This window comes from Sphingobium cupriresistens LL01 (assembly GCF_001046645.1).
GTDB lineage: Bacteria > Pseudomonadota > Alphaproteobacteria > Sphingomonadales > Sphingomonadaceae > Sphingobium > Sphingobium cupriresistens.
The window spans coordinates 544,681-599,721 of sequence record NZ_KQ130435.1 but is presented as its reverse complement, the minus strand read 5'-3'; the positions used below and the strand labels follow the sequence as shown (position 1 = coordinate 599,721).

60 protein-coding genes (1 of these 60 only partly in view) are annotated in these 55,041 nt (G+C 65.1%); 30 read left to right on the top strand and 30 right to left on the bottom strand.

From position 1 onward, the window contains the following. Positions 1-312, top strand: partial view of an ATP-dependent chaperone ClpB gene (gene clpB / locus V473_RS16030; protein WP_066607094.1) — the 3' portion only. The gene continues 2,268 nt to the left of window position 1, outside the view; 312 of the gene's 2,580 nt are visible here — the last part of the coding sequence; its start codon lies off the left edge, out of view; its stop codon occupies positions 310-312. Then, on the top strand, positions 312-1,058 hold the full coding sequence (locus V473_RS23015; RefSeq protein WP_082679158.1) for a 2OG-Fe(II) oxygenase: 747 nt from the start codon (positions 312-314) through the stop codon (positions 1,056-1,058). The genes clpB and V473_RS23015 overlap by 1 nt, the downstream gene beginning before the upstream one ends. Positions 1,059-1,119: 61 nt before the next feature. Here V473_RS23015 and V473_RS16015 read toward each other — a convergent pair whose 3' ends face one another. Continuing rightward, positions 1,120-3,981 carry a TonB-dependent receptor domain-containing protein gene (locus V473_RS16015; protein ID WP_066607083.1) on the bottom strand — a complete coding sequence of 954 codons (2,862 nt, stop codon included), beginning with the start codon at positions 3,979-3,981 and terminating at the stop codon, positions 1,120-1,122. 397 nt (positions 3,982-4,378) lie between these two features. On the opposite strand from V473_RS16015, the gene V473_RS16010 reads away from it, so the two are divergent. Continuing rightward, a complete protein-coding gene (locus V473_RS16010) occupies positions 4,379-4,936 on the top strand; it encodes a hypothetical protein (protein WP_066607550.1) in 558 nt (185 codons plus the stop codon). A gap of 3 nt (positions 4,937-4,939) precedes the next feature. On the opposite strand, the gene V473_RS16005 is transcribed toward V473_RS16010, so the two are convergent. Genes V473_RS16005 through xseA form a run of 3 tightly spaced genes read right to left on the bottom strand, consistent with a single transcriptional unit; the run spans position 4,940 to position 7,517 of the window. Beyond that, entirely contained in the window at positions 4,940-5,791 is an 852-nt protein-coding gene (locus V473_RS16005; RefSeq protein ID WP_082679157.1) for a M23 family metallopeptidase, read from the bottom strand. Continuing rightward, the gene (locus tag V473_RS16000; RefSeq protein WP_066607081.1) at positions 5,788-6,000 is read right to left on the bottom strand and encodes a DUF2093 domain-containing protein; all 213 of its coding nucleotides are present in this window, start codon (positions 5,998-6,000) and stop codon (positions 5,788-5,790) included. The genes V473_RS16005 and V473_RS16000 overlap by 4 nt, the downstream gene beginning before the upstream one ends. A gap of 23 nt (positions 6,001-6,023) precedes the next feature. Then, positions 6,024-7,517, bottom strand: a complete 1,494-nt coding sequence (gene xseA / locus V473_RS15995; RefSeq protein ID WP_066607075.1) for an exodeoxyribonuclease VII large subunit — start codon at positions 7,515-7,517, stop codon at positions 6,024-6,026. Positions 7,518-7,524: 7 nt separating this feature from the next. Here xseA and purD point away from each other — a divergent pair, with 7 nt between their 5' ends. Both purD and V473_RS15985 read left to right on the top strand, forming a co-directional pair. Further along, the gene (gene purD, locus V473_RS15990; RefSeq protein ID WP_066607545.1) at positions 7,525-8,802 is read left to right on the top strand and encodes a phosphoribosylamine--glycine ligase; all 1,278 of its coding nucleotides are present in this window, start codon (positions 7,525-7,527) and stop codon (positions 8,800-8,802) included. 71 nt (positions 8,803-8,873) lie between these two features. Then, positions 8,874-9,440: a hypothetical protein gene (locus tag V473_RS15985; RefSeq protein WP_066607072.1), complete on the top strand. Its 567-nt coding sequence runs from the start codon at positions 8,874-8,876 to the stop codon at positions 9,438-9,440. Positions 9,441-9,475: 35 nt separating this feature from the next. Here V473_RS15985 and V473_RS15980 read toward each other — a convergent pair whose 3' ends face one another. From V473_RS15980 to V473_RS15955, 6 genes are all read right to left on the bottom strand, one after another. Beyond that, entirely contained in the window at positions 9,476-10,441 is a 966-nt protein-coding gene (locus V473_RS15980) for an acyltransferase family protein (RefSeq protein ID WP_066607543.1), read from the bottom strand. A gap of 191 nt (positions 10,442-10,632) precedes the next feature. Next, a complete protein-coding gene (locus tag V473_RS15975) occupies positions 10,633-11,241 on the bottom strand; it encodes a LutC/YkgG family protein (RefSeq protein ID WP_066607062.1) in 609 nt (202 codons plus the stop codon). Further along, on the bottom strand, positions 11,238-12,632 hold the full coding sequence (locus V473_RS15970) for a lactate utilization protein B (protein ID WP_066607060.1): 1,395 nt from the start codon (positions 12,630-12,632) through the stop codon (positions 11,238-11,240). The genes V473_RS15975 and V473_RS15970 overlap by 4 nt, the downstream gene beginning before the upstream one ends. Beyond that, positions 12,629-13,384: a (Fe-S)-binding protein gene (locus V473_RS15965; protein WP_066607058.1), complete on the bottom strand. Its 756-nt coding sequence runs from the start codon at positions 13,382-13,384 to the stop codon at positions 12,629-12,631. Before V473_RS15965 ends, V473_RS15970 begins: the two co-directional genes overlap by 4 nt. After that, entirely contained in the window at positions 13,384-14,148 is a 765-nt protein-coding gene (locus V473_RS15960; protein WP_066607056.1) for an L-rhamnose 1-dehydrogenase Lra1, read from the bottom strand. Before V473_RS15960 ends, V473_RS15965 begins: the two co-directional genes overlap by 1 nt. A 21-nt stretch (positions 14,149-14,169) precedes the next feature. Then, entirely contained in the window at positions 14,170-15,012 is an 843-nt protein-coding gene (locus V473_RS15955) for an IclR family transcriptional regulator (RefSeq protein ID WP_066607054.1), read from the bottom strand. A gap of 191 nt (positions 15,013-15,203) precedes the next feature. On the opposite strand from V473_RS15955, the gene rhmD reads away from it, so the two are divergent. The 5 genes from rhmD to rhaT all read left to right on the top strand — a co-directional run bounded on the left by rhmD (position 15,204) and on the right by rhaT (position 20,105). Then, the gene (gene rhmD, locus V473_RS15950; RefSeq protein WP_148648433.1) at positions 15,204-16,388 is read left to right on the top strand and encodes an L-rhamnonate dehydratase; all 1,185 of its coding nucleotides are present in this window, start codon (positions 15,204-15,206) and stop codon (positions 16,386-16,388) included. A gap of 25 nt (positions 16,389-16,413) precedes the next feature. Then, on the top strand, positions 16,414-17,271 hold the full coding sequence (locus tag V473_RS15945; RefSeq protein WP_066607049.1) for a 2,4-didehydro-3-deoxy-L-rhamnonate hydrolase: 858 nt from the start codon (positions 16,414-16,416) through the stop codon (positions 17,269-17,271). Further along, positions 17,268-18,017, top strand: coding sequence for an SDR family NAD(P)-dependent oxidoreductase (locus V473_RS15940; RefSeq protein ID WP_066607046.1), 750 nt, complete (start codon positions 17,268-17,270; stop codon positions 18,015-18,017). Before V473_RS15945 ends, V473_RS15940 begins: the two co-directional genes overlap by 4 nt. Before the next feature lie 124 nt (positions 18,018-18,141). Then, positions 18,142-19,044, top strand: a complete 903-nt coding sequence (locus V473_RS15935) for an amidohydrolase family protein (protein WP_066607041.1) — start codon at positions 18,142-18,144, stop codon at positions 19,042-19,044. After that, on the top strand, positions 19,041-20,105 hold the full coding sequence (rhaT, locus tag V473_RS15930) for an L-rhamnose/proton symporter RhaT (RefSeq protein ID WP_066607038.1): 1,065 nt from the start codon (positions 19,041-19,043) through the stop codon (positions 20,103-20,105). Before V473_RS15935 ends, rhaT begins: the two co-directional genes overlap by 4 nt. Before the next feature lie 16 nt (positions 20,106-20,121). Here rhaT and V473_RS15925 read toward each other — a convergent pair whose 3' ends face one another. The 7 genes from V473_RS15925 to V473_RS15895 form a co-directional block, all read right to left on the bottom strand. Further along, complete coding sequence (locus tag V473_RS15925) at positions 20,122-21,171, bottom strand: LacI family DNA-binding transcriptional regulator (RefSeq protein ID WP_066607036.1); 1,050 nt, start codon at positions 21,169-21,171, stop codon at positions 20,122-20,124. Between the two features lie 116 nt (positions 21,172-21,287). Continuing rightward, the gene (gene pal, locus V473_RS15920) at positions 21,288-21,803 is read right to left on the bottom strand and encodes a peptidoglycan-associated lipoprotein Pal (protein WP_066607025.1); all 516 of its coding nucleotides are present in this window, start codon (positions 21,801-21,803) and stop codon (positions 21,288-21,290) included. 284 nt (positions 21,804-22,087) lie between these two features. Further along, positions 22,088-23,422 carry a Tol-Pal system beta propeller repeat protein TolB gene (tolB, locus tag V473_RS15915; protein ID WP_066607019.1) on the bottom strand — a complete coding sequence of 445 codons (1,335 nt, stop codon included), beginning with the start codon at positions 23,420-23,422 and terminating at the stop codon, positions 22,088-22,090. Beyond that, positions 23,419-24,447, bottom strand: a complete 1,029-nt coding sequence (locus tag V473_RS15910) for a cell envelope biogenesis protein TolA (RefSeq protein WP_066607017.1) — start codon at positions 24,445-24,447, stop codon at positions 23,419-23,421. Before V473_RS15910 ends, tolB begins: the two co-directional genes overlap by 4 nt. Positions 24,448-24,465: 18 nt before the next feature. Continuing rightward, the gene (locus V473_RS15905; RefSeq protein ID WP_066607014.1) at positions 24,466-24,930 is read right to left on the bottom strand and encodes an ExbD/TolR family protein; all 465 of its coding nucleotides are present in this window, start codon (positions 24,928-24,930) and stop codon (positions 24,466-24,468) included. Beyond that, positions 24,930-25,634 carry a protein TolQ gene (tolQ, locus tag V473_RS15900; protein WP_066607012.1) on the bottom strand — a complete coding sequence of 235 codons (705 nt, stop codon included), beginning with the start codon at positions 25,632-25,634 and terminating at the stop codon, positions 24,930-24,932. Before tolQ ends, V473_RS15905 begins: the two co-directional genes overlap by 1 nt. Continuing rightward, positions 25,631-26,101 (bottom strand): YbgC/FadM family acyl-CoA thioesterase, encoded by a 471-nt coding sequence (locus tag V473_RS15895; RefSeq protein ID WP_066607011.1) that lies wholly within the window; start codon positions 26,099-26,101, stop codon positions 25,631-25,633. Before V473_RS15895 ends, tolQ begins: the two co-directional genes overlap by 4 nt. 178 nt (positions 26,102-26,279) lie before the next feature. On the opposite strand from V473_RS15895, the gene V473_RS15890 reads away from it, so the two are divergent. Further along, positions 26,280-27,158, top strand: coding sequence for a 3-hydroxybutyryl-CoA dehydrogenase (locus V473_RS15890; protein WP_066607010.1), 879 nt, complete (start codon positions 26,280-26,282; stop codon positions 27,156-27,158). A gap of 22 nt (positions 27,159-27,180) precedes the next feature. On the opposite strand, the gene pspF is transcribed toward V473_RS15890, so the two are convergent. After that, entirely contained in the window at positions 27,181-28,203 is a 1,023-nt protein-coding gene (gene pspF / locus V473_RS15885) for a phage shock protein operon transcriptional activator (RefSeq protein WP_066607009.1), read from the bottom strand. 184 nt (positions 28,204-28,387) lie between these two features. On the opposite strand from pspF, the gene V473_RS24165 reads away from it, so the two are divergent. The 8 genes from V473_RS24165 to V473_RS15845 all read left to right on the top strand — a co-directional run bounded on the left by V473_RS24165 (position 28,388) and on the right by V473_RS15845 (position 31,189). Beyond that, positions 28,388-28,561, top strand: coding sequence for a hypothetical protein (locus V473_RS24165; protein WP_169793949.1), 174 nt, complete (start codon positions 28,388-28,390; stop codon positions 28,559-28,561). 85 nt (positions 28,562-28,646) lie between these two features. After that, positions 28,647-29,315 (top strand): phage shock protein PspA, encoded by a 669-nt coding sequence (pspA, locus tag V473_RS15875; RefSeq protein ID WP_066607003.1) that lies wholly within the window; start codon positions 28,647-28,649, stop codon positions 29,313-29,315. A gap of 4 nt (positions 29,316-29,319) precedes the next feature. Further along, positions 29,320-29,586, top strand: a complete 267-nt coding sequence (gene pspB / locus V473_RS15870) for an envelope stress response membrane protein PspB (protein ID WP_066607002.1) — start codon at positions 29,320-29,322, stop codon at positions 29,584-29,586. 1 nt (position 29,587) lies between these two features. Beyond that, entirely contained in the window at positions 29,588-29,968 is a 381-nt protein-coding gene (pspC, locus tag V473_RS15865) for an envelope stress response membrane protein PspC (protein WP_066607000.1), read from the top strand. Between the two features lie 38 nt (positions 29,969-30,006). Next, a complete protein-coding gene (locus tag V473_RS15860; RefSeq protein ID WP_066606998.1) occupies positions 30,007-30,297 on the top strand; it encodes a hypothetical protein in 291 nt (96 codons plus the stop codon). 27 nt (positions 30,298-30,324) lie between these two features. After that, the gene (locus V473_RS15855; RefSeq protein ID WP_066606995.1) at positions 30,325-30,636 is read left to right on the top strand and encodes a hypothetical protein; all 312 of its coding nucleotides are present in this window, start codon (positions 30,325-30,327) and stop codon (positions 30,634-30,636) included. Between the two features lie 37 nt (positions 30,637-30,673). Then, positions 30,674-30,925: a hypothetical protein gene (locus tag V473_RS15850; protein WP_066607527.1), complete on the top strand. Its 252-nt coding sequence runs from the start codon at positions 30,674-30,676 to the stop codon at positions 30,923-30,925. A gap of 30 nt (positions 30,926-30,955) precedes the next feature. After that, positions 30,956-31,189, top strand: a complete 234-nt coding sequence (locus V473_RS15845; protein ID WP_066606992.1) for a hypothetical protein — start codon at positions 30,956-30,958, stop codon at positions 31,187-31,189. 113 nt (positions 31,190-31,302) lie between these two features. On the opposite strand, the gene pheT is transcribed toward V473_RS15845, so the two are convergent. From pheT to rpmI, 5 genes are all read right to left on the bottom strand, one after another. Further along, on the bottom strand, positions 31,303-33,720 hold the full coding sequence (gene pheT, locus V473_RS15840; protein ID WP_066606990.1) for a phenylalanine--tRNA ligase subunit beta: 2,418 nt from the start codon (positions 33,718-33,720) through the stop codon (positions 31,303-31,305). Next, on the bottom strand, positions 33,717-34,823 hold the full coding sequence (gene pheS, locus V473_RS15835; protein WP_066606988.1) for a phenylalanine--tRNA ligase subunit alpha: 1,107 nt from the start codon (positions 34,821-34,823) through the stop codon (positions 33,717-33,719). The genes pheT and pheS overlap by 4 nt, the downstream gene beginning before the upstream one ends. Positions 34,824-34,909: 86 nt before the next feature. Next, positions 34,910-35,527 (bottom strand): LysE family translocator, encoded by a 618-nt coding sequence (locus tag V473_RS15830; RefSeq protein WP_066607525.1) that lies wholly within the window; start codon positions 35,525-35,527, stop codon positions 34,910-34,912. A 184-nt stretch (positions 35,528-35,711) separates the two neighbouring features. Continuing rightward, positions 35,712-36,074 (bottom strand): 50S ribosomal protein L20, encoded by a 363-nt coding sequence (rplT, locus tag V473_RS15825; RefSeq protein ID WP_066606985.1) that lies wholly within the window; start codon positions 36,072-36,074, stop codon positions 35,712-35,714. 13 nt (positions 36,075-36,087) lie between these two features. After that, the gene (rpmI, locus tag V473_RS15820) at positions 36,088-36,291 is read right to left on the bottom strand and encodes a 50S ribosomal protein L35 (RefSeq protein ID WP_056690492.1); all 204 of its coding nucleotides are present in this window, start codon (positions 36,289-36,291) and stop codon (positions 36,088-36,090) included. 174 nt (positions 36,292-36,465) lie between these two features. Here rpmI and V473_RS15815 point away from each other — a divergent pair, with 174 nt between their 5' ends. Further along, the gene (locus V473_RS15815) at positions 36,466-38,628 is read left to right on the top strand and encodes an AsmA family protein (RefSeq protein ID WP_082679156.1); all 2,163 of its coding nucleotides are present in this window, start codon (positions 36,466-36,468) and stop codon (positions 38,626-38,628) included. Positions 38,629-38,683: 55 nt separating this feature from the next. After that, positions 38,684-39,097 (top strand): VOC family protein, encoded by a 414-nt coding sequence (locus tag V473_RS15810; protein ID WP_066606982.1) that lies wholly within the window; start codon positions 38,684-38,686, stop codon positions 39,095-39,097. 199 nt (positions 39,098-39,296) lie between these two features. Here V473_RS15810 and V473_RS15805 read toward each other — a convergent pair whose 3' ends face one another. Beyond that, positions 39,297-40,091: an inositol monophosphatase family protein gene (locus V473_RS15805; protein WP_066606979.1), complete on the bottom strand. Its 795-nt coding sequence runs from the start codon at positions 40,089-40,091 to the stop codon at positions 39,297-39,299. A 65-nt stretch (positions 40,092-40,156) separates the two neighbouring features. Between V473_RS15805 and V473_RS15800 the strand changes: the two genes are divergently transcribed. Both V473_RS15800 and V473_RS15795 read left to right on the top strand, forming a co-directional pair. Beyond that, a complete protein-coding gene (locus V473_RS15800) occupies positions 40,157-40,588 on the top strand; it encodes a VOC family protein (RefSeq protein WP_066606976.1) in 432 nt (143 codons plus the stop codon). Between the two features lie 48 nt (positions 40,589-40,636). Further along, positions 40,637-40,873 (top strand): hypothetical protein, encoded by a 237-nt coding sequence (locus tag V473_RS15795; protein ID WP_066606974.1) that lies wholly within the window; start codon positions 40,637-40,639, stop codon positions 40,871-40,873. A gap of 81 nt (positions 40,874-40,954) precedes the next feature. Here the strand turns inward: V473_RS15795 and V473_RS15790 are convergent, their stop codons facing one another. Continuing rightward, positions 40,955-41,890, bottom strand: coding sequence for a ribose-phosphate pyrophosphokinase (locus tag V473_RS15790; RefSeq protein ID WP_066606973.1), 936 nt, complete (start codon positions 41,888-41,890; stop codon positions 40,955-40,957). Between the two features lie 130 nt (positions 41,891-42,020). Between V473_RS15790 and V473_RS15785 the strand changes: the two genes are divergently transcribed. Further along, entirely contained in the window at positions 42,021-43,682 is a 1,662-nt protein-coding gene (locus V473_RS15785) for an NAD+ synthase (RefSeq protein WP_066606969.1), read from the top strand. 100 nt (positions 43,683-43,782) lie between these two features. Beyond that, a complete protein-coding gene (gene gltX, locus V473_RS15780) occupies positions 43,783-45,111 on the top strand; it encodes a glutamate--tRNA ligase (protein WP_066606967.1) in 1,329 nt (442 codons plus the stop codon). A 412-nt stretch (positions 45,112-45,523) separates the two neighbouring features. Here gltX and V473_RS15775 read toward each other — a convergent pair whose 3' ends face one another. Together V473_RS15775 and V473_RS15770 are read right to left on the bottom strand one after the other, a co-directional pair. Beyond that, a complete protein-coding gene (locus V473_RS15775; protein WP_066606965.1) occupies positions 45,524-45,889 on the bottom strand; it encodes a hypothetical protein in 366 nt (121 codons plus the stop codon). Then, positions 45,886-46,551 (bottom strand): EI24 domain-containing protein, encoded by a 666-nt coding sequence (locus V473_RS15770; RefSeq protein WP_066606962.1) that lies wholly within the window; start codon positions 46,549-46,551, stop codon positions 45,886-45,888. Before V473_RS15770 ends, V473_RS15775 begins: the two co-directional genes overlap by 4 nt. A gap of 150 nt (positions 46,552-46,701) precedes the next feature. On the opposite strand from V473_RS15770, the gene V473_RS15765 reads away from it, so the two are divergent. Continuing rightward, positions 46,702-47,724 (top strand): adenosine kinase, encoded by a 1,023-nt coding sequence (locus V473_RS15765; RefSeq protein ID WP_066606960.1) that lies wholly within the window; start codon positions 46,702-46,704, stop codon positions 47,722-47,724. Between the two features lie 48 nt (positions 47,725-47,772). On the opposite strand, the gene V473_RS15760 is transcribed toward V473_RS15765, so the two are convergent. Genes V473_RS15760 through tsaD form a run of 3 tightly spaced genes read right to left on the bottom strand, consistent with a single transcriptional unit; the run spans position 47,773 to position 51,359 of the window. After that, a complete protein-coding gene (locus V473_RS15760; protein ID WP_242495920.1) occupies positions 47,773-49,311 on the bottom strand; it encodes a lipopolysaccharide biosynthesis protein in 1,539 nt (512 codons plus the stop codon). A gap of 45 nt (positions 49,312-49,356) precedes the next feature. Next, positions 49,357-50,328 (bottom strand): NAD(P)H-dependent glycerol-3-phosphate dehydrogenase, encoded by a 972-nt coding sequence (locus V473_RS15755; protein WP_066606958.1) that lies wholly within the window; start codon positions 50,326-50,328, stop codon positions 49,357-49,359. Continuing rightward, positions 50,325-51,359, bottom strand: a complete 1,035-nt coding sequence (gene tsaD / locus V473_RS15750) for a tRNA (adenosine(37)-N6)-threonylcarbamoyltransferase complex transferase subunit TsaD (protein WP_066607515.1) — start codon at positions 51,357-51,359, stop codon at positions 50,325-50,327. The genes V473_RS15755 and tsaD overlap by 4 nt, the downstream gene beginning before the upstream one ends. 44 nt (positions 51,360-51,403) lie before the next feature. Between tsaD and hemC the strand changes: the two genes are divergently transcribed. From hemC to V473_RS15730, 4 genes are all read left to right on the top strand, one after another. After that, on the top strand, positions 51,404-52,330 hold the full coding sequence (hemC, locus tag V473_RS15745) for a hydroxymethylbilane synthase (protein WP_066606956.1): 927 nt from the start codon (positions 51,404-51,406) through the stop codon (positions 52,328-52,330). Beyond that, the gene (locus tag V473_RS15740; protein WP_066606955.1) at positions 52,327-52,995 is read left to right on the top strand and encodes a uroporphyrinogen-III synthase; all 669 of its coding nucleotides are present in this window, start codon (positions 52,327-52,329) and stop codon (positions 52,993-52,995) included. Before hemC ends, V473_RS15740 begins: the two co-directional genes overlap by 4 nt. Before the next feature lie 8 nt (positions 52,996-53,003). After that, entirely contained in the window at positions 53,004-53,900 is an 897-nt protein-coding gene (locus V473_RS15735) for an MICOS complex subunit MIC60 (protein ID WP_244884445.1), read from the top strand. Positions 53,901-54,010: 110 nt separating this feature from the next. After that, positions 54,011-54,775, top strand: a complete 765-nt coding sequence (locus tag V473_RS15730) for an esterase/lipase family protein (RefSeq protein ID WP_066607510.1) — start codon at positions 54,011-54,013, stop codon at positions 54,773-54,775. Positions 54,776-55,041: the final 266 nt, after the last annotated feature.

The following is a 55,041-nucleotide window of genomic DNA, read 5'->3' as shown; positions in this document are numbered from 1 at the left end:
CGGCTGGACGAAGTAATCCTGTTCCACCGTCTGGGCGCGGCCCATATGGCCCCGATCGTCGATATCCAGGTGGCGCGTATCGGCAAGCTGCTCAAGGATCGCAAGATCGTGCTCGATCTGACTGACGAGGCGCGTGCCTGGCTCGGCCGGGTCGGCTATGATCCGGTCTATGGCGCGCGGCCTTTGAAGCGCGCGGTGCAGCGTTACCTGCAAGACCCGCTGGCCGATCTCATCCTGCGCGGCGAAGCGCCGGACGGATCGACGGTCCGCGTGGAGGATGGCGACGGCGCGCTGAAGCTGACGGTCGCCTGATGATTGGTGCTAATGGAAAACTAGCCTCGCAATCGGGAAATTTCCGACTAGCCGACCTGAATGTTGCCCTTTTGCGCGAGCGGTTCATTCGCGTCGGTCACGTCCGTATATGTCCGTTTATGCCAGATTCTATCGCCGAAAGTCTTGCGAAGGCGGTGGAACAGCGGTCCGATTGGCGGATGATCGTGAACGCCGGGGAAAAGATATTTGAAATCGACGGTGATGCGGCAGAAGCGATGGGTAAGGATCGACTGGCCGCGCTGGACACTGCCGTCCATGAAGCTGCGCGTGCAGGTTTCCAGTTCCGTTACAGCAGCATTCGAGTCCCTGATGATTTTGAGGCCCGACGCCGCTCTCCCGACCGGCTCTGTGCGTTCGCGGATTTTCTTTCAAGTTTGACGGTCATCGAATTGATAAGGTCCATTACCGGAAACAGCGCCATTAGTTTCGCCGATAGCCAAGCGACCCGTTACGGTCCAGGCGACTTCCTCACAGGACATGACGACCATGTGCCGGGGAAACATCGACATGCAGCCTATGTTCTGGGACTCACGCGCAATTGGCGCATCGAATGGGGAGGACTGCTGCTGTTCCACCACGAGGATGGTCGAGTTGAAGGATTCGCCCCGGACTTCAATGCATTGGATATCTTTGCCGTGCCGCAGCGCCATAGTGTGAGCTATGTTACGCCCTTTGCAGGCGGCAAGCGCCATTCCGTAACGGGTTGGTTTCGCTCGAACCAATAAAAAAGGGGGGAGGTGCGGTTGTCCGCACCTCCCCCCTTTTGTTTTTGAGTAATCGCTCAGATCAGAAGCGGAGCTTTCCGCTCAAGAAGAACGACCGGCCGAGGACTTCGTAAAGCGTCGGATAGGTGTTGGTCTGTTCACCATTGCCGCCATTCTGGCCGCTAGCGGACAGCGGAGGGTTCTTGTTGAACATGTTCGATACGCCGGCACCCAACGTGAAATTGTCCGTCACATCGGCGTTGAAGGTCATGTCGAAGTAGCTAAACCCCTTGATCTTCTCCGATCCATAGAGCGTGTCATCATCATCGTCGCGCGATTTACCGATATAACGCCACTGAACCGACATGCTGACCTTTGAAAGTTCAAGGCCAGTACGGAGAGTGTGACGCCATTTCGGAGTGGGAACGCCGCACTGCGTGCCGAATCGACCTTCACAATCGATAACCTTATCCACGCCAATAACCGGCGTGTAGTCCGATTTAAGCAACCGCGAGCCGTTGAAGCTGAACGTCAGCTTTGCATCTTCCGAACCCATGAACTTGCCGAGCGGCAGCCCATAATTGGCGGTGACATCGATACCTGCGGTTTTGAGGCCGCCGGAGTTCAGGTTGAACGCTTCAAAGCTATCGATCTGACCCAGCGAGTTGCGTTTGATGAGCGAGCAATAATCCAGGTTCAGGCTGTCAAAACACAGCGATCCGATGGTGTCGGTCGGCACCGGAGCGATGTAACCATCGATCTTGATGTTATAATAATCGACCGTTGCCGAAAAACCGGGGAGGAAGCTCGGCGAGAAAACTGCGCCGATTGTATAGGTCTTGGCAGATTCTTCACGCAGGTTTGGATTGCCGCCAGTGAAAGTCAGCGGGTTAACAAGGTTCGGATCGCCCAGTGCCGCACGAGCGGCCGGATCATCGAGGACTGCTGCTGGCACGCCTTGGCTAAGGCATAGCTCTCGTAATGCTCCAGCGGCAGCGGCGGCGGCTGTATCGCAGCCTTCGGCATTGCCTTCGAAGCTGACCGTATTGCCCAGGAATAGTTCGCTGACGCTAGGACCACGAATAGCCTTCTGATACTGTGCTCGGAAGGTCAAATCGGGGACCGGCGCCAGTTCCGCGCCAGCAGACCAAGTGAAGACATTGCCAGGTGCGTTGGAATATTTCGACGCACGCGCCGCACCGTTCAGCTCAAGCTTGTGAACGAAGGATTCACGCAGCAGAGGCACGCGAACTTCGCCGAAGAATTCTCGCACGGTATAGCTGCCGGCGGTTGGCGAGCCAGGATTGAAGCCTGCAACATTGCCCGACGACAAATATTCGTCAGGTTCGACCTCACCTGCTTCACGGCGCCATTCGGCCCCGAAAGCGATGCCGACGCCGCCAGCGCCCAGATCAAACAGCTCGCCATTTGTGATGGCGAAGCTTGCGACTTCGGTCGTGTAGGTTTCCAGGTTGGTGGCCCCGATCGACATATAGTCGATGGCTTCCTGGCTCAGATTGTTGAGGCCGAAAATATTCCCCGGCGCGCAGCCAGTTTCACCGCCACGGCAACCAGACACCGACGCAAGGAAGCGGTCAATGGCGACGTTGCCCGACTGCCGCTGCGAATTCTTCGTGCGGGCATAGCTGTAATAACCGTCGTAAGAAAAGCCCGCGCCGATATCGCCCTTCATGCCGGCCACGACCCGGAAAGCATTGCGCTCGTCCGCGTTGCCGCGGGGACCAATCTGTGTGGTACGGAAAGCCCAACTCGGTGCCTGAACATAGCCGTCGCCATCAGTGTCCAATGTCGTCAGCGCGGCCCGGAGGCTTGGAGCGAGGAAAGCGGAGTTGACGGGGATGGTGAGCGCGCCGATCGTGCCTTCACCGAAGGGCGTGCCCTGGCTGATGGGGGTGGCAGCCAGCTCGGCATTGACGCGATTGTTGACGAACTGCGCCTCCATGTAGGGCGTGAAATGTTCGTTGATTTCATATTGCGCCATTGCGGAAATCAGGAAGCGTTCCTGCGGCACTTGCAGATAGTTTACCGGTGCGAAGTTGTACGAATCCGCCACGGAATTATAACAGGTCGAAGAGCCATCAGCCGAGAAATCCTGACTGTCGCAGCCCAGACCGGTAGCAGCGCCCAAGCCCGGAATGATGACCCGTCCCTGGGGAACCGATCCCGAACCACCGCCAATAAACGGTGCGGACCCGTCCTGACGGTCGCTCAAGGCATTTCTGGAAAAGCCGCGAGCGCCAGCATAGGTCGGCTTACGCTTCGTATATTGGCCAAACAGGGTGACGTTACCGCGACCGTCATCGAAGTTGGAACCGATCGTCCCGCTGATATCCCAGATCTGGCCATCGCCCTCTTCTGTGACGTTATAGCTGCTGTTCAGCTCCACGCCTTGGAAGTCGCGCTTCAAAATGAAATTGACGACGCCGCCAATGGCGTCTGACCCGTAAACCGCCGACTGACCGCCGGTTACGACATCGACACGTTCGATCAAGGCGCTGGGGATGGTGTTGAGATCGACCACTTGGCTGACGTCATACGACATGTAGCGACGGCCATCGACCAGTACCAGCGTCCGCTGAGAGCCGAGATTGCGCAGGTTCACTGTCGCAACACCGCCGCCGGGGTTGTTCGACGTCGAAGATTGGGTCGGCGTGATCTGCGGAAAGTCATTCAGAACATTTTCAATGTTCGCAGAATTGGCCTGCAGCTGGATTTCCTGCGAAGTCACGACAGAAACCGGACTTGTGCCGGTTAGATCAGGCCGCGCAATACGCGATCCGGTGACGATGATGGTGTCGCCCGCTTCGGCTTCCGCCGCCTGCGGTGCGTCCTGTGCGAACGCAGCCGTCGCGATCAGCGACGCGCCCAGAATCGCCGGTGCGGCGCTGGCACGCAATAGTGCCCTCTTCGAAAATGTTTTCACGGTTCCAGTCCCTTGCTCTGGAGTTTGGCAGATAGCCTGCCACAGATGTGGCCCGTACAGAGGGATATGGTGCCCGACAGCGATCCCCCCATATGGATGACCCCGAAACTGCGCGGGGTTCAGGGCGCTGTAAAGCGGTGGAAAAGGGCGACGGCCGCTTTTGGATGTGGCTGTATCATAAATGCAACAAGCGGCAACGCCGGCTGTTTTACGCCTGTATTGCAAGATAATTACACGAAGTTACAATAGGATGTAGCAATCATGCATCAGGCTGCGGAGCAACCCACCGAATGTGGCGCTACCATCCGCCTGGATCGGCCGGGGCTGTCATATTGACGTCATCGTTTACGGGTGCATGTTAAAGCGCATCAGGTGGTTCGGCGAAGGAAAAGCGGATATGAACGGCAAGCGCGGCAGGATATTGGCGCTATCTCTATCTCTTTGCCTTGTGGTCGGCATCGGACAGGCGCAGGCCGCGCCCAAGCAACAGCCCCGGCCGGAAATCTTCACAAACCTGCTCCAGTGTCGCACCATAACGGACAATAGCGCGCGCCTCGCCTGTTTCGACCAGCAGGTCGGCGCGATGGACGTCGCCGCCCAGCGCGACGAAGTGGTGGTGCTCGACAAGAGCGAACTCAACAGGACGCGCAAGACGCTGTTCGGCTTTTCCTTCCCCAAACTGCCCTTCCTGAACGGGGGCGACGAGGAAGATGGCGACAAGCCGCAGGCGGAAGGGGTCACCCATATCGACGCCGTGATCGCGTCGGTCCGCAGCCTGGGCTATGGCAAGTGGCAGATCGGTCTGGAGGACGGCGCCCAGTGGATGACGACCGAGGCGATGACCGCGCGCGACCCCAAGCCGGGCCAGAAGATCGAGTTGAAGCGCGCCGCCATGGGCAGCTTCATGGGCAAGGTCGAGGGCGGCCGGGCCGTGCGCATGAAGCGGGTGAGCTGACCCTTACAGGCCGTTCGGCATCGGCCCGGCGACCAGCATTGGGTCGATCCGCGCTTCGCTCCATTTCATCCCCCAATGGAGATGCGGCCCGGTCGCGCGCCCCGTCGCGCCGACTGCGCCGATGCGTTGCCCTTGCGCCACAGACTCGCCGACCTTCACGTCGATCCGCGACAGGTGCAGGAAGGCGCTGTTGAGGCCGTGGCCATGGTCGATCATCAGCAAATGCCCCTCCAGCGAGAAAGGCTTGTCCGCCGCCGCCAGGATCACCACGCCGTCGGCCGGCGCGACCACTGGCGCGCCCGTCGCGCCCGCCACATCGACGCCGCCATGATAGGCGCCGGGCGTCCCCTGATAGACGCGCTGCGATCCGAACAGCCCCGATATCCGCCCGATGCGCGGCCAGATGAAGCGCTGTCGCCACCCTTGCGCGTCCGTCACCGTCTCCCGCGCGGCGGCGATCGCCTCCAGTTCCGGCTTGCGCATCGCCAGAAAGGCCTCGGTGCTCTTGGTCGGCCGCATCGGCGCGTCGATCCGCTCGATCCGCCAGGCGCGGGGGGCAACGGTCAACGCGCGCTCGACCGTTCGTCCGTCAGGCAGCCGGGCGACCAGGCGCGCGGTCGGCGCGGCATCGCGGTCGAACGCGATCAGGAAACGCCCGTCGGCGTCCACCGGCACCAATTGCGCGTCCAGCTTGAGTGCGACCGTCCCGGCCGGCGCGGTGCCGACCAGCAGGCCGCCCTGCGTCGCCGCGCCGGTCAGCTGAAAATCGGTCCGTGTCGCCACGGGACGAGCGCCGGGCTGCGCGACGGCCGCGCCGGCGCACGCCAGCAGCAGCGCCAGGCCGATCCGCCTCATCGCGGCCCGTGCGCCCGCAATTCCGCCTGCACCGACGCATCGGCGCTGGCATAGGGTTCCTGCCGCGCGATGCTCCAATAGCGCAAATCCTCCAGCGCGATTCTTTGCCCGGTCACGGCGCACAGGACATGGTCGCCCGCCTGCAGCACGCGGAAACTATAGGGCATATAATGGAGCCGGGCGATCCGGTCGCGGTTGGACATCAACATGGGTCAGGCCTTTCTTCGCCCCGTCAGGAAAACAGATCCTGCTGCGGCGTTTCGTCCGCCTCGCGCGTCTTGCGCACGGGCCGCGATGAAGGGGATATAGCGACCGTCGGGCGCTTCTCAAGCGGCGGCGCATCGCCAATGGCGGCGTCCACGGTGCCATCCTTGAAATGCAGCGTCACCCGGCCCGCCGCCTGCGCCGCCGCCACCGACTGGACCAGCCGCCCCCGCGCCATCACCCGCGCATAGCCCTTTTGCAGCGGCCGGTCGGGATCGAGCGAGGCGAAATGGCGCGACACCCGGTCGAAGGCGATCGCGCGATCGGACAAAGCGCGTTGCAGATAGTCGGGGCGCAGCTTCAGCCGGTCGAGCCGTTCGCCCGCGCGCTGCACATGCTGGCGCAGCAGGGCCGGTCGCAGCGCGCCGCCCGCTTCATTGAGATGCGCGCGCGCCACCACGAGCCGGTGGCTCAGGCCGCGATTGAGCCGCGCACTGGCGTCATCCAGCCGCTGCCGCTGGGGGCTGAGCAGCATGTCGGGCGTGGGCATCAGCCGCGCCTGCATCTCCAGTCGTTCCCGCGCCTGCGCCGCGCCGCGGCGCACCGCGCGGCTCGCCCGCAGGCCCATCTCGGTCAATCCCGCCAGCAATTCCGCACGCACCGGCACCGCCATTTCGGCGGCGGCCGTGGGCGTAGGCGCGCGCCGGTCGGCGGCATAGTCGCACAGGGTCGTGTCCGTCTCATGACCCACCGCCGATATGATCGGAATCGTGCAATCGGCGACCGCGCGGACGACAATCTCCTCGTTGAAGCTCCACAGATCCTCGATCGACCCGCCGCCGCGCGCCACGATCACCAGGTCCGGGCGGGGTAGGGGGCCGCCGCCGTCCATCGCGCTGAATCCCCGCACCGCCCGCGCCACCTGCTCGGCCGCGCCCTGGCCCTGCACCAGCACTGGCCAGACCAGCACATTGGTCGGGCAACGATCGGCCAGCCGATGCAATATGTCGCGGATCACCGCGCCGGTCGGCGACGTCACGACGCCGATCGTGCGCGGCAGGAAAGGCAGCGCCTTCTTGCGTTCGACCGCGAACAACCCTTCGCCCGCGAGTCTGGCTTTGAGTTTCTCCAGCAACGCCATCAGCGCGCCTTCGCCCGCCAGTTCCATCCGCTCGATCACGATCTGATATTTGGATCGCCCCGGATAGGTGGTCAGCTTGCCGGTCGCGATCACCTCGACCCCGTCCTGCGGCGAAAAGGCCAGCCGCTGCGCCCCCCCCTTCCACATCACGCCGTCCAGCACCGCATTTTCGTCCTTCAGCGCCAGATAGAGATGCCCGGACGCCGCCCGCTTGAAGCCCGAAATCTCGCCGCGCAGCCGCACATGGCCGAACCGGTCCTCGACCGTGCGCTTGAGCAGGCCCGACAATTCGCTGACGCTGAGCGCCGCCGCGTTGTCCCCTGCGCGTTCCTCCGCTAACAGGCGGCCCGAACTGTCATAGACATCAAATTCCGGGGACATGGGCGACATGAACATCCTTTTGCTTGGCGGCGGCGGCCGCGAACATGCGCTGGCGTGGAAGCTGGCGCAATCGCCCCGGCTCGATACGCTCTACGCCGCGCCGGGCAATCCGGGCATAGCCGAGCACGCCACTTTGGTCGACCTCGACGCGACGGATCATCGCGCGACGATGGATTTTTGCATCCGCCATTCGATCGGCCTGGTGGTGATCGGGCCGGAAGCGCCGCTGGTTGATGGCCTCGCCGACAATCTGCGCACCATGGGCGTGCCGGTGTTCGGCCCCAACAAGAAAGCGGCGCAATTGGAAGGATCGAAGGGCTTCACCAAGGATCTGTGCCAGCGCGCCAACATCCCCACCGCCGCCTATGTCCGCGTCTCCAGCAAGGATGGCGCGGTCGCCGCGCTCGACGATTTCACCCTGCCAGTCGTCATCAAGGCCGACGGGCTGGCCGCGGGCAAGGGCGTCATCATCGCGCAAACCCGTGACGAAGCGATCGAAGCGCTCGACACCATGTTCTCAGGCGCATTCGGCGCAGCGGGGGAGGAAGTGGTGCTCGAAGAGTTCATGACCGGAGAGGAAGCCAGCTTCTTCGCGCTGACCGATGGCGTCGCGATCCTGCCCTTCGGATCGGCCCAGGACCATAAGCGCGTCGGCGACGGCGACACCGGCCCCAATACCGGCGGCATGGGCGCCTATAGCCCGGCCCGCGTGCTGACGCCGGAACTGGAGGCCGATGTGATCGACACGATCATCCGGCCGACCGTCGAGACGATGGCGGCGGAAGGGATGCCTTATTCGGGCGTCCTCTATGCCGGCCTGATGCTGACGACGGACGGCCCCAAGCTGATCGAATATAATGCGCGTTTCGGCGACCCTGAATGCCAGGTCTTGATGACCCGCTTTGACGGCGATCTGATCGACCTGCTGCTCGCCGTGGCGCAAGGGACGCTGGCCGATCAGGGGCCGGTCCAGTTGGCGGATCGCACCGCGCTGACCATCGTCATGGCGGCCAACGGCTATCCCGGCACGCCCGACAAGGGCGGCCCGATCGGCGGCATCGACGCGGCGCAGCAGGGCGGGGCGAAGATTTTCCACGCCGGCACCGCGGAAAAAAACGGCGCGCTGGTCGCCAATGGCGGGCGCGTCCTCAACGTCACCGCGACCGCGGATACGGTCGGCGCGGCGCAGGCGGCGGCCTATGCCGCGGTGGACGCGCTCGATTTCCCGACCGGATTCTGCCGCCGTGACATCGGCTGGCGGGAGGTCGCGCGCGAAGCGCAATAGGCCATGCTCTTGCAGCGGGCGGCAAAGCATCCTTAAATAGCGTCAGGATTTGGCAGGGGAGACGGAGCGCGATGCAGGAATTCTTCATGGACTATGGATTGTGGCTGCTGGTCGCATTGCTGGTCGTCATCGCGCTGGTCTTCCTGCTGTCGGGCAAGCGCAAGGCAGAAGAACCGGTCGAACCGTCCGTCCCCGGCGCCGCGTCCCCCCCGGCGCCCACCCCATTTGTCGATCCGATCATTGCCGCGCCGGTCGCTCCCGCGCCGGTCGTGGTGGAGCCTGTCGCGCCTGTGGAGCCGATCGCGCCGGTCGAACCTGTCGCTGAACCGATGCCCGCGCCGGAACCAGTTGCGCCGTCGCCTATTCCCGTCTCGCCCGCCATCGCGGCGGTCGGGGATGAGCATGACGACCTGCTGCGCCTCAAGGGGGTCGGTCCCAAACTCAAGACCTTGCTGATCGAACTGGGCGTCACCCGCTACGCCCAGATCGCCGCATGGGGCGATGCCGACATCGCTGCGATCGACGCGAAGCTCGGCAATTTCAAGGGCCGCCCGGTGCGCGATCAATGGGTCGATCAAGCCAAATATCTCGCCGCTGGCGACATTACCGGCTTCGAAGCCAAATATGGCAAGCTCTGACCTCATTTGAGATGAGCAAAGGCCAGCCTGTTCCGTCAGGCTGGCTGCGGCGCCGCGTCCGGCGCCGGCTGCGCCACGATGACGGCCCGCGACGGCGGTGCGCTGCCGACCAGGCGGCGGATCAGCGCGCTCGGCGCGAGCAGGCGGCTGGCGAACAGCAGGATCAGGATCGACAGCGCCAGCGTCGCCGTCGCGCGCGCGCCGCTTGCCAGCGCCACCCCCATCACCAGCGGGTGCCAGAGATAGAAGAACAGGCTGTCCCGGCCGACGCGATTGAGCGGGGCGAAGGACAGGCGCAGCGCCGACAATCTGGGCAGCAGCGCAATCAGGCCCAGGCACATCATCAGCCGCGCCGGAACATAGGCCAGCCCGTTGCCGCTGCCCTGCTGGCCCGCCCACCAGACCAAGCCCAATGCCATGACCAGCAACGCGACGCCCAGATAGCGGGTCGGCAACCCCCTTTCCGCCATCAACATGCCAAAGAAGAAATAGACCGGAAAGCGCAGGAAACGGCTGTCAGGCGACAGCAGGCTGACCCCGACCGGCCCATGATCCAGGCCGAAGCCATACATGGTCGCCAGGCTGATCGGCGCACCGATCGCCAGCAGCAGCAGCGGCGGCAAGGGAAGGAGGCGCGTCATCAGGATCAGGAAGAAGAGGACCGGCACATACCAGAGGTGGAAGGGCGGACGCAGCAGCAGGTCCAGCGGGGCGGTCCACGACACGGACCCGCCGCTCACCAGCAGATAGATGATCGACGCGACCAGCCAGGGCAGCAACATACGTTCGCCATAGCGGCCCAGCAGAACGCCAGTCTGTTCGGTGCGGGTGCGGGTGACGTTCAGTAGATAGCCCGATATGCCGATCATCAACGGCATCCGGAAACCTGCGCCGATCCACAGCGCCGGATGCTGCTGATGGGCAAGCTCCATGGCATGGCCGGCCATCACCAAAAGGATCAAGACCCCCTTGAGAAGGTCGATCGACGGATTTTTGCCCATGCTGATAAATCCCGGCCCCTCCCTATTCTGCATCCGCCGTTCTTGCAGACGCCTTAAAAAAAATGGTGAACGGATGATGTGCGGAACGGCTGTCGATGCCTTTTGGTTTTGCGTCGCTCCAGGCAGAATCGGTTCCCACTTTTTGTACGATGCTCTCCTCCCTGAATGTGGAATGAAGGTCCGATTTGCGGTCAATTCCGCAGGAGGATGACATGCAGAAAGCGCGGGCCGTGCGCGCCGCGGACATAGGCGCCTTCGATATCAGTGGTGCCAGATACGCCGGTGACCCAATAATGGGCGCGCGGTTGCGGGCCGGTCAGCGGGGCATTCTCCAGATGGGGTGCGATGTCGCGTACGGCCAGCAACACGATATGATGCAGCGCCAGGAAATTGGGCAGCATCGGTGCGGTCGGGCCGGTTTCGAAGATTAGCGACCCGGTTTCCGCGATCCCCCTGCGCGCAATGGCGAGGACGGCCGCTTCGTCGGGCGCGGCGCTGTCGTGCAGGGTGAAGCCGCCCCAGTCGCAGGCCGTCAGGCGCGGATCGGGGGGCAAGCAGAGCGTGAGCGCTTCACCCTGTCCCGCCAGATAGCGGGCGATGGCGGTGGGCAGGTCCGCCATGGACCCGACGACGTCATGGCTTGCATTGACGCTGGGCAGGGCGAGCCGGGCGAGAAATTCCGCCTCCAGCGTCGCTTCGTTCACCGCCGGACGCTCTGGCGCGACCAGCAGCGCGTCGGCCTCCGCCTGGTCGGGCGACGGTCCTTTCAGCCGGGCGAGGATGGCGTCACGGGCGCTCATGGACGGCGCGCCTTCTTATATTGCGTCATGAAGGTCTGCGCGGCGGGTCTGGGCATGTCGCGATGACGGGTCCAGCCGCCCGCGAGTGGCAGGCTTGCGATCCAACCCTTCTTCCCCAAAAGCCGCATCACCCGCACGGCGATAGTGGTGACCGGCCGATAAAGACTCGGCCGCGTCGCGATCCAGGCCCACAGGCCCAGCCCCGCGCGCATGGAGGTCGGCTCAAGTCCCTCGCGCCAACTCTTGTCGCGCCAGCCCTTGAGCAGGGTCGGTAGCGGGATGCGCACCGGGCATACTTCTTGGCATTTGCCGTTGAGGGTGCAGGCATGGATAAGGTCGCGATTGGGTGCAAGCCCATCCAGCACCGGCGTCAACACCGCGCCCATCGGTCCTGGATAGGTGCCGCCATAAGCATGGCCGCCAATCTGGCGGAAGACGACGCAATGATTCATGCACGCGCCGCAACGAATGCAGCGCAGCATCTCCGCCAGCCCTTCCTCGCGCATTTTCGTGCGCCCATTATCGACCAGCACGATATGCATCGCGTCCGGCCCGTCGCGGTCGCCCGCGCGTTTCGGCCCTGTATAGAAGGTCGTATATTGGGTCAGCGCCGCGCCGGTGGCCGATCGCGCCAGCATCCGCAGCATATGGATGGCGTGCGGCATGGACGGCACGATCTTCTCGATCCCCGCGGTCACGATATGGACGCGCGGCGGCACGAGCGACAATTCGGCATTGCCTTCATTGGTGACGGTGCAGACCGCGCCGCTATCCGCGATCAGGAAATTCGCGCCCGACATGCCGACATCCGCGCTCAGCATCTGCGTGCGCAATTCGCGCCGCGCGCTTTCGGCCATGGCGGCGATCGTCTCTTCCTGATGGGGTGAGCGATGCTTCGCCTTGAACAGCGCCGACACCTGATCGCGCGTCTTGTGCATGGCGGGCCAGATGATGTGCGACGGGCGCTCGTCGGCCAGTTGGATGATATGTTCGGCCAGGTCTGTTTCGACCCGGCCGATCCCGGCCTCGGCCAGCGCGTGGGGCAGGCCGATCTCCTCCCCCAGCATCGACTTGGACCGCGCGACGCTCTTCGCGCCCTCCGCCTTGCAGATAGCGATGACGATTGCGCAGGCCTCGTCGGCCGTCCTCGCCCAATGGACCTTGGCCCCTGCCGCGATGGCCTTGGCCTCGAACTGTTCCAGATAGGCGCCCAGATGCGCAATCACATGATCCTTGATGGCGGCGGCGCGGCTGCGGGCAGCCTCGAAATCGGGGAAGGCGTCGATGGCGATGCCCCGCTTGGCCTCGGCCGTGCCGGCGGTGCGTTCGACCGCAATCTTCAGGATCGGGTCGGCCAGCGCCGCCTCGGCGCGGTCCGTGAAGCCGCTCATGCCTCTTCCCCGATCGCCGGGCCGTCGCCCATGCCGGCGATCAGTTCGATCGCATGATAGGCGCGCACCTTGCTGCCCCGGCGGTGCAGCTTCCCCGACATGTTCATCAGGCAGCCCAGGTCGCCCGCCAGCAAAAGGTCAGCGCCCGTAGCATCGATCGCATCCGCCTTCTCACCAACGATGGCGTTGGAAATGGCGGGATATTTGACGCAGAATGCGCCGCCAAAGCCACAACATGTCTCCTCGCCGGCCAAGGGCGCGAAGGTCAGGCCGTCGATGGCCTTGAGCAACCGGCGCGGCTGCGCCTTGATCCCCAGTTCGCGCAGGCCCGAACAACTGTCATGATAGGTCGCCTTGGCGTCCAGCGTCACGCCTTTCGGTTTCCACCCGCAGACCTGATCCAGATAGGCCATGACCTCCCACGTCTTGCCCGCCACCGCCTGCGCGCGCGACAGCCAATGCGCGTCATATTCGAATATTTCGGGATAATGGCAGCGGATCGTCCCCGCGCAGGAGCCTGACGGGACGATGATCGCCTCATAGGGTTCCAGCGCCACGATCGTCTGCTTCGCCAGCGCGGCGGCATGGTCCCGGTCGCCGCTGTTGAGCGCAGGCTGGCCGCAGCAGGTCTGCCTTTCCGGCACGACCACGTCGCACCCGGCCGCTTCCAGCGCGCGGATCGCGGCAAAGCCGATGCGGGGGCGCATCAGATCGACCAGGCAGGTGACGAACAGGGCGACGGTTCGTGTCATTATTGCAGATTTACATACATGCCGCCATCGACCAGCAGCGCCGCGCCGGTGACATAGGCGGCCATGTCCGACGCCAGGAAGACAATCGGCCCGGCCAGATCGTCCGGCGCGCCAAGACGCCCCAGCGGCACGCGCTTTTCCATATATTCGCGCTTTTCGATATCGGCCAGATCATCCTTGTTGATCTCGGTCAGGATCGTGCCGGGCAGCACGCTGTTGCAGCGTATGCCATGCCTGCCCAACGCGATCGCCGTGGACTGCATCAGCGAATGGACCCCCGCTTTCGTGGGGGTGTAGTGCGTCTGAAACTCGCCGCCGACCAGCGCCGAAATGGAGGAAACCGCGACGATCGATCCGCCATGCCCCTGTTTCACCATCTGCTGCGCGGCTGCCTGCACCATGAAATAAGCGCCATGGAGGTTCACCTTGAAGGTGCGCTCGACCACATCGACCGGCATGTCGAGGAAGGCGTGGAAGGGGCAGATGCCCGCATTGCTCACCATGACGTCGACCTTGCCGAAGGCGTCGACCGCGCGCGCCACGAAATCCTGCGCGGTCTGCGGATCGGCGACGTCTCCCTTCACCGCGATGGCGCGCTGGCCCAGCGCCTCGATCTCCGCCACGCAGCTTGCGGCCGGCCCGTCGCTGTTCGCATAGTTGATCGCGACATCCGCGCCATGCTGCGCCGCGCCGATCGCGGCGGCGCGGCCGATGCCGGTCGATGCGCCGGTGATAAGGACGGTCTTGCCTTCAAGCAGCTTCATGGGGCGATTTTCCTTCGATGATTATCGCCGCGCCGGGCGGCGGGGGGATTTGACGCCGGGGGTCCAGCCCAGGTCGGCGCTGACCTTGTGCGCGGCGGCGCGGACATCCTCGCTCAGCGCCGCCATGCGGTCGTCGTCCATATATTGGGCGGCGCTCGACAGGCTGATGGCGGCGACGATCGCGCCCGACGCATCGCGGATCGGCGCGGCGACGCAGCGTATCTGGTCTTCATTCTCTTCCAGGTCGAACGCGCGACCGGCGACCACATAGCCGCGCATCCGTTCGAGCCAGCCATCATAGGCGACCGGATGGGTGCCCGCCGCCTGGTCCGCGTCGAACAGCCGACGCCAATTGCCCTCCGGGTCGTCCATCAGCAGCGCCTTGCCAAGCCCTGTCGAGGTCAAGGGATGCCGATCGCCGATACGGCTGCTGATCTCCACCCGACGGCGGCCGGGAATCTTGTCCAGATACAGCGCCTGGTCGCCGTCGAGCCGCCCCAGATGCACCACATCTTCGCTGGCGGCCGCCAGCGCCTCCAGATGCGGCCGGGCGATCTGCACCAAGTCGGCCTGCGATTGCGCCAGAAACCCCAACTGGAGCAGCTTCGGCCCTAGTTGATACCCTTCGCGCGGCAGGAAAGTCAGGAAACCGCGCTCCACCATGGCGTTGGCGAGACGATGGGTGGTCGAGCGCGTAAGCCCCATCCGTTCCGACAGGTCGGCCAGCTTGATCGGACCGTCGATCACCTGGTCGAGCAGATCCAGCCCGCGCTGCAGAGTCTGCGACCCGCCCGCCTTCGCCTTTTCCTCTCGGCCCAAATTTTCCGGCGCATCCGATTCTGTGTTTGACGTTTTCTGTCTCATCTAATAACACTCTATCCCACAAAATGAGAAAAACAAGGGTGAACTGGAGGCTGAGCATGATTCTTCCGATCGCGGCACTTCCTCCGTTAACCCCGCCCTTATTGGTGTTTTGACCATATATTGAAAGTTTTTGCCGATCGCTCCCACATATTGGGCATCGGCATGGTTCAGGGAGTGTATGCGTGCCGATCGTGACCTTGCCGAAGATCAAGCATGTCCGCGCCTTCACCGTGCGTGGGGGCGGGGCGGATTATCATGACCAGGGCGAAGGCCACTGGATCGACAATCACATCGCGACGCCGATGTCGAAATATCCCGAATATCGCCAGTCGCGCCAGAGCTTCGGGATCAACGTGCTGGGTACGCTGGTCGTGGAGATAGAGGCGGAGGACGGCACTGTTGGTTTTGCGGTGACCACCGGCGGCGAACCGGCCGCCTATATTGTCGAAAAGCATCTCGCCCGCTTCCTCGAAGGGCGCGCACCGACCGATTATGAGAAAATCTGGGACCAGATGTATTTTTCGACCCAATATTATGGGCGAAAGGGGCTGGTCATCAACGCCATTTCTGGCGTCGATCTGGCGCTGTGGGACTTGCTGGGCAAGTTGCGGCAGGAGCCGGTCTATCATCTGCTGGGCGGCGCGGTGCGCGACGAACTGATATTCTACGCCACCGGCGCGCGGCCCGACAAGGCGAAGGAATTCGGCTTTATCGGCGGCAAGATGGCGTTACATCACGGCCCGGCCGAAGGGGTCGAGGGCCTAAGCAAGAATATCGCCGAACTGGCCGACATGCGGTCAAAGGTCGGCGAGGATTTCTGGCTGATGTGGGATTGCTGGATGGCGCTTGACGTCGACTATGCGACCCGTCTCGCCATTGCCGCGCATGACCTTGGCCTAAAATGGATCGAGGAAGCGATTAGCCCCGACGATTATTGGGGCTATGCAGCGCTCAAGCGCAACGTGCCCAAGGGCATGCTGGTCACCACCGGCGAGCATGAAGCGACCCGCTGGGGCTTCCGCATGTTGCTGGAAATGGATTGCTGCGACATCATCCAGCCCGATGTCGGCTGGTGCGGGGGTGTCACCGAACTGCTCAAGATCAGCGCGCTGGCCGACGCCCATGGCAAGATGGTCGTGCCGCACGGATCGTCAGTTTACAGCTATCATTTCGTCATCACCCGCCACAATTCGCCCTTCGCCGAATTTCTGATGATGCATCCAGGGCCGACCGAAGTGGTGCCGATGTTCCATCCCCAATTGCTGGGCGAGCCGGTGCCGGAAAATGGCCGGATGAAGGTGACTGCGCTCGACAAGCCCGGCTTCGGGGTAGACCTCAACCCCGACATCGCGATGCACCGCCCCTACACCCATTGATTGCCGCAGAAGAGAGACTGATCCCATGAAATTCGTCCGTTTCGGCCAGGTTGGCCAGGAAAAGCCCGGTGTCATCGACAGCGAGGGCAACATCCGCGACCTGTCGGGCGTCGTCCCCGAACTGACCGTCGCAACGCTGGCCGCCGCCAAGGCCGCCGACATCGCCTCGCTGCCGATCGTGGACGGCGCGCCGCGCTATGGCGTCCCGGTCAAGGGCATCGGTAAAATCGTCGCAATCGGCCTCAATTATGAAGATCACGCGATCGAATCCAACCTGCCGATCCCGACCGAACCGATGATGTTCATGAAGGCGCTGTCCTCGCTCAACGGCCCCAACGACGAAGTGGTGCTGCCGAAAAATGCGACCCATGGCGACTGGGAAGTCGAACTGGGCGTGGTGATCGGCGAAACCTGCCGCTTCGTGTCCGAAGAAGACGCCCTGTCCAAGGTCGCAGGCTATACCCTGGTCAACGACGTGTCGGAACGCTTCAACCAGAAGCAGCGCGGCAGCCAGTGGAGCAAGGGCAAGGGCCATGACACTTTCTGCCCGGTCGGCCCCTGGCTGGTGACCCCGGACGAGGTCGGCGACCCGCAGGATCTGGACATGTATCTCGATCTCAATGGCCAGCGGATGCAAACCGGCAACACCCGGACGATGATCTTCAACGTCGCGCAACTCATCTCCTATGTCAGCGAATATATCACCCTCTATCCCGGCGACCTGATGATCACCGGCACCCCGCCGGGCGTGGGTGAGGGCAAGAAGCCAGACGCCATCTATCTCAAGGCCGGCGACGTCATGGAACTGGGCATCGAAAAGCTCGGCGCCCAGACGCAGCAGGTTTCGGAATGGCGTCACCTCGGCGACGTGGTGCTCGGATGAGCATTTATGCCGGCCGTTTCGCGGGCCGCAATGCGATCATCACCGGCGGCGCGTCGGGCCTGGGCAGGCAGGTCGCCGCCCGCATCGCCGCCGAAGGCGGCCAGGTGGCGCTGTGGGATCTCAATCCCGAAGCGCTCGCGGCCACCAGCGCTGAGATCGGCGCGGCCCATGTGGTGGCGCTGGACGTATCCGATTACGCCGCCGTCGCCGCCGCCGCCAAGGAAACGGCCGCCGCGCTGGGCAAGGTCGATATCCTCATCTGCTCGGCGGGCATCACTGGCGCCACAGCGACGGTGTGGGACTATCCGGTCGACAGCTTCCAGCGGGTGATCGACATCAACCTCAACGGCCTTTTCTACTGCAACCGGGAAGTCGCGCCCTTCCTGCTGGAAAATGGCTATGGCCGGATCGTCAACCTGGCGTCCGTCGCGGGCAAGGAAGGCAATCCCAACGCCAGCGCCTATTCGGCGAGCAAGGCGGGCGTGATCGGCTTCACCAAGAGCCTTGGCAAGGAACTGGCGGGCAAGGGCGTCATCGCCAACGCACTGACGCCCGCCACCTTCGAAAGCCCGATCCTGGCCCAACTGCCCCAGAGCCAGGTCGATTATATGCGCTCGAAAATCCCGATGGGCCGCCTGGGCCTGATCGAGGAGTCCGCCGCGATGGTCTGTTTCATGGCCAGCGAGGAATGCAGCTTCACCACCGCGTCCACCTTCGACACATCGGGCGGCCGCACCACCTTCTAATATGCGAAGTTGCGCGGCGCGACTGGTCCCAAGAACCAGCGCGCCGCAAAATCTCTTACTCCGCTCAGCCAACCCGTCGACGGGCTCAGGGCGAACGGACTGTATGTTTCTGGAGAGGATAGCCATGATCCCCTTTGTCGATGCCCATATCCATCTATGGGACCTGCAGCATATCCGCTACGATTGGCTGAGCGCGCCTTTCTCTGACGAAGGGCCGAATGGCAGCGTCGAACCCATCGCCCACGATTATGGCGTCGCCCACTATCGCGCCGACCTTGCCCGCTGGAATGTCGTTGGCGCGGTGCATGTCGATGCCGGCGCGGCGGCGGAGAGCGCCCTGCGCGAAACCCAATGGCTCGACGGTCTGGCGCAGATCGAAGGCCTGCCCACCGGCCTCGTCGCCTTCGCCGCTTTGCATGATCCCGATGTCGATGCCCTGCTCGCCGCGCAGGCCGCCCACCGCCGCGTCAAGGGCATCCGCCATATCGTCAACTGGCACCGCGATCCCCTGCGCACCTATGGTCCGGTCGACCTGACCGTCGATCCCCAATGGCAGGCGGGCTATGCTCTGCTCGCCAAGCACGACCTGTCCTTCGACCTGCAATGCTATCCGGGGCAGATGCCCGGCCTTGTCCCGCTGATCGCGCGCCATCCCGACATTCCCGTCATCATCAATCATATGGGGATGCCCGTCCTGACCGATCCCGATGGCTTGGCGCACTGGCGCAGGGGCATGAAGGCGCTGGCCGCGCTGCCCCATGTCGCGGTCAAGCTGTCGGGCATGGGCTTCATCCGCCGCGACTGGACCCGCGAAAATGTCGAACCGCTGGTGCGCGAAACGATCGACCTGTTCGGCGTCGACCGCTGCGCCTTCGCCAGCGACACGCCGACCGACAAGCTGTTCGCGCCGATCGACCAATATATGGACGCCTATTACGCCATCGTCGCCGATTTCCCCGAAGCCGACCGCCGCGCGCTCTTTGCGGGCAACGCCGACCGCCTTTATCGCCTGGGACTTGACCTATGACCGGAAATCCTCTGCTCGGCGTGCTGTTTCATTGGCTGGGCGGCCTGGCCTCGGCCAGCTTCTATGTCCCCTATCGCGGCGTGCGGCGCTGGAACTGGGAGATATTCTGGCTCACCGGCGGTATCTTCTCCTGGGTGATCGCACCCTGGTTCTTCGCATCGATGCAGACCAACGACCTGATGGGCGTGATGCGGCAAGTGCCGTCCTCGGTCGTCGGCTGGTGCGTCTTTTTCGGCTTCCTCTGGGGCTTTGGCGGCCTGACCTATGGCCTCACCATGCGCTATCTGGGCCTCTCGCTCGGCATGGCGGTGGTGCTGGGGCTGTGCACCGTCTTTGGCACGCTGATCCCGCCGATCGTCGATGGCAGCTTCATGACGGAGATTGCAGGCACCCTGCACGGCCGGATCGTGTTGCTGGGCCTGGCCGTCACGGTGCTGGGCATCATCGTCGTGGCCATGGCCGGCTCACGCAAGGATGCGGGGTTGTCCACCGAACAAAAGGCCGCCGCCGTCGCCGAATTTGATTTCAGAAAGGGCATCGCCGTCGCCATCTTTTCCGGCATCATGTCCTCCTGCTTCGCCTTCGGCCTGGCGGCGGGACAGCCGGTGAACGCACTCAGCCGCGCGGCAGGAACCGGCCCGCTCTGGGTGGGGCTGCCGACCCTGTGCCTCGTCATGCTCGGCGGCCTCGTCACCAATGCGCTCTGGTGCGGCTGGCTGATCGTGAAAAACAAGTCGGCGGGCCAATGGGTCGGGGCGGCGGACGCATCGGGCCAGCGCCCCGCGCTGCTGCCTAATTTCCTGCTCTGCGCGCTGGCGGGCACCGCCTGGTATTTCCAATTCTTCTTCTACACCATGGGCGAAAGCCAGATGGGCCGCTTCGGCTTCTCCAGCTGGACGCTGCACATGGCGTCCATCATCATCTTCGGGACCTGCTGGGGCTTCGCGTTTCGCGAGTGGAAGGACGCCGCCCCCGCCGTCCGCGGCATGGTGTGGAGCGGGGTCGGCCTGCTGGTCTTCGCCACCCTCATCATAGGCTATGGCAACCGCCTGGCCGTGTGACGGCCCCGGTCCGGCATCAATGCCGCGCGGGCACCGCGTCCGACTGGCGGCGGATCAGCTGATAGTCGAGCTTCACCTTGCCGATGATCCCGTCGGCGCCCTCGTCCTGACTGCGGAATCGCACCGCCAGCAGGCCGATCGCTTCGCGGCTCATGTCGCGGATCGGCTGACGGATGGTGGTCAGCGCAGGCCAGATCGCACTCGCCAGCGGCGTATCGTCAAAGCCGCAGATGCTGATTTCGGCCGGCACGTTGATGCGTCGCTGGTGCGCGACCGTGATCGCGGCGGCGGCCATATCGTCATTGCAGGCGAAGATCGCGGTCGGCCGCGCCTCCAGGCTCATCAGTCGCTCGGCCGCGTCCAGACCTGATCGATAGCTATAGTCGCCCGGCACGATCAGCTGGTCGTCATGCGCCAGCCCATGATGGAGCAGCGCATCGCGAAAGCCCTGCAACCGTCGCGCGCTCGACCGGTGGCGCACATTGCCTTCGATGAAGCCGATCCGCCGATGCCCCAGTTCGATCAGGTGGCGGGTCAGGTCATAGGCGGCATGGCGGTCGTCGGTGCCCACCACCAGCATGTCCGGCCCATCCTGGTCCGGCGCGATCGCGACGATGGCGATGTCGCGCGCGCTCAGCCCGGCGACCAGTTCCGGCCAGTCGCACAGCGGTGGCGGCAGGATCACGCCGGCGACATTGGCATGGGCGACCTGCTCGACGATTTCCTCGGCAAAGGCGCCGGGCGCGCATTGCTCGACCACCAGATGCAGGTGCCGTTGCGGCGCTTCGCCCAGCGCGCCGAGCAGCAGTTCGCCCAGATAGGCCGATGTGGTGGAGTTGCTGTGCAACAGCGCGACGCGCCGGTCGGCGCTCCCGGCCAGCGCGCGCGCCGACGCATTGGGGATATAGCCCAGCTCCTTGACCGCCAGTTCGACCGCCCGCCGCGCCTTGGCGCTGACGAGCGCCTTGCCGTTGACCGCGCGCGACGCGGTCATAACCGAAACGCCCGCGCTGGCGGCGACTTCCTTGATCGTGGGGGGCTTTTTCTTGAGGTCGCTTTTCTGCATTCCCTCTTCTCTAGCCGTTTTTACGGCCAAGGAAAATCGCGGGGATCTAAGGGCGTGTAAAAGCCCGCCGGTCCTGTCGACCGGCGGGCTTTTCAGTCATGCGAAGGCCAGGCGGATCAATATTGGATGGTGACGGTCACCGCGCGGCGATTCTGTGCCCAGCTTGCCTCGTCCGATCCCAGCGCCGCCGGCCGCTCCTTGCCATAGCTGACAGTGGTGATGCGGCCGGGCGCGATGCCCAGTGAGGCGAGATAGTTTTTCGCCGCATTGGCGCGGCGTTCGCCCAGCGCGATATTATAATCGCGGGTGCCGCGTTCGTCGGCATGGCCCTCGATCGTCACGCGCACCGACGGATTCTGCTGCAACCAGGCGGCCTGGCTCTGCAAGGTCGCCTGGTCCTCCATATCGACATCATATTGGTCCAGGCCAAAGAAGATGCGGTCCGAAGACACCGACGCGACGAAATCCTCCTGGCTGCCCTTGACCGGACCGCTGGCGCCGATCGGGCCGCTGGGCGCGGTCGTGCCACCGGTGCCGCCAGGGGCGGGGGGCAATTGGGCCGGCGGCTTTTTCGAACAGGCGGCCAGCGCGATGATGGCGGTCGCCACAACCAAGGTCCGGGACAGTTTCATGGGGGTCTCCTTCGATATTCTCTATGCCGCCCGCTAGTGGTCCGATTCTGACATTTGCTACCCTATCCGATAAGGCGTGCTCAAATGTCAGAATCTTTTCGGACCACTAGCAATCTTTTGATTTTAACGGATTTTACGATTTTGACATTTGCAGACCCATCCCAACCGTCAGGGGATGCAAATGTCAAAATCAATCCGTTAAGACAGTCATCAGGGTCCGTGATGTTCGTTACGCTGTCAAGACGACTAGGTTCCGCAATGGGCGAAAGCGCCTGAACCTAAACTTAGGGCAGCAACGGTCCCCAGGCCGGGTCGGATCCGCTCAGCGGCGTCGGAATCCGCCGTTCGTTCACCCCGGTCAGGTCGACCTGCCACACCTGGCTGCTGCCCTGCTTGCCCGGCGTCGTGCGGAAAAATTGCAGCACGCGGCCATTGGGCGACCAGGTCGGCTGCTCGTCCTGCCAGCCATTGGTCAGGATGCGCTCATTGTCGCCACTGGGCGTCATCACCGCGACCTTGAAGTCGCCCGACAGCTTGGTAAAGGCGATCAGGTCGCCGCGCGGCGACCATTCGGGCGTCGCATAGCGGCCGCCGCCATGGCTGATCCGCCGCTGGTTGGACCCGTCGGCGTTCATGACATAGATTTGCTGGCCGCCCGACCGGTCGCTTTCGAACACGATCTGGCTGCCGTCGGGCGAATAGCTGCCGCCCACGTCGATGCCGGGCGAATTGGTCAGGCGCACCGGCGTGCCGCCATTGGCCGACACGCGATAAATGTCGGTATTGCCTGCTACCGCCATCGAGAAAAGGATGTTGCGGCCATCGGGCGACCAGCGCGGCGCGAAGGTCGCGTTGCTGCTTTCGGTCACCAGCTTCTGCTGCCCCGCGCCGATGTCGTAGATATAGAGGCGCACCCGGCTGCCCAGATAGCTGACATAGAGGATCGATTTATAATCGGGCGAAAAGCGCGGCGTCAGCGCCATCGACTGGCCGTTGGTGATGAAACGGTGGTTCGCCCCGTCCGAATCCATGATCGCCAGCCGCTTGACTCGCGCCCCCTTGGGACCGCTCTCGGCGATATAGGCGATGCGGCTGTCGAAGAAGGGGCTTTCGCCCGACAGGCGGGCATAGATGGCGTCGGCGCATTTATGCGCGGCCCGCCGCCAGTCGCGCGGCGCGACGACATAGCCCTGCCGCGTCAGTTCCTGCTTCAGCGCCACGTCGTAGAGGTAGCAGCCCACGGTGATGTCGGCCTCGCCCCCGGTCGTGCGCACGAACCCCTGGACCAGCGCCTGATAGGCGTTCCATTTTTCATAGACCGGGTTGGTGACTTCAGGGAAGGCGACCGCCGGCATCCCGCCAGGCCCGGACGGATCGAACAGGCCGGAGCCTTTCAGGTCGGACGCGATCACCTCGGCCACCTTGCGGCCCAGTTCGCTGGCGGTGCCGGCCGGCGTCGCCACATCCTGCTGCGCGGGCATGGAGGGGACGGCGACCTTGACGTTGCTGTCGACTTCGCCGGTCACATCAACCGACAATTGCGCCATCGCGGGCGCGGACAGGATGGCGGCAAGCGCGACGGTCGCCAGAGAGATGCGGCGAAGGAAGGTGGTCTTCATCGGTTCAGCCTCGCGTCAAAGCGGAGTGGCCGGAGCCATTTCCATTGGTCATAATATTCAGGCGGTAAATTCCGGAAGGGGGCGGCGAGTTTCACCGCCTGGATCGCGCGCTCCGCATGTAGCTTCGCCTGTGGCCGGTTGCTGGCGGTGACGCCGGTCTGGTCGATCACTTCGGGCGCGCCGATCAGCGCGCCGCTCTTGTCGAGCCGCACTTCCAGCAAGGTCACGAGTTGGTCCGCATCCGCGCCCGATGGCGGCCGCCAATGTGGCTTGAGCTGGCGACGAATTTCGGCGTCCAGCGCGGCCTTCTGCTGCGGCCCCATGGCGGCGGCGGGCGGCGGCGCGGGTGTGCGCGGCGCATCGTCCTTGGCGTCGATCCCTTTCAGGAAATCCTTGCCCAGCAGCGACCCCTTGGGCCTGTCCGCCTTGCCCGCGCCGGATGCGCGCGCAGCCGCATCGGCCTTGGCCTTCGCATCGCTCTTGGCTTTAGCGTCGCTTTTCGCCTTGGCGTCGGCCTTGGCTTTCGCATCCGCCTTGGCTTTGGCGTCACTCTTTGCCTTGGCGTCGCTCCTGGACGGCACGGCCGCCGCGGCCTTTGGCTTTTCAGGCGCAGGCTTGGCCTTGGGCGGCGTCTTGGCCACATCCTTCTTCGGCGGTGCCGGCTTGGGCTTGGCCGGGGCTTCCTTCACGACCGGCTTTGGCGGCGTCGGCTTGGGAACCGGCTTCGGCTCCGCCTTGGGCGGCGTCGGCGCGGGCGTCGGCTCCGGTGCGGGAGCAGGCGCCGGGGCAGGCTTGGCGTCCTCCGTCGGTCCTTCCTCCGGCGCGACGCTGGGCGGCGGCGGCCGGGTCGACACCTGCGGCGCGGTCGATTGCAGCGCCACTTCGTCCACCAGGCTCACGTCCATCGGCGGCGACTTCAGCTTCAACGGATTGGGGGTGGCCAGGAATCCGGCCGACAGCAGTCCGAACAGCAGGACATGTCCCGCCGTCGCGACGCCAAGGCCGATCTTTTCCGCGCGCTCCATATGGCTGACCTATGGCCCCTATTCTGAACCGTCGCTGACATCAGCGGCGTCCGACCCGGTGCTGACCAGCGATACTTTGTTCAGGCCCGCGCGATTAAGCTCGCCCATGACCCGCATCACCCGGCCATAGTCGAGCGCGGTGTCGGCGCGCAGGAAGATTTGCGGCGGCTCCGGCTGACCCGCATGGGCGGACGCTATTTCCGCAAACCGATCGGGCAGGTCGGCATCGCTGATCTGCACGTCATCGATGAACAGCCCGCCGTCGCGGTCGATCGACAGGATCGTCGGCTTGGCGTCTGCGTCCAGCCCCTTGGCCCGTGTTTCCGGCAGGTTCACCGGCACGCCCGTCACCAGCAGCGGCGCGGTCACCATGAAGATGATGAGCAGCACCAGCATGACGTCGACCAGCGGAGTAACATTGATGTCCGCCATCGGCGCGCGCCCGCGCCCGCGCCGGGCGGAGGGAGGACCGGACATAGCCATCAGCGTTGGGCCTCCAACTCACGGCTCAGCGTGGAATAAAAGCTGTCGGCAAAGCGGGTCAAGCCCGCTTCCAGCCGGTTGATGCCATGGCTGAACCGGTTGTAGGCGATCAGCGCCGGGATCGCCGCGAACAGGCCGATGGCGGTGGCGAACAGCGCCTCGGCGATGCCCGGCGCGACGACGGCGAGCGAACTATTCTGCTCGGCCGCGATCGACGTGAAGGCGCGCATGATGCCCCACACCGTGCCGAACAGGCCGATGAAGGGCGCGGCCGACGCGACCGTCGCCAATATGTTGAGCCGATCGGACAGGCGATCGACCTCGGACGCGATGACGCTCGACATCGACGTGCCCAGCCGGTCGCGCGTGCCGTCGCGGTCGATCACTTTCTGCGCGGTCGATCGGCGCCATTCGGTGACGCCAGCCGCCATCACCTTGGCGGCGGGAAATTCCGCCTTGCCGCGGGCCTCATAAAAGCGGTCGATATCCTCCGCCTTCCAGAAATCGGCCTCGAATTTCCGGCTTTCCTTGCTCGCCTTGCGCAGGCTGACGCTGAAGCTGATGATGATTGCCCAGGTCCAGATGCTGGCCAGCAACAGGCCCAGCATCACGCCCTTCACGACGATGTCGGCCTGCAGGAACAGGGCGAGCGGGGATATGGTCGCGGCGTCGGTGATGGCGCCGGCAGGCAGGTTGAGGGTCATGGGTGAATGTCTTCCCCTTGGCAAAGGCGGGTGAAAATGGCGGTCCAGGCTTTGGGTTGGCGCTGCGGCCGGCCCTGGGGCGTCAGCCATGCGACGGTGATGGCGGCGTCCGTCAACTCTTCTTGACCCCGCATGACTCTCTGATGAATGGCGCAGCTCGCCGCGCGCACATCGGTGACGCGGCTCGCCACCATCAGGTCGTCGTCCAGCCGCGCCGGGCGGCGATAGCGAATGGCAAGGTCGGTGACGGCATAGACGCCCGCGCCCCCTTCATGATTGGCGCGCTGGTCGATCCCGGCGATGCGCAGCATGTCGGACCGGGCGCGCTCCATATAGCGCAGATAATTGGCGTGATAGACCAGCCCCGACAGGTCGGTATCCTCGAAATAGACGCGCAGCGGGAAATGATGCACGGCGGCAAGGAAGCGTCCGGTCGCCGGCGCGGGCATCAGGTCTGAAACGGACATCGCGCGCTTTTAACCATGGCGCAGCGCCCACGCAAAGCCGGAAATGGCGGATGAACCCGCAATCCGTCCGACAGCCGCGCGCGATCCATCGCCTGTCCGATGGATGGGTGCCCGATACTGGTCGTCGGCCCTGCGCCCCGCTAAGGGATAAGCGACGATTCATGAGGGAGAGCAAGGCATGACGGATATTCGGACGGTCGGCGTGATTGGCGCGGGACAGATGGGCGCGGGCATCGCGCAGGTCGCGGCGCAGGCGGGCTATGACGTCATATTGTCGGACATCGACCTGCCCCGCGCGGAAAAGGGGCTGGCGGGCATCGCCAAGCTGCTGGCCAAGGCGGTGGACAAGGAAAAGATCCGCCAGGCCGACGCCGACGCCGCGCTCGCGCGGATCACGCCCGTCGGCGACATCGCCCCGCTGGCCGACGCCCAACTGGTGATCGAGGCCGCGACTGAGCGCGAAGAGGTGAAGCGCGCCATCTTCGCCAATGTCGGCAAGATATTGGCCGCCGACGCGATCCTGGCCACCAACACATCCTCGATTCCGATCACCCGGCTGGCGCAGGCCGCGCCCGATGCGGGCCGCTTTGTGGGCGTCCATTTCTTCAACCCCGTACCGGTGATGGTGCTCGTGGAGGTCATTCGGGGCCTTGCCACCACGCCCGAAACCGTCGCTGCGGTGGAAGGCTTCGCCGCAAAGATCGGCAAGACTACGGTCCACGCCTTCGACGCGCCGGGCTTTGTGGTCAACCGCATCCTGCTGCCGATGCTGAACGAGGCGGTGTTCGTGCTGGGCGAGGGCGTGGGCAGCGTCACCGACATCGACCAGGGCTGCAAGCTCGGCCTCAATCATCCGATGGGGCCGCTGACCTTGCTGGACTTCGTCGGCCTGGATACCGCGCTGGAAATCCTCAACGTCTTCCTCAGCACCACCGGCGACCCCAAATATCGCCCGGCGCCTTTGCTGGTCAAATATGTCGAAGCGGGCTGGTATGGCCGCAAGACCGGCAAGGGCTTTTACGATTATAGCGGCGCGGAGCCGGTGCCGACGCGCTGATTGCCCATCGAGCGTGGGCTGTTCAGCCCGCGCTCAACCCATGTTTCTTCATGCAATGGCGCAACTGGTCGTAGGTCAGGCCCAGCCCCTTGGCAGTCGCGCGCTGGTTGTACCGAAATCGCTCCAGCGCGGCGCGGATGATCGCCGCCTCGTGCCCGTCCACGGCGGCGCGCAGGTCGCTGATTTCTTCATAGGTCATGGTGGGTGCTGACGGTGCGGCAGGGGCATCACACGGCGCCGCATCCGCCCGCTTCATCATCGACTTGGGCTTCCAGGGCGAGGCGAAGGGGTCGAAGGTGATGCGGCTGATCGGCCGCCCCGGCTCGTTCCAGCGATAGACCGCGCGTTCGACCACATTGCGCAGCTCGCGCACATTGCCCGGCCAGCCATGGCCCTCCAGTTCCGCTGCGCAGGCCGCCGTGAAACCGGGCCATTGCGGCCAGTCGCGCTCCGCCGCCATGCGTCGGCCGAAATGATCGGCCAGAACGCTGATATCGCCTTCGCGCGCGCGCAGCGGGGGCAGGGTGATGACCTCGAAACTCAGCCGGTCGAGCAGGTCCGGGCGAAACCGTCCGGCGTCGGCGGCGGCGGGCAGATCCTCATTGGTCGCCGCGACGATGCGGACGTCCACGGTCAACGGCTTCGACGCGCCAATCCGCGTCACCTCGCCATACTCCACCACGCGCAACAACCGTTCCTGCGCCGCCATCGACAATGTGCCCAATTCGTCCAGAAACAACGTGCCGCCATCGGCATCCTCGAACCGGCCCGGCCGCGCCTTGGTCGCGCCGGTGAAGGCGCCCTGTTCATGGCCGAACAATTCCGCCTCGATCAGCGTTTCGGGCAGGGCGGCGCAATTCATCGTGATCAGCGGCTCGCCCCAGCGTGGCGACAGGTGATGCAGCCGTTCGGCGATCAACTCCTTGCCGGTGCCGCGTTCGCCGATCACCAGCACCGGCCGGTTCAACTCGGCCGCCCGGCCGGCTTGCTCCACCGCGTCGAGAAAGACCGAGGACTGGCCGATAAATTGCGTATTTTTCTCCATATGCCAACTTATGGTGAAATTTCCCACTCCTTGGCAAGCGGCATGTTGGCGCACCCCCTGCGAAGACCTCAAAAAATGGCAGAAAATCGGGTATTTTTCGAAACTGGCACGACCTCTGCAATGCTCAGGGCAATCCGCAAATAATCGCGGAACCTATGAAGGCCAAGTTTCAGGGAGTATGACGATGACCAACCAGAGCAACAGTGTTCGCGAAATCAGCCAGCTGATGTCGGCCGCCATCGCCGCCCTGCTGTTCGGATCGACCATGATCCTTTCGGCGGTCGGCCCGGCCCGCGCCAGCGAAGCCCCGATCCTTGCGACGCACGATACCCCCGCGGCCTTGCGCTACCTCGCATAAGGCGCAAGCCCCGGCCGGGGCGGGAGTGCCCCCTCTCGCCCGCCCCGGCCCCCAACAAGACGATAAGACCAGGAGTGACGTTCAAATGGGTATTTTCTCCCGCACCCGCGACATCATCGCCGCCAATGTGACCGACCTGCTTGACAAGGCGGAAGACCCCGCGAAGATGATCCGCATGATCATCCTCGAAATGGAGGAAACCCTTGTCGAAGTGCGCGCGTCCGCCGCCCGCACCATCGCCGACCAGAAGGAAATGCGCCGCCACATCGCCAAGCTGACCGCTCTGCAGGACAGCTGGACCGAAAAGGCGCAGCTCGCACTGTCCAAGGATCGCGAAGATCTGGCCAAGGCCGCGCTGGTGGAACGCCAGAAGGCGACCGACATGGCGGATCATCTGAGCCATGAAATCGCGACGCTCGACGACGCGCTCAAGGCGTCGGAAGAGGATATCGCCAAGCTGCAGGGCAAGCTGCGCGAAGCCCGCGCTCGCCAGAACAGTCTGGTCACCCGGATGCAGAGCGCGGAAAACCGCCTGCGCGTGCGCGAAGCCTATGCTGGCGAGAAGGTCAACGACGCCTTTGCCCGCTTCGACATGCTCGAACGCCGCGTGGACATGGCCGAAGGCCGCGCCGACGCCGCGACGCTGGGCGGCGCGCCCAAGACGCTGGAGGAGGAGATTGCGGAATTGAAGTCGGCCGACAAGGTCGATGCCGATCTCGCCGCGCTCAAGGCCTCGATGAACAAGGGGAGCTGATCCGATGGAGGACGTATTTCTGCCCATCATGATCTGCGCCATGCTGTTCATCGGGATGCCTTGGCTGATTTTCCACTATGTCACCAAATGGAAGCAGGCGCCCAAGATCACCGACGAGGATGAGAAGCTGCTGGACGAACTCCATCTTCTCGCCCGCCGTCTGGAAGAAAGGCTCCAGACGGTCGAACGGATCGTCGCCGCTGACAACCCCGATTTCCGCCCGCAACGCCCGTCCACCGATGACGGCTTCGATTTCGACCGGAGGAACTGAAATGACCGCCCGCCGCACTAAATTCTATCTCGACAAGGCCAATGGCAAATGGCTGGGCGTCTGTTCCGGCATCGCCGATTATAGTGGCATTGATGTCCTGTGGGTCCGCGTGGGCGCGGTGCTCATCACCCTGATGGGAGCCTTCCCCTGGACGCTAATCGCCTATTTCGTCATCGCATATTTCGCTGAAAACAAGCCGCTGGGCCTCTATGCGGACCGCGACGACGAGAAATTCTGGCAGGGGGTGCGGACCAACCCGACCCGCTCCACCCGCGACGTCCGGTCCAAGTTCCGCGACATCGATCGCCGCCTGGCCGACATCGAAATCTATTATACAAGCCGCAACACCCGACTGGCCGATGAGATCGACAGCCTGCGCTGAAAGCGCGCGTCGGGGCAGCATAACGGGGAGACGCCATCATGCAATTTAGTGGACCCTATTTCGTCCTCGCCATCATCGCCATGTCGACGCTTGGCTGGATGTTCACCACCTGGGTCCGTGCCCGCCACGGCTATCCGGTGGAAAATGAGTGGACGGGCACCGTTCATCGAAGCGATCCCGACGCCGGTCGAAAAATCGACCTTCTTTCCAACGAAAACGAAAAGCTGGTGGGCCGCATCAGCCGCCTCGAAGACCGTATCGCCGTGCTGGAAAGGATCGTCACCGATCCCGCCGCCCGCACTGCGCGCGAAATCGACGCGCTGCGCTGACACCGGCGAGCCAAGGGGAGTATCATCATGTTTCCATTCGAAGCCTTTGCCCCGGTGGCGGTCATCGTCGGATCGCTGGCGGTCGGCGGCTGGATCTTCACCACCTGGCTGCGCGTGAAAAATGGTTATCCGCTGGAAAATAGCTGGGGCAAGCCCGTCTATCCGCAGAAGAATGAGGAAATGGTCGAGCGCATCAAGCTGCTGAGCCAGGAAAATGCCCAGCTTCGCGCCGAGATCGGATCGATGAAGGACCGGCTCGCCGTGGTCGAGCGGATCGTCACCGACGACAGCCACCAACTCAATCGCGAGATCGAACAACTGCGCGGCCCGGCCAACTAAGGCCGAAAGAGACCAGCGCCATCAGGGAGTGATCGACATGAATCCGTTTGAAATGGTCGTTGCCATCATCGCCATCACCGCCATCGCCAGCGTCCTGCGCGCCAAATATGGCGTCGCGCGCCGCGACAAGGGCGAAGACTTCATCCAGCGCGGCCCCGATCCCGAAGCCGAACGGCTGCGCGCGGAAGTAAAGGCGCTCAAGGATCGCGTCGCCGTGCTGGAACGGCTGGCGACGGACGGCTCCAGCGCGCTGGAGCGGGAATTCGAAAAACTCCGGGATCGCGACTGAACATAGTCCGTGCCGGTCAGGGAGGCTTATATGCAAGACCCCTATCTCTACATCACTCTGGCGGCGACCAGCCTGGTCGGCCTTGCCATCATCGCGGCTGCGGGGTTGCGCGGCTGGAACGGCTGGCTGGAGTTGAAGCGCGCCGAACTGGGCCGCCGCTTCGAGGAAGCCGCGCCGCCAAGCGCTTCGGCCCGGATCGAGGTCGCCGACCTCAAGGAACGCATCCGCAAGCTGGAAGCGATCGCTGCGGGCGTGGATCTGTAAACATCGCTTCAATGAGATGACGTGCTCTCGCGAAGGCGGGAGCCCAGTCCTACCCTCTGAACTGGACGCCCGCCTTCGCGGGAGCACGCTGCGCCTTCATCCGTTCGAAGGCCTTACCCCCGCAGCGACCCGCCCAGCTTCTGCGCGGCCTTGACCACCGCAGCGCTGATCGCCTCCAGTTCTTCCTGGCTGAAACTCTTCTCGCCCGGCTGCAAAGTGACCTCGATCGCCAGCGACTTGAAGCCATCCTCCACGCCCGGCCCGACGAAGACGTCGAACAGGCGGACGTCGACGATGCTCTTCTTGTCCGCGCCCTTTACGCCGCGCACCAGCGCATCGGCCTCGACCATGTCCGGCACGAGGAAGGCGAAGTCGCGCTTCACCGCCTGCAACGCGGGCGGCGCATAAGGCGCGCGCATGAAGCCGCTCTTGCGCTTGCCCGGAATCGCATCGAGGAAGATTTCGCCCGCGACCACGGTTCCCGTCAGCCCGAACTGCTTCGCCAGCGACGGGTGCAGCACGCCATATTCGGCCAGCACCGCCTTCGGCCCCAGCCGCAGCGTGCCGGACTGACCCGGATGATAGGCGGCCGACGCCTCTCCGAAATTCTGGAGATTGCCGACCGGCGCGCCGGCGGCCGCCAGCAGCGCGACCACTTCCGCCTTGGCGTCAAAGGCGTCGAAGCCCTGCGCCTTGCCGGCCTGCCAGCCCCGCGCGACCTTCTCGCCCGCCAGCACGAAGCCCACGGTCGCCCGCTCGCCCTGCTTGAAATAGCGGCGGCCCAGTTCGAACAGGCGCACGCTCGTCGCGCTGCGATCGACATTGCGCTTCGTCGCCGACAACAGGCCGGGCAGCAACGATGGCCGCATGACCTTCAATTCTTCGGAAATGGGATTGGCCAGCGTCCAGTCGCCCCCGCCCACGGCGGCGGCTTCTTTTTCGGCAATGAACGACCAGTTGATCGCTTCGGCCAGCCCGCGCGCAGCCGCCGTGCGGCGCACCCGGCGCTCGACCATCTGCTCAGGCGTGGCGGTCGGGCGGGCGACGCCCGGCCCGCGCGGCAAGGGCGTGGATGGCACCTGGTCCAGGCCGACGATGCGCACCACTTCCTCGACGATATCGGGCCAGCCATCGACGTCGCGGCGCCATGTCGGCACCGTGATCGTCCAGCACCCCGGCACCGTCACCGGCGTGCCGTCTTCATATTCGACGCGGCTCGCCTCGCCGCTGACGCCAAAGCCCAGGCTTTCCAGGATACGCTTCTGTTCGTCGGCGGGCACATGCACGCCGGCCAGCGCCAGGCACTGGTCGGGCGCATAGGCCACCGTCCGGGGCGTCGCGGGCGGCGTCCCGGCGCGGGTCGCCTCGCTGGGCGTCCCGCCGCACAGGCTGACCACCAGGCTGGTCGCGATCGACAGGCCATCGTCCAGAAACGCCGGATCGACACCGCGCTCGAACCGTCCACGGGCATCGCTGGTCAGGGTCAGCTTCTGCCCGGTCACCGCGATCCGTTCCGGCGTGAAATAGGCGCATTCGATCAGCACGTCGGTCGTACCATCCTGCGCGCCCGAATGTTCGCCGCCCATGATGCCGCCAATGTCGTGCACGGCCTCGTCGTCGGCGATGACAGTCATCGTCTCGTCGATGGTGTAGCTCTTGCCGTTCAGCGCCAGCACCTGCTCGCCGGGCTTCCCCTTGCGTGCCACCAGGCCGCCCTTCAGGCTCGCCATGTCATAGACATGCAGCGGCCGGCCAAGATCGAACATGATATAGTTGGTGATATCGACCAGCGCGCTGATCGGCTTCTGGCCGATGGCCTTCAGCCGCTTGGCCATCCAGTCGGGCGACGCGCCGTTGGTCACGCCACGCACGGTGCGCGCGAAGAAGGCGGGGCAGCCGTCCACATCGTCCGTCCGCACATCCGGCCCCGGACCCACGCCCGCAATCTCTGGCACGATGATGGCGTTAAGCGTGCCCAGCCCCGCCGCCGCCAGGTCGCGCGCGATGCCGCGCACGCCCATGCAGTCCTGCCGGTTGGGGGTCACGCTGACATCGATCACCGGATCGTTCAGCCCCGCCCAGTCGGCATAGACCTGACCCACCGGCGCGGCTGCATCCAGCTCGATGATACCGTCATGATCGTCGCCCAGCTCCAGCTCGCGCGTGGAACACATCATGCCGTTGGATTCGACGCCCCGGATCGCGGTCTTTTTCAGCACCATGCCGTTGGATGGCACGACCGCGCCCTCCACCCCGAACACGCCCACCAACCCCGCACGGGCATTGGGCGCACCGCACACCACCTGCAACGGATTGCCGTCGCCATGATCGACGCTCAGCACCTGCAACTTGTCGGCCTGCGGGTGACGCTCGGCGGTCAGCACCTGGGCGATCTTGAACCCGGCCAGCTTCTCGGCCGGATTCTCGACACCCTCGACCTCCAGCCCGATGGCGTTCAGCGTCTTGAGGATGGTGGCAAGGTCCGCATCGGTCTTCAGATGCGTCTTGAGCCAGCTCAGGGTGAACTTCATGCGCCCACTCCTCCGCTCAGCGTGGGCACGTCCAGCGCCGAAAAACCATAATGTTTCAGCCAGCGCAGATCGCCATCGAAGAAGGCCCGCAAGTCGTTCATCCCATATTTGAGCATGGCGAGCCGGTCGACCCCGGTGCCAAAGGCAAAACCCTGCCATTCGTCGGGGTCCAGCCCGCACGCCGCGATCACCTTGCGGTTGACCATGCCGCTGCCCAGCACTTCCAGCCAGCCGCCGCCTGCCGCGTCGCCGTCGCCGCCAATGACCCGCTGGCCATTGGTCAGCGTGTAGCCGACATCGACCTCGACCGACGGTTCGGTGAAGGGGAAATAGCTGGGGCGCAGGCGCAGGACGATATCCTCGCGCTCGAAAAACGCCTTCAGGAACGTCTCCAGCGTCCATTTCAGGTGACCCAGCGTGATCCCCTTGTCGATCACCAGCCCTTCGATCTGGTGGAACATCGGCGTATGGGTCGCATCTGAATCGCTGCGATAGACGCGGCCCGGCGCGATGATGCGGATCGGCGGGGGCGTGCCATTCATCATCGTGCGAATCTGCACCGGCGACGTATGGGTGCGCAGCAGCATCCGCTTCTGGCCTTCCTCGTCCGGGAAGTAGAAAGTGTCGTGCATCGCGCGCGCCGGATGGGTTTCGGGAATATTGAGCGCGGTGAAATTATGCCAGTCGTCTTCTATTTCCGGCCCGGTGGCGACCGAGAAGCCGAGATCGGCGAAGATTTCAGCCAGTTCGTCCATCACCTGGCTCACGGGATGGACCGATCCAAACGCACCCCCAAAAGGACCGGCATCGGCCGGCAGGGTCATGTCGACCTTCTCCGACGCCAGCCTGGCGTCGAGCGCGGCCTGCTCCAGCGCGGCCTTCCTGTCCGCCAGCGCCGTCGTCACGCTCTCGCGCAAATCCTGGATCGGCGGCCCTTTGTCCATCCGCTCTTCCGGCGACATCGGGCCAAGCGTTTTGAGCAGGCCGGTCACCACCCCGCTCTTGCCCAGCGCGCCGACCCGCAGCGCCTCCAGCGCGTCGAGCGTGTCGGCGGCGGCGATGTCGGCGATCAGGCCGGCTTTCAATGCGCTAATTTCGGTCATTTTTCTTCCAGAGCCTGTGGTGGCGGAAACATGCCCGCGGCCTTAGCGACGCCGGGCGCTCAAGGAAAGGGGCGGGCCTGGAAAGCTTAAGCCCGCGCCCCCAGCAACGCCCCGCCAAAGCCGATGAACATCAATCCGGTGCCGCGGTTGAACAGCGTCTGCCGGTTCGCCGGCGCCAACCAGCGCGCCAGGCGCAGGCCACCCAGCGCGTAGACGGCGTACCAGAAGCTTTCGATAACCACGAAACTGGCGATCAGGATCGCAAGCTGCAGCCAGAAGGGCCGGTCCAGCTCGATAAACTGGGGAAAGAGCGCCGCGGCGAAGATGATGAGCTTGGGATTGGCCAGCCCCGTCAGCAGCCCGGTGCCATAGAGGGCGCGCACGGAACGGGCGTTGGTGGCGCTCGCCTCGCTGCCGCCCACCGGCGCGCGCCACGCCTTGATGCCGAGCCACACCAGATAGGCGACGCCGGCATAGCGCAATATGTCGAACAGCCGCGGTGACGCCTTGAGCAGGGCCCCCAGGCCCAGCGCGGACGCGATCAGGCACAGCAGCACTGCGCTCATCAGGCCCGCCATCGTGGCGGTCGCCTTGCGCGGGCCATGGGCGATGCTCTGCGTCATCACATGCAACATATTGGGGCCGGGCGTGGCCGATATCAGGAAAACCGCCGTAACGTACAACCACCACAGATGCAGCGACATGGAATGCGCCTTTTGGCTGAGCTTCCCCTCTCCGTTCGTTTCGAGCGAAGTCGAGAAGCGTTTGCGCGGGGCGTTCCTCGACTTCGCTCGAAACGAACGGGTCTTGGTCACATCCGCCAAAACAAAAAAGGGCGCCGGAAGCATCTGCCCCGGCGCCCCTTTGACGATCTTGCGATCGACTGGTTCAGGCTGCGGGCAGCGCAGCCTTCGCCTGGGCGATGATGGCGCTAAACGCCTCGCCTTCGTGCATCGCAATGTCGGCCAGGACCTTGCGGTCCAGTTCGACGCCAGCCAGCTTCAGGCCATGCATGAACTGCGAATAGGTCAGGCCTTCAGCGCGGACACCCGCGTTGATGCGCTGGATCCACAGACCACGGAAGCTGCGCTTCTTGACCTTGCGATCGCGATAAGCGTACTGGCCGGCCTTTTCGACGGCCTGGCGAGCGACACGGATCGTGTTCTTGCGACGGCCATAATAGCCCTTCGCCTGAACCAGCAACCGCTTATGCTTCGCCTTGGTGGTTACACCACGTTTTACGCGTGCCATGTGCCTCTACTCCTTACTTCAGGCCGTAGGGCGCCCAGAGGCGCACATGGGCAACATCCGAATCCGACAGGACGGACGTACCGCGGTTCTGGCGAATATATTTGGCATTGTGGCTGATCAGGCGGTGACGCTTGCCAGCGACGCCGTGCTTGACCTTGCCGGTCGCGGTGAACTTGAAGCGCTTCTTCACACCGCTCTTGGTCTTCATCTTGGGCATTTTCGTCTCCTTATCTGGCGCGACGATTACAGACAGCCCCGGCAGCCCTAGTTAGCCGGGCGGTCTCACTGAATATCGCGAACGGCGCGCATAGGGCCACATGCGCGCAAAGGCAAGCGATTCGCGTAACCGACCGCCTGGAGCCATTTGCCCCGCCGGGGCGTTGAGGCCGCCATGGTCGATAGCGATGTGCATATCACGGAACATGCGGCCGCCGCGCCGCGCGCGGGCTATCGCGCGCACGCGACCGCGCTGCGCGAACGGTGGCGCCGGCTGCCATGGCCGGTCCGCTTCCTCCTGGCCATCATCGGCTTCCTTTTCGCGATCTGGCTGATCCTGTTCATCACCAAGGGCCGCTTCCTCAAAGGCTCCTTTGAACAGATAGTGGGTAAACGCCTGCAACGCGAAGTCCGGGTCGAGGGCGATTTCCAGCTCTATTTCGCCCCGATCAGCATCAAATTCCTGGCGGAAAAAGCGCGTATCGGCAACCTGCCCTGGGCCAGCCAGCCCGCCTTGTTCCGCGCCGACCTGATCGACGCGCGCATCGCGCCGCTCAGCTTGCTGTTTGCCGACAAGGTCCGCCTGCCCTGGCTGGAATTGCGCAACGGCGCGGTCGATCTGGAATGGTCGCGCGATCACCGGCATAATACATGGACGCTGGGTGATCCAAATGTGGAGGGCAAACCCATGGTCTTCCCGCTGATAACCCAGGCGAAGCTGGCGGGAACCACCCTGCGCTACCGCGATCCGCGGATGCAATTGAACGCCGACATCGGATTCGAGACGGTCCGGGCGCGCGACACCCGCTTCGCCAGCGACGTGCGCCTGTCGGGCACCGGCCGCATGAGGGACAAGCCCTTCACGCTCAAGGGCAGCCTCCTTTCCCCCAACGCCACGGTGTCGCGCGGCAAGAACAGCCTGCAAATGCGCGCGCAGGCCGGCGCGACGATCGTGGATGTCGCCGGCACGCTGCGTGGCGCAACCGAATTGGAAGGCAGCGACCTGCGCCTTGTCACGCGCGGTCCCAATCTCAGCCTGTTGTTCGATTTTCTGGGCGCGGCCATCCCTGATACGCGGCCCTATCGTTTCACCTCGGCGCTCACCAAGGTCGGCGAAGAATGGCGCTTCACCCAATTGAAGGGCCGTTTTGGCGCCAGCGACCTGGCAGGCAGTTTCACCGCGTCGCTGCCCAATAATCGGCTGCTGCTTAAGGCGGACCTGGCGACCCAGACGCTCGACATCGTCGATGCCGCGCCCTTTTTCGGCTATGATCCCGACAAGATCGAGAAGCAGGGCGCTGCCGGCGCGATCGAAACCGTGCAGGGCACGCCGCGCCTGCTGCCCGACGCGCCGTTGCGGGTGGAGGCGATCCGCAATTTCGACGCGAATGTCAGCTATAGCGTCAAGCGCGTCCGGGCGCAGCATGTCCCCATCTCCGCCATCGCCCTGACCCTGAAACTCGACCGCAGTCTGCTGACCCTGTCGCCGCTCAGCTTCGACATGTCCGGCGGCCATGTCGCATCCGACATAGAGATCAACGCCCGCGGCGCGCCGGTGAAGACCAGCTACGACATCCGCATGGCCCCCACCCCGATGGGCACGTTGCTCGCCCGCTGGGGTGTCGAACAATCGGGCACGACCGGCACGATTAAGGGCCGCGTGCAGATGACCGGACTGGGCGACACGCTCCATGATTCGCTCGCGACCGCCAATGGCCGCATCGCCGTCATCCTGCCCGCCGGGTCGATGTGGGCGCGCAATGTCCAACTGTCCGAACTCGATGTCGGCACCTTCGTCACCAAGATGTTCTCCGGCAAATTGAAACAGCCGGTGGAGATCAACTGCGGCCTGATCGCCTTCACCGTCCGCAACGGCGTGGCGGCCGCCGACCCGATCCTGATCGACACGAAGAAGAATGTGATGATCGGCCGCGGCGGCTTCTCGTTCAGGAATGAGAGCCTCGACCTCGCCTTCCGCGCCGATGGCAAGAAGATCAGCCTCTTTTCCGGCCAGTCGCCGATCGGCATCAACGGCTATTTCGCGCGGCCTGGCATCAATGTCGTCAGCCCCGAACTGCTGACCCGTGGCGGCGCGGCGCTGGCGCTGGGCGTGGTCGGCACGCCGATCGCGTCGCTGCTGGCCTTCGTCGATTCGGGCGATGCGAAGGGCGCGGCCTGCGGTCCCATCCTGGCGGGGGCAAGCGCCCAGGCGCAGCGCACCAAGCGCGGTGCGCCCCGCGACGATGTCGGCCGCGGCACCACGGCCAAGGATGAGAAGGGCAGAGGCAGCAAAGGCGAGCAAAAGCGCCAGGACAAGAAATTCCTAGGCATCTTCTGATCGCACCCCACAGCGTCTATCCTGTGCCCGTAACGACTCGAAGGAGGAGAGGGCCATGAGCGACACGCCATTCGTCATGCCGGGGGTCACCCCGCATCTCACCATCGCCGATGGCCGTGCGGGCGAAGCGATCGCCTTCTACGCCAAAGCCTTCGGCGCCACTGAACAGAGCCGGCATCTGGCCGACGACGGCCAACGGCTCATGCATGCCCATCTCAGCATCAACGACGGTGCCTTAATGCTGAACGACCATTTTCATGAGATGGCCAATGGCGAACCGATGCCGCCGCCCGCCGCCGTCACCCTCCATCTGGAGGTCGATGATGCCGACCTATGGTGGCGCCGCGCGGTCAATGCCGGGGCCAGCATCCGCTTTCCCCTCGATAATCAATATTGGGGCGCGCGCTACGGCCAGTTGGTCGATCCGTTCGGCCATATCTGGTCGATTGGCGGCCCGGTGAAGGATTGACGCTGCGCGATCAGTGATCCGGGTGATGATGGTTGTCCGGCGCGCTGCCTAGTGGATTGATTTTGACATTTGCATCCCTTGGCGGTTGGGCGGGGTCTGCAAATGTCAAAATCGCAAAATCCACTAGAATCAAAAGATTGCTAGTGGTCCGTAAAGATTCTGACATTTGAGCACGCCCCATCGGATAGGGTAGCAAATGTCAGAATCGGACCACTAGCGCCTCCAGCACATCCTCCAGCCGCGCCGGATCGCCCAGCGCCAGCACATGGCCTTCGCTGTCCGCCGTCAACGGCTCGCCGTGCCAGTCGCACATCAGCCCGCCCGCGCCCTCGACCACTGGCACCAGAGCGGCGAAGTCATAGCTTTGCAGGCCCGATTCGATGACGATATCCAGGAATCCCGACGCCAACAGGCCATAATTATAGCAGTCACCGCCATAGACCGGTCCTTGCCGCGGCGACCCGCCCGACACGGCGGCGACCAGCGCCATATAATGGGGCACGTCGCCCTCGCCGAACAGATGCGGGCTGGTGGTGGCGATGCCTGCGCCCTCCAGCGCCTTGCACGCGCGGGTGCGCACCGGCTTGCCGTTGAATGTCGTGGGCTGCCCGCTCATCCCGGCCCAGCGCTCGCGCGCGATCGGCTGGTCGATGATGCCGATGGTCGGCCATCCATCCTGCGTCAGCGCGATCAGCGTGCCGAATATCGGCCGCCCCGCAATGAAGCTGCGCGTCCCGTCGATCGGATCGAGGATCCATACCCGCTCGGCATCTTCGCGGACCGATCCATATTCCTCGCCGATGATGCCGTCACCCGGCCGTTCCTTTTCCAGGATCGCGCGGATCGCGGCCTCGGCGGCGCGGTCGGCCTCCGTCACCGGCGATTTGTCCGCTTTAAACTCCATGTCGTAACGGGCGCGGAAAAAGGGGCGGATCGCAGCCGCAGCGGCGTCGGCAAGGCGGTTGGCAAGGGCCAGGTCGTCGCGGGTTGTCATGCCCTTCGCCTAGCGGTTGCGTCGCCGTTGCGCTAGACTGAACGGCGCAAGAGAAGGAGAGGAAAATGCCCGGTTCGCCCGTCATTCCATGCCTGCGCTATGCCAACGCCCCCGCCGCCATCGATTTCCTGTGCGCCGCCTTCGGTTTTGCGCGCCACGCCGTCTATCCCGACGATGCCGACCCGACCATTATCCACCACGCCCAGCTGGTGCTCGGCGGCGGCATGGTGATGTTAGGCAGCGTCAGGGATATGGAGGGCGAATCGCTCTATACCTGGTCCACGGCGCGCGACCTGGGCGGCATCACCGCCTGCGTCTATATCGTCGTGCCCGATCCTGACGGCCATTGCCTCCACGCCCGCAACGAAGGCGCGGTGGTGGTGCAGGAACCGCAGGCCAATGACGGCTATCCCGGCCGCGGCTACACCGCGCTCGACCCGGAGGGCAATGTCTGGAGCTTCGGCAGCTACGATCCCTGGGCGCCCATCTCCGATTAAGCCTTCGGCAACCCGACCGTTCTATCCTTCATCGTCAAAGGGGGGCGCATGGCGCTGATCGGCTGGTTCCTGAGTTTCGTCGGCCTGTTTGGGGGCCTCGCCTTGCGGCAGGATATGCCGGTCGGCGGCTCGGTGGCGTTGTCCAATCTGGCGATCGGCTTTGCGCTGCTCGCCTGCCCGATGCTCTGGCGCGAAAAGCCGCTGGGCATTTCGCGCGGCCAGCGCATCGTCATCGCGCTGGTCATGATCCTGACGGTGCCGCTGGTGATGCTCCCGGCGGCCTGACCATCCTCATTCGAACAGGCTGGACACCGACGGAGTTTCGGTCGAACGATCCCCCGGATCGTTCTCCAGCCCATTCTCCTTTCAGTCGAACAGGCTGGAAACCGAACTCTCGTCCGCGATCCGCTTGATCGCCTCGCCCAGCAGCGGGGCGATGGGCAAGTGGCGTATGCGCTGGGACGTGTTCACCGCCTCGGTGCCCTGGATCGAATCGGTGATGACCAGTTCCAGCAGTTCCGACGCATCGACGCGTGCGACTGCGCCGCCCGACAGCACGCCATGGCTGACATAGGCGATCACGCCCTCTGCGCCCTGCGCTTTCAAAGCCGCGGCGGCGTTGCACAGCGTGCCAGCCGAATCGACGATATCGTCGATCAGGATGCAGAAACGGCCTGACACATCGCCGATGATGTTCATCACTTCGGATTCGCCGGCGCGCTCGCGGCGCTTGTCGACGATGGCGAGCGGGGCGTTGTCGAGCCGCTTGGCCAGCGCGCGGGCGCGCACCACGCCGCCCACGTCGGGGGACACGACCATGATATTCTTGTCGCCGAAGCGCGCCTGGATGTCGGCCGACATCACCGGCGCGCCGAACAGATTGTCGGTCGGAATGTCGAAAAAGCCCTGAATCTGCCCGGCGTGCAGGTCGACCGACAAGACGCGGTCGGCGCCGGCGGTGGTGATGAGGTTGGCGACCAGCTTGGCGCTGATCGGCGTGCGCGGGCCGGGCTTGCGGTCCTGCCGGGCATAGCCGAAATAGGGGACGACGGCGGTGATTCGCTTGGCCGAAGCGCGTTTCAGCGCATCGATCATGATCAGCAATTCCATCAGATTGTCGTTGGTCGGATAGGCCGTCGATTGGATCACGAACACGTCTTCGCCGCGGACATTCTCATGAATTTCCACGAAAACTTCTTCGTCGGCGAAACGACGGACGCTGACGTCGGTCAGGGGGATTTCGATATAGTCGGCGATAGCGGCCGCGAGCGGCTTATTGGAATTGCCGGTCATGAGTTTCATGGCGAAAAACCCCAGGCTGATTGGCGTGACGAATGGATGACGATGCGCGAAACGCGGTCCCTTTAGCCGGGCATGTCCAATGTGGAAAGGCGCTTTTGCGCCAGCCCCAAAAATGGACTAGGGCGCGGACATGACCGACAAACTCGTGATCGCGCTCGCGCAGATGACCCAGTCCGTGGGCGACCTTGCGGCCAATGCCGACGCCATGCTGGAATGGCGCGCGCGGGCGACGGGCGCCGACCTTATCGTCTATCCCGAACTGCAACTGATCGGCTATCCGCCCGAAGATCTGGTCTTGAAGCCCGCCTTGGTCACCCAGGCCAATTATCAGCTCGACCGGCTGGCGCAGGAAACCGCCGATGGCGGCCCGGCGATGCTGGTCGGCACCGTCGTTGCGGCGCAGGGCGTCCTCTTCAACGTCGTCGCCCTGCTGGAAAACGGCGCTGTCACCGCGATCCGGCAAAAGCGCGAACTGCCCAATTACGGCACCTTCGATGAAAAGCGCCTGTTCGCCCCCGGACCGCTGCCCGCGCCGATCGATTTCAAGGGCGTCAAGATCGGCGTGCCGATCTGCGAGGATATCTGGTTCCCCTTCGTCACCGCGCATCTGCGCAGCGAAGGCGCGGAAATCCTCATCAGCCCCAATGGCAGTCCCTATGAGGTGGACAAGGACGATCGCCGCCTGAACGCCGTCGCCGGCACCCGCGTCCGCGAAACCGGCCTGCCGCTCGTCTATCTCAACCGCGTCGGCGGACAGGACGAACTGGTGTTCGACGGCGCGTCCTTCGTCATGAACGGAGACCTTGGCATCGCCCAGCAACTGCCCGATTGGGAAGAGGCGCTGGTGCTGACGCAATGGGAGAAATGGGACGGCCAGTGGGTCTGCCTGCCCGGCGAGCAGCATGACCTCGATCCGCGCCCGGCCGACATCTACAACGCCATGGTCCTTGGCCTGCGCGACTATGTGAACCGCAACCGCTTCCCCGGCGTGGTGCTGGGGCTTTCGGGGGGCATCGATTCCGCCTTGTCCGCCGCCGTCGCGGTCGATGCGCTCGGTCCCGACCGGGTCTGGTGCGTGATGATGCCCTCGCGCTTCACCAGCCAGGACAGTCTGGACGATGCGGTGGAATGCGCCCGCCTGCTGGGCGTCCGCTACGACACCATTCCCATCGAACCCGCCGTCGCCGCCTTCGACACGATGCTGGCGCCCGTCTTCGAGGGTCGCCAGCGCGACCTGACCGAAGAGAATATCCAGTCGCGCATTCGCGGCGTGACCTTGATGGCCCTGTCCAACAAATATGGCCATATGCTGCTGACCACCGGCAACAAGAGCGAGATGTCGGTCGGCTATGCCACCATCTATGGCGACATGGCGGGCGGCTATTCGGTGCTGAAGGACGCCTATAAGACGACCGTTTTCGACCTGTGCCGCTGGCGCAACGAAAATGTCCCGTCGCTCGGTCTTGGCATCGGGCCGGAAGGTCCGGTGATGCCCGAACGGGTCATCACCAAGCCGCCCAGCGCCGAACTGCGCGACAATCAGCGCGATGACGACAGCCTGCCGCCCTATGAGATTCTTGATCCGATCCTCTACGGACTCGTCGAGGAGGAATTGTCGGTCGATCAACTGGTCGAGCGCGGTTTCGAGAAGGACACCGTCGCCCGGATCGAGCGCCTCCTCTACATCGCCGAATATAAGCGCCGCCAATCGCCCCCCGGCGTCAAACTGGGCATCCGCAATTTCGGCCGCGACCGCCGCTACCCGATCACCAACGGCTTTCGCACGATATAGGCAACACACAGGCCGTTCGGGCCGAGCGAAGGCGAAGCCCTGCACTGAGCGAAGCGAAGTGACTATGCTACGCGCGAACCGAACGGGTTTAGGACCAATCATGACCGTCATCACCCGCTTCGCCCCGTCGCCGACCGGCCACCTCCACGTCGGCAATATCCGCGCCGCGCTCCACAACTGGCTGTGGGCGCGCAAGAGCGGCGGGCAATTCCTGCTGCGCCTCGACGATACCGATCTCGAACGCTCGCGCCCCGAATATGCGGACGGCATCAAGGCGGACCTCCATTGGCTCGGCCTCCATTGGGACGGCGAGGAAAAACAGTCGGACCGTTTCGCCCTCTACGAATCCCGGTTCGAAGCGCTGAAAGCATCGGGCCATGTCTATCCCGCCTATGAAACCGCCCAGGAACTCGACCTGCGCCGCAAGATCCTGCTCGGCCGCGGCCTGCCGCCGGTCTATGACCGCGCCGCCCTGTCGCTGACCCCCGATCAGATCGCCGCTTATGAAGCCGAAGGCCGCCCCCCCCATTGGCGCTTCAAGCTGGACCATGAGCAGCCGATCGTCTGGACCGACCTCATCCGCGGCGACCAGCGCTTCGACCCGAAATTGCTGTCGGATCCGGTGATCCGCCGCGCCGACGGCTCCTGGCTCTACATGCTCCCCTCGGTGATCGACGACGTCGCCATGGGCGTCACCCATGTCCTGCGCGGCGAGGATCATGTCTCCAACACCGCGACCCAGATTCAGATGTTCACTGCCTTGGGCGCGCCACTCCCCGCCTTCGCCCATGAAGCGCTGCTGACCGGCAGCGAAGGCAAGCTGTCCAAGCGCCTCGGTTCGCTCGGCGTCGCCCATTTCCGCGAGATCGGCCTCGAAGCCATGAGCGTGGCCTCGCTGCTCGCTCGCCTCGGCAGTTCGCAGCCCATCGAACCCTTCGCGGATATCCAGCCGTTGATCGACAGTTTCGACTTCGCCCATTTCGGCCGCGCCCCCGCGCGCTTCGATGAAGCCGAACTGGCGACCCTCAACCAGAAAATCGTCCATCTCCTTCCCTTTGAGGCTGTCGCCGATCGCCTGCCCCAGGGCATGGACGAAGCCGCCTGGACCGCCATCCGCCCCAATCTGGAAACGGTTGCCGACGCGGCCGACTGGTGGCGCATCGTCACCGGTCCGATAGACGCGCCCGCGCCAGCGGAGGAAGACCATGATTTCCTCGCCGCCGCTCACGGCATCCTGTCGAACGCCGCCTTCGACGCCGACATCTGGCGCACGCTGACGGGGGCGCTGAAGGATGCGACCGGCCGCAAGGGCAAGACCCTCTTCCTCCCCCTCCGCCGCGCGCTGACCGGGCTGGATCACGGTCCCGACATGGGCCAGTTTCTCCCGCTGATCGGCCGGGAAGAGGCCTTGACGCGCCTGCGATCCTGAGGGGGGGGGGCCGGGATGACATTTTTCGTCATCCCGGCTACGTCGATTGGCTCAGGACAGGCTTAGGTAGAGATACCGCTGCGCTTGGGGCGCTTCGGAAAAATGGCGAAATGCCGGGTCAAGCCAGGCATGATGAGAGGGGAGATGCCGCAAGCGCGCTGTCCCGCATCAGCCTCTCGCTTACCTCGCTCTTGCAAACGTCCCGATGAGAGGCTTGGCGCATCCCTCCTCTTCTCTCCGGCGGCGACGTCGCGCGGCGAGCGCTTCGCCGTGACCCTACAGGCGCGTCGGTTTGACCCCGGCGTGACCCGTCCCTTACTCTGCCGCTATATGGCCAGGGCTTTGCCGCCGCTATTGCCCGGAAAAGCTCATCGATGGTGTGAACTTCGCGCCTGTGACCCTGTGTGGCTCGCTATTTCCCCTGCAGCGCGCTTGCGCACGCCGCCGGATCGACATCTGCGCCCACCGGGCTGCGCGCATCGACATGGGTGACCACCGGTTCCTTGCCCCGTGCGGGCGCATAGAGATAGGCGTCGAGTATGCAGCGGCCATTGGCGAACTGCAGTTTGCGCACCGTGGTTTCGCGAATGTCGAGCCGGGGCTGGCCGAACATCTGCGTCAGCGCGCGCGCGTCCGACCCCATTAGCGGCCCCTGCTTCATGAAGGCGCTGGCCGGCGGGCCGGCCGGCGGCGGGGCATAATTGCCCCTGGGCACGACGCCGCCACCGCAGGCGGCCAGCGGCAGGCACAATGCCGTCATAAAAGGTCGGAAATTCATGCGGATGTCTTTCGCCCAAGCAACATATGCACGGCCATAGCCGCGCTCCAGATCGGCGCAAGCAGGTTGACCAGCGGGATCAGGAACGCAAGCGCCGAAACGAGCCCCAAAAGCCACCGGCTGCCGCGCGACAGCGGCTGGAGGGCGGGATGACGCGTTTCCACCATGTCGGCCATGTCGCGACCCAGCAGATAGGCGTTGACCATCAGGAACAGCCCGATCGTCCCCACTCCTGTCACCAGCAACAGGATATAGGCGGGCAGCGCCAGAAGGTTCCAGCCCAGCGTGCGCGCCAGCGAGGCGAACGCGAAGCGCAGGCTGCGCGCCCAGCCCACCGGCCGGGCGGCGAGCGCCGCCTGGGGGTAACTATCCCGCTCCACCGCTTCGATAATGTCGTCGGCGAACAGGCCCATCACCGCCATCGCCACCGCGCGGAACAGCAGCCAGCCCGCGCCCACCATCAGCAGCGCCGTGGCGGTCGCTTCGGCGATGCCGCCGCCGCCCCAGCCGAAATGCAGCCGCAGCGCATGAAACCCGGCCCATAGCGCCCCGGCCGATCCTGCGAAGATCAGCAGCGTCAGCACCAGCGTCTTGAACAGCAGGCGCAGCGCCGCGCCATGGAAGAGGGAAGGAAAGGCGCGCAGGGCGGCGGTCAGGACCATGGTCCTGTCTATCCGCCCGCACGGGCGCAAGGTCAATCGGCGCGGTTGCACGGACTGCGCTTGCACGCGGGCGCAGGTTGCATGGGGGCGAACTGGCCGGTAGAGACAGCGCAATTTCTTCCCCATCCCCTTTTTGCATAAGGATATTGCGTGACCGCATCCTCCACGCCCCAGGAAATCCCGGCCGCCACGCTCGACATTGTCGCCATCGGCAACGCCATCGTCGACGTGCTCGCGCGCAGCGAAGACGCCTTCCTGGCGCAACATGCGCTGACCAAGGGCGGGATGCAGTTGATCGACGCCGCCATGGCGGAGACGCTCTACGCCGACATGCCGCAGGCGAAGGAAATTAGCGGCGGATCGGCCGCCAACACGTTGGCGGGCCTTGCCGCGCTGGGGAAAAAATGCGGCTTCATCGGCCAGGTGAACGACGATCAGTTGGGCGCGGTCTTCGCCCATGACATTCATGCTCTGGGCATCCGCTTCGACACGCCGGTCATGCACGGACAAGTGCCGACCGCGCGCTGCCTGATCCTGGTGACCCCGGACGCTCAGCGGACGATGAACACCTTCTTGGGCGCGTCGCAATTCCTGCCGGAAGCGGCAGTGGATTTCGACCTCATCCGGTCGGCCAAAATCCTGTATCTGGAAGGCTATCTGTGGGATCCGGAGCAGCCGCGCGCGGCGATGCGGGCGGCGATCGACGCGGCGCGCGGCGCAGGGCGCAAGGTCGCCTTTACCCTGTCGGACAATTTCGTGATCGACCGGCATCGCGGCGATTTCATCGACCTGATCGATCAGGGGATGATCGACATCCTCTTCTCCAACGAGGGCGAGATTCAGTCGCTCGCCCAGATCGACGATTTCGACAAAGCGCTGTCCCGCTTCGCCGACAAGGTGCCGGTGCTGGTGTCGACTCGCAGCGAAAAGGGCGCCGTCGCGATGGTCGATGGCGTGCGCCACGAAGCGCCGGCCGCGACGGTCGCGCAGATCGTTGACACCACCGGGGCGGGCGACCTGTTCGCCGCCGGTTTCCTGGCGGCCCATATCGACGGCCGCAGCGTCGAAGATGCGCTGGCGCTGGGCGCGGCCGCGGCGGCCGAAGTGATCTCCCACTGGGGGGCGCGCCCGGAAGCCGATCTGGGCGTGATCCGCGACGCGCTGTTCGCCTGACATGGACAAGGCCCGCTTCTCATTGGAGAGGCGGGCCTGTCTATCGGGTCACTCGGCCTTTTGCTTGCGGAACAGTGCGCGGTCGTCGGACCCGAAGCCCCAGCGCCATATGACGAGGCCATAGGCGCCCAATATCGCCCAAACGCCGACCGCCAGTTCGACCCATTCGAGGCGCGGCGGCAGAGCGACGAAGCCCGCGCCGACGATGCAGGCGACGCCCGCGGCGCTCAGCAGCGGCCAGCGCCAGGCATTGATCGGCGCATCGAGCAGCCGGGCGAGCAGCCGCGCTTTGACGAAAGCGCCGACCGCCAGCGCCAGGCAGAGCGCGAGCGCGGGCGCGGCGGCCACCCACATCACCGGCAGGGCCATCCTGCGGGCCAACAGGATCAGCGCGAAGCTGAAAGCCGCCTGCAAGCCGATCATGACGAGCGAGATCATCAGGTTGCGGTGCCGGGCGATATAGACCAGCGCCGATTCGCTGACGACCGCCGTGGCCGCCACCACTTCGGCGAGCAGCAGGAAGGCGAGCGCGCCGGTGCCGCCGACGAAATGCGGGCCGACAAGCCCCATCACCGCTTCGCCGGGGATGCCGAGCGCGAGCGCGATGCCCGCCTGCGCCGCGATAATCCAGAACCCGACCTGGCTGACCTGACGGGCGATGCCGGCCAGGTTGTTTTCTGCTAGGTTGCGGGTGATGACCGGGCCAAGAATGGGGTCGAAGCTGGTCTTGAGCTTCTGCGGCAAGGACGCGACCTGCTGGGCGACATAATAGATGCCGATCACCGCCGGGCTGACGAACAGGCCCAATATCGCCATGTCGAGCCGGCGCGACCCCCATTCGACGCCGTCGGCCGCTGCAAGCGGCAGGTTGCGGCGGGCGAGCCGCCAGAGCCGCCCGCCATCGGGCCGCCACCCCCGCGGCAGGCCATAATGGCGCGCCATCGGGATCAGCGAAGCGACCAGCGCCGCGATCATCGACAGGGCATAGGAGAGGATCAGGCCGTCGCGGGTCGAATAGAAGGCGAAGGCGAAAGCGCCGATGCTGATTGCCCAGGGTTCGATGATCGAGCGCGCGCGCACGGTGGCGCCAACGTCGAAGCGATAGGCGCAGGCCGCCAGCGCCACGTCCGATCCCGCCACGGCGATCACGACCAGCGCCAGCAACCGGTCGAGGCCGTTAATGCCGCTATTGGGGAACATCGCCTGGGGAAAGGCGACCAGCAGGCCAGCGCCGACCAGCGCGGCGAACAAGGTGACGACCATGGCGTCGGTCACGACATGGGCATGGGGCCGTTCGGTCTGGCTGAGCGCGCCGGCCAGGCCGCGTTTCAACCCCAGCGTGGCCAGTTGCGCCACGAATTCGACCACCAGCACGGCATAGGCGAACCGGCCGAGCGCATCCGCCCCGTACCACCGCCCCGCGATGAACAGGAAGGGCAGCCGCGCGGCGAGCCGCAGCAGAAAGCCGAATATATTGGTGCGCCCGCCCTTGGCCAGGGCGGCGATGTCATCCTGATCCTTGGATGCGGATGCCTGTGTCCCCGATACCGGCGTCGCCAACGAACCCTGAACCCCCTGCGTCATCATGTTTCTATTTCTGTTGTACGGGCAATAGGGCGCGAGCGCGACGGCTTATTCGGGCCGCAGCGGCCGCGCGAGCAGCGCGTCGATCACTGCGCCGAGCGGCGCGACATCGGCGAGCAGCGCGCATACCGCCTCCACCACCGGCATTTCCACGCCCGCCGCGCGCGCGGCATCGCGCAGCACCGGCGCGGTGAAGGCCCCTTCCGCCACGGTGCGGCGGTTGGCGAGCAGGGCGGCGGCGCTGGCTCCTTCGCCCAGCCCCTTGCCCAGCGAGAAGTTGCGCGAATTGGTGGAGGAGCAGGTGAGGACAAGATCGCCCAGCCCCGACAGGCCGCCCAGTGTTTCGGGGCGCGCGCCGCGCGCCAGGCCGAAGCGGGTCATTTCGGCGAAACCGCGGCTGATGAGCGCGGCGCGGGCGTTGAGGCCAAGACCCGCGCCCTCCGCGACGCCGCACGCAATGGCGAGCACATTCTTGACCGCGCCGCCAATCTCCGCGCCGATGACATCGTCGGACAAATAGGGGCGGAAGGACGGGCGGGCGATGCGGGCGGCGAGGCGCTGGCCCAGTGCCCGGTCTTCGCAGGCCAGCGTGATGGCGGTCGGCAAGCCCTTCGCCACTTCATGGGCGAAGGTCGGGCCGGACAGGACCGCGATGGGCGAGGTCGGCTGCGCCTGCTGCGCGACCTCCGACATCAACAGACTGGTGCCCGCCTCGATCCCCTTGGAGCAGAGAACAAGCGGCACGCCGGCCGGGGCCTGGGCGACGACGCTGCGCAGATGCTGGGCGGGGCTGACGACCAGCAACAGGTCGCAGGTCGCGAGGTCGGTCATGGCGCCCGTCGCCCGGATCGACGCTGAAAGCGGAATATTGGCGAGATAGAGCGGGTTCTCCTGCCGCCCATTGATCGCTTCGATTACATCCGGCTCCAGTGCCCAGAGCGCGACCGGCTGGCCGTCGCTGGCCAGCAATTGCGCCAGCGCCGTGCCCCAGGCGCCCGCACCGATGACTCCTGCCTTCATGCTTTCACTCCTGCGCCACGCGCCTTTTCGGCCGCCGGGTCGAGCGGCCAGCGCGGCCGGGCGGGGAAGGTGAGATCGTCGATCAGGCCGACCGCATAGCGCTCCGCCCCGGCCCAGGCGATCATCGCCGCATTGTCGGTGCACAGCCACAGCGGCGGTGCGACGAAGGGCAGGTCGTGGGCTGCGGCGAGCGCTTCGAGCGCGGCGCGGACCGAGCTATTGGCGGCGACCCCGCCCGCCACGACCAGCGCGGTGACGCCCTCGCTTCGCCCCAGCGCGCGACGGGTGCGGTCGATCAGACAATCGATCACCGCCTGCTGAAAGCTCGCAGCGATATCCTTGGTCGAATATTGGCCCGACTGGACTGCGCGCATCACCGCGCTCTTGAGGCCCGCGAAGGAAAAATGCGGTTCGTCGGTGTGGATTAACGGGCGCGGCAGGGGAACGGCCTTGGGATCACCCAGCGCCGCCGCCTTTTCCACCTGAGGGCCGCCAGGATAGCCCAGCCCCAGCAGCTTGGCGGTCTTGTCGAAGGCTTCGCCGGCCGCATCGTCGATGGTGGTGGCGAGGCGGACATAGGCGCCCGGCCCCTTCACATGAAGCAATTGGCAATGGCCGCCCGACACCAGCAGCAGCAGATAGGGGAATTGCAAGGTCGGATCGGCGAGGCGCGGCGAGAGGGCATGGCCCTCCAGATGATTGACCGCGATCAGCGGCTTGCCCGCCGCATGGGCCAGCGCCTTGCCCGTGACGAGGCCGACCATGACCCCGCCGATCAGGCCCGGCCCGGCGGTGGCGGCGATGACGTCCACGTCCGCCAGCGTCAGCTTCGCGTCGGCGAGCGCCGCGGCGATCAGCGGGCTGAGCGCCTCGACATGAGCGCGGGCGGCGATTTCCGGCACCACGCCGCCATAGGGGCGGTGCGCTTCCTCCTGCGTGGCGAGGCGATGCGCGAGAATCCGGCCGTCGGCGCTCACCAGCGCCGCCGCGGTTTCATCGCAGCTCGATTCCAGGCCAAGAATGATGGTCATTGCCGCTTCCATCTAATGCCCGTGGTCATTAGAGCAAGCTGCATATGTTTTTGCCCGATCGACCGTTGCGCCTCGGCACCAGAGGATCGCCCCTGGCGCTGGCCCAGGCCCATATGACCGCCCGCGCGCTGTGCGCCGTCCATGGCTGGCCCGACGAGGCGGTGACGATCGTCACCGTCCAGACCAGCGGCGACCGGATACAGGATCGGGCGCTGGCCGATATCGGCGGCAAGGCGCTATGGACCAAGGAACTGGACCGGGCTCTGGTCGAGGGCGAGATCGATTTTGCGGTGCACAGCATGAAGGATGTGGAGACGCTGCGGCCGGACGCATTCCATATCGCCGCGATGCTGCCGCGCGCGGACGTGCGCGACCGGCTGGTGGGCGCCGATGATTTCGCCGCGCTCCCCGCCAAACCGATCGTCGGCACCAGCTCGCCGCGCCGCGCCGCGCAGGTCAAGCGGCTGCGCCCGGACGCGACCATCACCCTGTTCCGCGGCAATGTCGCGACCCGGCTGGCCAAGCTGGCGGCGGGGGAGGTCCATGCCACGCTGCTGGCGGCGGCGGGGCTGGACCGGCTGAACCAGCAGGACGTTGGCGCGACCATCGCCATCGACGTCATGCTGCCCGCGCCATCGCAGGGCGCGGTGGGGATCGAGACGCTGGGCGACAATGCCGCGATGATGAGCGCGCTGCGGGCGATCAACGACCGCGACACCTGCGACGCGGTGATGGCCGAACGCGGGGTGCTCAAGGGATTGGGCGGCACGTGCCATTCGCCGATCGCCGCGCTGGCGCGGGTCGAGGGCGAAAGCCTGCGCCTGATCGCGGAGATCATCAGCCCCGACGGGCAGGAAACGATACGTGAAGAGGCACGGCTGGCGCGTGGCGACGGCGCGGCGGCGCAGGCGGTCGGCCATGCGCTGCTGGAGCGGGCCAGCCCGGCGCTGCGAGCGCTGTTCGAGGCGTGAACCGCGTTCTCATCCTGCGCCCCGAACCGGCGGCGGGCAGGACGGCGGCCAAGGCGGCGGCGCTGGGCCTGGACGTGCGGGTGCATCCGCTGTTCGCGCCCCGGCCGTTCGCGTGGACGCCGCCGCCAGCCAGCCAATTTGACGCCCTGCTGCTGACCAGCGCCCATGGCGTGCGCCTGGCCGGACCGGGGCTGACCGCCTATCGGGGACTGCCGACCTATGCCGTGGGGGAAGCGACCGCGCAGGCGCTGCGCGACGCAGACTTTGCCGATGTCGTGGCGGGCGCGGGCGACGGTAGCGCGATCGCGTCGCGGGCGGCGGCGGACGGTCATCGGCGGTTGCTCCATCTGGGCGGGACCACCGTCGCGCCGATGGCGGCGGCGATCGACGTGACGCGGGTCGCGGTTTACAGCATGATCGCCCTGCCGCCGGACCCGGCGCTGGTCGCCGATGCGGCGCCCGGATCGGTGCTGTTGGTCCATTCCCCCCGCGCGGGCGAAAGGCTGGCGGCGCGGATTCTGCCGGATGGGCGCGCAGCGTTGCATATCGTCGCGATCAGCCCGGCGGCGCTCGCGGCGTGCGGTGCGGGCTGGGCGAGCGGGCAGGCCGCTGCCCGGCCGGTCGATGACGAGATGCTGGCCCTCGCCGCGCGATTGTGCGAATGACGGACGTAATGACAGACGAAAGGGCCGGCATGAGCGACGAGGATGGGGTTGGCGACGCGACCGTGATACCGCCGCGCCGACGCACGATCCTGCCGCTCCTGATCCTGATCCTGCTTGCCTTTGCGCTGGGCGTCGCGCTTACCGTCTGGGCCTGGCCGCAAATCCAGCGCCGCTGGGGCGATCCGCAACCGCAGCCGACCGTCCCGACCCAACCGCAGGGACTGATCACCGGGACCGGCGCGCGCGCGACCGTCCGACCGCTGACCGCCGATGCGGCGCAGATGCTCGATACCCGCGTCATCCAGTTGGAGGAGCGGCTCAATCGCATCACCGTGGAGGCGCAGGCCGCGTCGGGCAATGCGGCGCGCGCCGAAGGGCTGCTGGTCGCCTTCGCCGCCCGGCGCGCGCTCGATAGCGGGACGCCGCTCGGCTATGTGGAGGGGCAGTTGCGGCTGCGCTTCGGCCAGGCGCAGCCGCGCGCCGTCGCCGCCGTCATCAATGCGGCGCGCGATCCGATCACGCTCGCTGACCTGCGCGGCGGACTGGGCGAAGTGGCGGACCGGGTGGTCACGCCGCCGGTCGCATCCGGCTGGTGGGATGCGCTGGAACATGAGGCGCGTGAACTCGTCACGATCCGCAAGGCATCGACCCCATCGCCCCGGCCGCAGGCGGCGATGGACCGGGCGCTGCGCTATATCGACGGCGGCCGGGTGAGCGCGGCGCTGGGCGAAGTGGAGCGGATGCCGGGCAAGGCGGCGGCGGACCGGTGGATGCAATATGCCCGCCGCTATCTGGAGGCGCGGCGCGCGCTGGACCTGATCGAGACGGCCGCGATCCTGGAACCGCGCCAGTTGCGCGGCGCACAAGGCGCGACCGTGACCCAAATGTCGCCGCTCGCGCCTTAAACCTCTGTCACAAACGACGAACCGTTTGTCGGTATCGATAAACGGCATGGACGCGGACCATCATGTCATGGGAATGTCATCTTTCGATTTCGAAAGAGGACCATCTGTTCGTGCCGCCTTACGCCGATGCCATCGCCAGTTTCTGGAAAGTCCATAGCTGGAAAGACCGTATCGTCGGAGGGCCGCGTGCGGCGGAGCGGCCGTCGCTTTCCCATCTGCTGGGCAATGCGTCGGTGCCGTTCGACCTGGCGCGCACCCGCGCGCAGAGCGCGATGCTGGCGCAGGGGATGCGGAGCGATGGACGGCATGTGCTGCTGATCCCCGGCCTGCTGGCGTCCGAACAGCGGATGGAGCCGCTGCGCGCGGTGCTGGGCGCGGCCGGCTATGTCGCCCATGGATGGGGCATGGGCCGCAATTTCGGGCCGAAGCCCGATAGCCTGGAGCAGATCGACCGGCGGGTCGACGCGATCCGGCGGGAGAGCGGCGCGCCGGTAACGCTGGTAGGATGGAGCCTGGGCGGGCTGTATGCGCGCGAATATGCCAAGTTCGCGGCGCACAAGGTTGGCGGCGTGGTGACGATGGGCACGCCCTTTTCCGGCGATCCCCGCGCCAATCATGCCTGGCGGCTGTACCAACTGGTGTCGGGCTTCCCGGTCGACCGGCCGCCCTTCCCCTGCACCCGCGAAGCCAAGCCGCCGGTGCCGACCGTGGCGCTGTGGTCGCCGCGTGACGGCGTGATCCTGCCCGCATGTGCCAGAGGCCGCGCGGGCGAGCGCGACCGGGCGATCGAGGTGGACTGCACCCATATGGGCTTCGCCGCCGCGCCGGAGGGGATTGCCGCGGTAGGGAAAGCGCTGGAAGCGATCGCCGCCTGAGCCTGTCCTGCCGGGCGATTCGGGCACGTTGAAGCGACCGACAGGGTCACAGCTCCAAAGTTCACACCATCGTTGGAAGCGCGTTTCTGCGCTTTTTCGCGGCAATAGTGCCCGAAACGAACCGGCCAAGTATCGCCGACGACACTGCGATGCGCCTGCCGGGTCACGCCCATGCAACGGGAACGCCCCATGTGGGTCACAGGCTGGCGGCGGCGCTGGAGCGACCGGCAGGGGAAGGGCGTGCGGGTCCATCGCCAAGGATAGAT

Bases quoted from the DNA above. Each gene is read 5' to 3' on its own strand.
- V473_RS15785 (WP_066606969.1), top strand. From the start codon at position 42,021: ATGACCGACAAACTCGTGATCGCGCTCGCGCAGATGACCCAGTCCGTG.
- V473_RS15910 (WP_066607017.1), bottom strand. From the start codon at position 24,447: ATGGAGCGCGCGGAAAAGATCGGCCTTGGCGTCGCGACGGCGGGACAT.
- V473_RS15770 (WP_066606962.1), bottom strand. From the start codon at position 46,551: ATGGTCCTGACCGCCGCCCTGCGCGCCTTTCCTTCCCTCTTCCATGGC.
- V473_RS15935 (WP_066607041.1), top strand. From the start codon at position 18,142: ATGATCCCCTTTGTCGATGCCCATATCCATCTATGGGACCTGCAGCAT.
- V473_RS15985 (WP_066607072.1), top strand. From the start codon at position 8,874: ATGCAGGAATTCTTCATGGACTATGGATTGTGGCTGCTGGTCGCATTG.
- V473_RS23015 (WP_082679158.1), top strand. From the start codon at position 312: ATGATTGGTGCTAATGGAAAACTAGCCTCGCAATCGGGAAATTTCCGA.
- V473_RS15965 (WP_066607058.1), bottom strand. From the start codon at position 13,384: ATGACACGAACCGTCGCCCTGTTCGTCACCTGCCTGGTCGATCTGATG.
- pspB (WP_066607002.1), top strand. From the start codon at position 29,320: ATGGAGGACGTATTTCTGCCCATCATGATCTGCGCCATGCTGTTCATC.
- V473_RS15845 (WP_066606992.1), top strand. From the start codon at position 30,956: ATGCAAGACCCCTATCTCTACATCACTCTGGCGGCGACCAGCCTGGTC.
- xseA (WP_066607075.1), bottom strand. From the start codon at position 7,517: ATGTCCCCGGAATTTGATGTCTATGACAGTTCGGGCCGCCTGTTAGCG.
- V473_RS15940 (WP_066607046.1), top strand. From the start codon at position 17,268: ATGAGCATTTATGCCGGCCGTTTCGCGGGCCGCAATGCGATCATCACC.
- V473_RS15830 (WP_066607525.1), bottom strand. From the start codon at position 35,527: ATGTCGCTGCATCTGTGGTGGTTGTACGTTACGGCGGTTTTCCTGATA.
- V473_RS16005 (WP_082679157.1), bottom strand. From the start codon at position 5,791: ATGAGGCGGATCGGCCTGGCGCTGCTGCTGGCGTGCGCCGGCGCGGCC.
- hemC (WP_066606956.1), top strand. From the start codon at position 51,404: ATGTTTTTGCCCGATCGACCGTTGCGCCTCGGCACCAGAGGATCGCCC.
- V473_RS15925 (WP_066607036.1), bottom strand. From the start codon at position 21,171: ATGCAGAAAAGCGACCTCAAGAAAAAGCCCCCCACGATCAAGGAAGTC.
- tolB (WP_066607019.1), bottom strand. From the start codon at position 23,422: ATGAAGACCACCTTCCTTCGCCGCATCTCTCTGGCGACCGTCGCGCTT.
- V473_RS16010 (WP_066607550.1), top strand. From the start codon at position 4,379: ATGAACGGCAAGCGCGGCAGGATATTGGCGCTATCTCTATCTCTTTGC.
- gltX (WP_066606967.1), top strand. From the start codon at position 43,783: ATGACCGTCATCACCCGCTTCGCCCCGTCGCCGACCGGCCACCTCCAC.
- rpmI (WP_056690492.1), bottom strand. From the start codon at position 36,291: ATGCCCAAGATGAAGACCAAGAGCGGTGTGAAGAAGCGCTTCAAGTTC.
- pspF (WP_066607009.1), bottom strand. From the start codon at position 28,203: ATGGAGAAAAATACGCAATTTATCGGCCAGTCCTCGGTCTTTCTCGAC.
- pal (WP_066607025.1), bottom strand. From the start codon at position 21,803: ATGAAACTGTCCCGGACCTTGGTTGTGGCGACCGCCATCATCGCGCTG.
- rhaT (WP_066607038.1), top strand. From the start codon at position 19,041: ATGACCGGAAATCCTCTGCTCGGCGTGCTGTTTCATTGGCTGGGCGGC.
- V473_RS15800 (WP_066606976.1), top strand. From the start codon at position 40,157: ATGCCCGGTTCGCCCGTCATTCCATGCCTGCGCTATGCCAACGCCCCC.
- pspC (WP_066607000.1), top strand. From the start codon at position 29,588: ATGACCGCCCGCCGCACTAAATTCTATCTCGACAAGGCCAATGGCAAA.
- V473_RS15775 (WP_066606965.1), bottom strand. From the start codon at position 45,889: ATGAATTTCCGACCTTTTATGACGGCATTGTGCCTGCCGCTGGCCGCC.
- rplT (WP_066606985.1), bottom strand. From the start codon at position 36,074: ATGGCACGCGTAAAACGTGGTGTAACCACCAAGGCGAAGCATAAGCGG.
- pheT (WP_066606990.1), bottom strand. From the start codon at position 33,720: ATGAAGTTCACCCTGAGCTGGCTCAAGACGCATCTGAAGACCGATGCG.
- pspA (WP_066607003.1), top strand. From the start codon at position 28,647: ATGGGTATTTTCTCCCGCACCCGCGACATCATCGCCGCCAATGTGACC.
- V473_RS15975 (WP_066607062.1), bottom strand. From the start codon at position 11,241: ATGAGCGCCCGTGACGCCATCCTCGCCCGGCTGAAAGGACCGTCGCCC.
- V473_RS15810 (WP_066606982.1), top strand. From the start codon at position 38,684: ATGAGCGACACGCCATTCGTCATGCCGGGGGTCACCCCGCATCTCACC.
- pheS (WP_066606988.1), bottom strand. From the start codon at position 34,823: ATGACCGAAATTAGCGCATTGAAAGCCGGCCTGATCGCCGACATCGCC.
- V473_RS16000 (WP_066607081.1), bottom strand. From the start codon at position 6,000: ATGTTGATGTCCAACCGCGACCGGATCGCCCGGCTCCATTATATGCCC.
- V473_RS15855 (WP_066606995.1), top strand. From the start codon at position 30,325: ATGTTTCCATTCGAAGCCTTTGCCCCGGTGGCGGTCATCGTCGGATCG.
- V473_RS15760 (WP_242495920.1), bottom strand. From the start codon at position 49,311: ATGATGACGCAGGGGGTTCAGGGTTCGTTGGCGACGCCGGTATCGGGG.
- V473_RS15735 (WP_244884445.1), top strand. From the start codon at position 53,004: ATGACAGACGAAAGGGCCGGCATGAGCGACGAGGATGGGGTTGGCGAC.
- V473_RS15945 (WP_066607049.1), top strand. From the start codon at position 16,414: ATGAAATTCGTCCGTTTCGGCCAGGTTGGCCAGGAAAAGCCCGGTGTC.
- V473_RS15790 (WP_066606973.1), bottom strand. From the start codon at position 41,890: ATGAAACTCATGACCGGCAATTCCAATAAGCCGCTCGCGGCCGCTATC.
- V473_RS15905 (WP_066607014.1), bottom strand. From the start codon at position 24,930: ATGGCTATGTCCGGTCCTCCCTCCGCCCGGCGCGGGCGCGGGCGCGCG.
- purD (WP_066607545.1), top strand. From the start codon at position 7,525: ATGAACATCCTTTTGCTTGGCGGCGGCGGCCGCGAACATGCGCTGGCG.
- V473_RS15805 (WP_066606979.1), bottom strand. From the start codon at position 40,091: ATGACAACCCGCGACGACCTGGCCCTTGCCAACCGCCTTGCCGACGCC.
- V473_RS15970 (WP_066607060.1), bottom strand. From the start codon at position 12,632: ATGAGCGGCTTCACGGACCGCGCCGAGGCGGCGCTGGCCGACCCGATC.
- V473_RS15815 (WP_082679156.1), top strand. From the start codon at position 36,466: ATGGTCGATAGCGATGTGCATATCACGGAACATGCGGCCGCCGCGCCG.
- V473_RS15980 (WP_066607543.1), bottom strand. From the start codon at position 10,441: ATGGGCAAAAATCCGTCGATCGACCTTCTCAAGGGGGTCTTGATCCTT.
- tolQ (WP_066607012.1), bottom strand. From the start codon at position 25,634: ATGACCCTCAACCTGCCTGCCGGCGCCATCACCGACGCCGCGACCATA.
- V473_RS15850 (WP_066607527.1), top strand. From the start codon at position 30,674: ATGAATCCGTTTGAAATGGTCGTTGCCATCATCGCCATCACCGCCATC.
- tsaD (WP_066607515.1), bottom strand. From the start codon at position 51,359: ATGACCATCATTCTTGGCCTGGAATCGAGCTGCGATGAAACCGCGGCG.
- V473_RS15860 (WP_066606998.1), top strand. From the start codon at position 30,007: ATGCAATTTAGTGGACCCTATTTCGTCCTCGCCATCATCGCCATGTCG.
- V473_RS24165 (WP_169793949.1), top strand. From the start codon at position 28,388: ATGACCAACCAGAGCAACAGTGTTCGCGAAATCAGCCAGCTGATGTCG.
- V473_RS15895 (WP_066607011.1), bottom strand. From the start codon at position 26,101: ATGTCCGTTTCAGACCTGATGCCCGCGCCGGCGACCGGACGCTTCCTT.
- V473_RS15960 (WP_066607056.1), bottom strand. From the start codon at position 14,148: ATGAAGCTGCTTGAAGGCAAGACCGTCCTTATCACCGGCGCATCGACC.
- V473_RS15755 (WP_066606958.1), bottom strand. From the start codon at position 50,328: ATGAAGGCAGGAGTCATCGGTGCGGGCGCCTGGGGCACGGCGCTGGCG.
- V473_RS15795 (WP_066606974.1), top strand. From the start codon at position 40,637: ATGGCGCTGATCGGCTGGTTCCTGAGTTTCGTCGGCCTGTTTGGGGGC.
- V473_RS15890 (WP_066607010.1), top strand. From the start codon at position 26,280: ATGACGGATATTCGGACGGTCGGCGTGATTGGCGCGGGACAGATGGGC.
- V473_RS15955 (WP_066607054.1), bottom strand. From the start codon at position 15,012: ATGAGACAGAAAACGTCAAACACAGAATCGGATGCGCCGGAAAATTTG.